Annotated in this window: 54 protein-coding genes, 1 other RNA gene and 2 pseudogenes (1 of these 57 only partly in view); 26 read left to right on the top strand and 31 right to left on the bottom strand. The window is 66.4% G+C overall.

Translation table 11 applies throughout. The annotated features are described in order from the left end of the window. Nucleotides 1-72, top strand: partial view of an MFS transporter gene (locus ACTOQ3_RS34345; RefSeq protein WP_440087642.1) — the end only. Its footprint begins 1,206 nt before the window's first position; the window shows 72 of its 1,278 coding nt (coding positions 1,207-1,278); its start codon lies off the left edge, out of view; its stop codon occupies nt 70-72. A 166-nt stretch (nt 73-238) separates the two neighbouring features. Further along, the gene (locus ACTOQ3_RS34340) at nt 239-1,168 is read left to right on the top strand and encodes a DMT family transporter (protein ID WP_440087641.1); all 930 of its coding nucleotides are present in this window, start codon (nt 239-241) and stop codon (nt 1,166-1,168) included. Here ACTOQ3_RS34340 and ACTOQ3_RS34335 read toward each other — a convergent pair. The 5 genes from ACTOQ3_RS34335 to ACTOQ3_RS34315 all read right to left on the bottom strand — a co-directional run bounded on the left by ACTOQ3_RS34335 (nt 1,113) and on the right by ACTOQ3_RS34315 (nt 6,452). Next, on the bottom strand, nt 1,113-1,715 hold the full coding sequence (locus ACTOQ3_RS34335; RefSeq protein ID WP_440087640.1) for a TetR family transcriptional regulator C-terminal domain-containing protein: 603 nt from the start codon (nt 1,713-1,715) through the stop codon (nt 1,113-1,115). The two genes, ACTOQ3_RS34340 and ACTOQ3_RS34335, sit on opposite strands and share 56 nt — an antisense overlap. Nucleotides 1,716-2,030: 315 nt before the next feature. Further along, nucleotides 2,031-2,276: a hypothetical protein gene (locus ACTOQ3_RS34330; RefSeq protein WP_440087639.1), complete on the bottom strand. Its 246-nt coding sequence runs from the start codon at nt 2,274-2,276 to the stop codon at nt 2,031-2,033. Between the two features lie 196 nt (nt 2,277-2,472). After that, a complete protein-coding gene (menC, locus tag ACTOQ3_RS34325) occupies nt 2,473-3,573 on the bottom strand; it encodes an o-succinylbenzoate synthase (protein ID WP_440087638.1) in 1,101 nt (366 codons plus the stop codon). 226 nt (nt 3,574-3,799) lie between these two features. After that, a complete protein-coding gene (locus ACTOQ3_RS34320) occupies nt 3,800-4,831 on the bottom strand; it encodes a dipeptidase (protein ID WP_440087637.1) in 1,032 nt (343 codons plus the stop codon). A 181-nt stretch (nt 4,832-5,012) separates the two neighbouring features. Beyond that, nucleotides 5,013-6,452 (bottom strand): flavin-containing monooxygenase, encoded by a 1,440-nt coding sequence (locus ACTOQ3_RS34315; RefSeq protein WP_440087636.1) that lies wholly within the window; start codon nt 6,450-6,452, stop codon nt 5,013-5,015. Between the two features lie 186 nt (nt 6,453-6,638). Between ACTOQ3_RS34315 and ACTOQ3_RS34310 the strand changes: the two genes are divergently transcribed. The 4 genes from ACTOQ3_RS34310 to rnpB all read left to right on the top strand — a co-directional run bounded on the left by ACTOQ3_RS34310 (nt 6,639) and on the right by rnpB (nt 10,322). Beyond that, entirely contained in the window at nt 6,639-7,475 is an 837-nt protein-coding gene (locus ACTOQ3_RS34310) for a Nif3-like dinuclear metal center hexameric protein (RefSeq protein ID WP_440087635.1), read from the top strand. Then, nucleotides 7,472-8,212: a zinc ribbon domain-containing protein gene (locus tag ACTOQ3_RS34305; RefSeq protein ID WP_440087634.1), complete on the top strand. Its 741-nt coding sequence runs from the start codon at nt 7,472-7,474 to the stop codon at nt 8,210-8,212. The genes ACTOQ3_RS34310 and ACTOQ3_RS34305 overlap by 4 nt, the downstream gene beginning before the upstream one ends. A gap of 14 nt (nt 8,213-8,226) precedes the next feature. Beyond that, entirely contained in the window at nt 8,227-9,639 is a 1,413-nt protein-coding gene (locus ACTOQ3_RS34300) for a bifunctional RNase H/acid phosphatase (protein WP_440087701.1), read from the top strand. 287 nt (nt 9,640-9,926) lie between these two features. Further along, an RNA gene (gene rnpB / locus ACTOQ3_RS34295) (RNase P RNA component class A) lies at nt 9,927-10,322 on the top strand. Nucleotides 10,323-10,399: 77 nt separating this feature from the next. On the opposite strand, the gene ACTOQ3_RS34290 is transcribed toward rnpB, so the two are convergent. The 7 genes from ACTOQ3_RS34290 to ACTOQ3_RS34260 all read right to left on the bottom strand — a co-directional run bounded on the left by ACTOQ3_RS34290 (nt 10,400) and on the right by ACTOQ3_RS34260 (nt 15,723). Further along, nucleotides 10,400-11,551: a tyrosine-type recombinase/integrase gene (locus tag ACTOQ3_RS34290; RefSeq protein WP_440087633.1), complete on the bottom strand. Its 1,152-nt coding sequence runs from the start codon at nt 11,549-11,551 to the stop codon at nt 10,400-10,402. After that, nucleotides 11,548-11,724, bottom strand: a complete 177-nt coding sequence (locus ACTOQ3_RS34285) for a helix-turn-helix domain-containing protein (protein WP_386207936.1) — start codon at nt 11,722-11,724, stop codon at nt 11,548-11,550. The genes ACTOQ3_RS34290 and ACTOQ3_RS34285 overlap by 4 nt, the downstream gene beginning before the upstream one ends. Next, nucleotides 11,721-13,100: a replication initiator gene (locus ACTOQ3_RS34280; protein ID WP_440087632.1), complete on the bottom strand. Its 1,380-nt coding sequence runs from the start codon at nt 13,098-13,100 to the stop codon at nt 11,721-11,723. Before ACTOQ3_RS34280 ends, ACTOQ3_RS34285 begins: the two co-directional genes overlap by 4 nt. Before the next feature lie 98 nt (nt 13,101-13,198). Further along, nucleotides 13,199-13,363: a hypothetical protein gene (locus tag ACTOQ3_RS34275; protein ID WP_440087631.1), complete on the bottom strand. Its 165-nt coding sequence runs from the start codon at nt 13,361-13,363 to the stop codon at nt 13,199-13,201. Then, nucleotides 13,360-14,019, bottom strand: coding sequence for a DUF2637 domain-containing protein (locus ACTOQ3_RS34270; protein ID WP_440087630.1), 660 nt, complete (start codon nt 14,017-14,019; stop codon nt 13,360-13,362). The genes ACTOQ3_RS34275 and ACTOQ3_RS34270 overlap by 4 nt, the downstream gene beginning before the upstream one ends. A gap of 35 nt (nt 14,020-14,054) precedes the next feature. Continuing rightward, on the bottom strand, nt 14,055-15,377 hold the full coding sequence (locus ACTOQ3_RS34265) for an FtsK/SpoIIIE domain-containing protein (protein ID WP_440087629.1): 1,323 nt from the start codon (nt 15,375-15,377) through the stop codon (nt 14,055-14,057). Continuing rightward, a complete protein-coding gene (locus ACTOQ3_RS34260) occupies nt 15,370-15,723 on the bottom strand; it encodes an SCO3933 family regulatory protein (RefSeq protein ID WP_362899569.1) in 354 nt (117 codons plus the stop codon). Before ACTOQ3_RS34260 ends, ACTOQ3_RS34265 begins: the two co-directional genes overlap by 8 nt. Before the next feature lie 162 nt (nt 15,724-15,885). Between ACTOQ3_RS34260 and ACTOQ3_RS34255 the strand changes: the two genes are divergently transcribed. Then, nucleotides 15,886-16,224: a winged helix-turn-helix domain-containing protein gene (locus tag ACTOQ3_RS34255; protein ID WP_440087628.1), complete on the top strand. Its 339-nt coding sequence runs from the start codon at nt 15,886-15,888 to the stop codon at nt 16,222-16,224. Between the two features lie 8 nt (nt 16,225-16,232). Here the strand turns inward: ACTOQ3_RS34255 and ACTOQ3_RS34250 are convergent, their stop codons facing one another. Both ACTOQ3_RS34250 and ACTOQ3_RS34245 read right to left on the bottom strand, forming a co-directional pair. After that, nucleotides 16,233-16,409, bottom strand: a complete 177-nt coding sequence (locus ACTOQ3_RS34250; RefSeq protein ID WP_440087627.1) for a hypothetical protein — start codon at nt 16,407-16,409, stop codon at nt 16,233-16,235. After that, on the bottom strand, nt 16,406-16,627 hold the full coding sequence (locus ACTOQ3_RS34245; protein WP_440087626.1) for a hypothetical protein: 222 nt from the start codon (nt 16,625-16,627) through the stop codon (nt 16,406-16,408). Before ACTOQ3_RS34245 ends, ACTOQ3_RS34250 begins: the two co-directional genes overlap by 4 nt. Nucleotides 16,628-16,780: 153 nt before the next feature. Between ACTOQ3_RS34245 and ACTOQ3_RS34240 the strand changes: the two genes are divergently transcribed. Both ACTOQ3_RS34240 and ACTOQ3_RS34235 read left to right on the top strand, forming a co-directional pair. After that, complete coding sequence (locus tag ACTOQ3_RS34240; RefSeq protein ID WP_440087625.1) at nt 16,781-17,521, top strand: XRE family transcriptional regulator; 741 nt, start codon at nt 16,781-16,783, stop codon at nt 17,519-17,521. Nucleotides 17,522-17,524: 3 nt separating this feature from the next. After that, nucleotides 17,525-18,001 (top strand): NUDIX hydrolase, encoded by a 477-nt coding sequence (locus ACTOQ3_RS34235; RefSeq protein WP_440087624.1) that lies wholly within the window; start codon nt 17,525-17,527, stop codon nt 17,999-18,001. On the opposite strand, the gene ACTOQ3_RS34230 is transcribed toward ACTOQ3_RS34235, so the two are convergent. The 3 genes from ACTOQ3_RS34230 to ACTOQ3_RS34220 all read right to left on the bottom strand — a co-directional run bounded on the left by ACTOQ3_RS34230 (nt 17,969) and on the right by ACTOQ3_RS34220 (nt 19,428). Then, complete coding sequence (locus ACTOQ3_RS34230; protein WP_440087623.1) at nt 17,969-18,535, bottom strand: HD domain-containing protein; 567 nt, start codon at nt 18,533-18,535, stop codon at nt 17,969-17,971. The genes ACTOQ3_RS34235 and ACTOQ3_RS34230 overlap by 33 nt on opposite strands. 67 nt (nt 18,536-18,602) lie before the next feature. Beyond that, nucleotides 18,603-19,079 (bottom strand): GntR family transcriptional regulator, encoded by a 477-nt coding sequence (locus ACTOQ3_RS34225; RefSeq protein WP_440087622.1) that lies wholly within the window; start codon nt 19,077-19,079, stop codon nt 18,603-18,605. A gap of 4 nt (nt 19,080-19,083) precedes the next feature. Beyond that, a complete protein-coding gene (locus ACTOQ3_RS34220; protein WP_440087621.1) occupies nt 19,084-19,428 on the bottom strand; it encodes a hypothetical protein in 345 nt (114 codons plus the stop codon). Nucleotides 19,429-19,591: 163 nt separating this feature from the next. Between ACTOQ3_RS34220 and ACTOQ3_RS34215 the strand changes: the two genes are divergently transcribed. Continuing rightward, the gene (locus ACTOQ3_RS34215) at nt 19,592-20,326 is read left to right on the top strand and encodes an XRE family transcriptional regulator (protein WP_440087620.1); all 735 of its coding nucleotides are present in this window, start codon (nt 19,592-19,594) and stop codon (nt 20,324-20,326) included. A gap of 101 nt (nt 20,327-20,427) precedes the next feature. Here ACTOQ3_RS34215 and ACTOQ3_RS34210 read toward each other — a convergent pair whose 3' ends face one another. Together ACTOQ3_RS34210 and ACTOQ3_RS34205 are read right to left on the bottom strand one after the other, a co-directional pair. Beyond that, on the bottom strand, nt 20,428-20,913 hold the full coding sequence (locus ACTOQ3_RS34210) for a YxiG-like protein (RefSeq protein ID WP_440087619.1): 486 nt from the start codon (nt 20,911-20,913) through the stop codon (nt 20,428-20,430). Nucleotides 20,914-21,508: 595 nt separating this feature from the next. Then, nucleotides 21,509-22,732 (bottom strand): annotated as a pseudogene (locus ACTOQ3_RS34205) (IS481 family transposase); the annotation flags it as partial. A gap of 493 nt (nt 22,733-23,225) precedes the next feature. Between ACTOQ3_RS34205 and ACTOQ3_RS34200 the strand changes: the two are divergent. From ACTOQ3_RS34200 to ACTOQ3_RS34175, 6 genes are all read left to right on the top strand, one after another. Then, on the top strand, nt 23,226-23,663 hold the full coding sequence (locus ACTOQ3_RS34200) for a hypothetical protein (RefSeq protein WP_440087618.1): 438 nt from the start codon (nt 23,226-23,228) through the stop codon (nt 23,661-23,663). Between the two features lies 1 nt (nt 23,664). Further along, entirely contained in the window at nt 23,665-26,790 is a 3,126-nt protein-coding gene (gene fxsT / locus ACTOQ3_RS34195) for an FxSxx-COOH system tetratricopeptide repeat protein (RefSeq protein ID WP_440087617.1), read from the top strand. 99 nt (nt 26,791-26,889) lie between these two features. Beyond that, on the top strand, nt 26,890-27,546 hold the full coding sequence (locus ACTOQ3_RS34190; protein ID WP_440087616.1) for an HAD family hydrolase: 657 nt from the start codon (nt 26,890-26,892) through the stop codon (nt 27,544-27,546). Nucleotides 27,547-28,933: 1,387 nt separating this feature from the next. Continuing rightward, on the top strand, nt 28,934-30,490 hold the full coding sequence (locus tag ACTOQ3_RS34185; protein ID WP_440087615.1) for a pentapeptide repeat-containing protein: 1,557 nt from the start codon (nt 28,934-28,936) through the stop codon (nt 30,488-30,490). 639 nt (nt 30,491-31,129) lie between these two features. Further along, nucleotides 31,130-32,452, top strand: coding sequence for a hypothetical protein (locus ACTOQ3_RS34180; protein ID WP_440087614.1), 1,323 nt, complete (start codon nt 31,130-31,132; stop codon nt 32,450-32,452). Between the two features lie 334 nt (nt 32,453-32,786). Continuing rightward, complete coding sequence (locus ACTOQ3_RS34175) at nt 32,787-33,437, top strand: HAD family hydrolase (RefSeq protein ID WP_440087613.1); 651 nt, start codon at nt 32,787-32,789, stop codon at nt 33,435-33,437. Nucleotides 33,438-33,716: 279 nt separating this feature from the next. Here the strand turns inward: ACTOQ3_RS34175 and ACTOQ3_RS34170 are convergent. The 3 genes from ACTOQ3_RS34170 to ACTOQ3_RS34160 form a co-directional block, all read right to left on the bottom strand. Further along, nucleotides 33,717-34,531 (bottom strand): IS5 family transposase gene (locus ACTOQ3_RS34170; protein ID WP_440087612.1). Its coding sequence is split into 2 segments (ribosomal slippage): nt 33,717-34,177 and nt 34,177-34,531, totalling 816 coding nucleotides; the frame shifts between segments, so codons are not numbered across the junction. Nucleotides 34,532-34,941: 410 nt separating this feature from the next. Next, on the bottom strand, nt 34,942-35,931 hold the full coding sequence (locus ACTOQ3_RS34165) for a transposase (protein ID WP_440087611.1): 990 nt from the start codon (nt 35,929-35,931) through the stop codon (nt 34,942-34,944). 353 nt (nt 35,932-36,284) lie between these two features. Beyond that, nucleotides 36,285-37,349, bottom strand: a complete 1,065-nt coding sequence (locus ACTOQ3_RS34160) for a patatin-like phospholipase family protein (RefSeq protein WP_440087610.1) — start codon at nt 37,347-37,349, stop codon at nt 36,285-36,287. Nucleotides 37,350-37,583: 234 nt separating this feature from the next. On the opposite strand from ACTOQ3_RS34160, the gene ACTOQ3_RS34155 reads away from it, so the two are divergent. Further along, nucleotides 37,584-39,647 carry a DNA/RNA non-specific endonuclease gene (locus ACTOQ3_RS34155; RefSeq protein ID WP_440087609.1) on the top strand — a complete coding sequence of 688 codons (2,064 nt, stop codon included), beginning with the start codon at nt 37,584-37,586 and terminating at the stop codon, nt 39,645-39,647. Between the two features lie 569 nt (nt 39,648-40,216). Here ACTOQ3_RS34155 and ACTOQ3_RS34150 read toward each other — a convergent pair. Further along, nucleotides 40,217-41,107, bottom strand: a complete 891-nt coding sequence (locus ACTOQ3_RS34150) for a hypothetical protein (RefSeq protein WP_440087608.1) — start codon at nt 41,105-41,107, stop codon at nt 40,217-40,219. A gap of 917 nt (nt 41,108-42,024) precedes the next feature. Here ACTOQ3_RS34150 and ACTOQ3_RS34145 point away from each other — a divergent pair. After that, on the top strand, nt 42,025-42,390 hold the full coding sequence (locus ACTOQ3_RS34145; RefSeq protein ID WP_440087607.1) for a hypothetical protein: 366 nt from the start codon (nt 42,025-42,027) through the stop codon (nt 42,388-42,390). Between the two features lie 10 nt (nt 42,391-42,400). Here the strand turns inward: ACTOQ3_RS34145 and ACTOQ3_RS34140 are convergent, their stop codons facing one another. Both ACTOQ3_RS34140 and ACTOQ3_RS34135 read right to left on the bottom strand, forming a co-directional pair. Beyond that, nucleotides 42,401-42,721: a transposase gene (locus tag ACTOQ3_RS34140; RefSeq protein ID WP_440087606.1), complete on the bottom strand. Its 321-nt coding sequence runs from the start codon at nt 42,719-42,721 to the stop codon at nt 42,401-42,403. Between the two features lie 52 nt (nt 42,722-42,773). Continuing rightward, nucleotides 42,774-42,896: pseudogene (locus ACTOQ3_RS34135) on the bottom strand (IS3 family transposase); the annotation flags it as partial. 436 nt (nt 42,897-43,332) lie between these two features. Here ACTOQ3_RS34135 and ACTOQ3_RS34130 point away from each other — a divergent pair. After that, complete coding sequence (locus tag ACTOQ3_RS34130; protein ID WP_440087605.1) at nt 43,333-44,124, top strand: type I restriction enzyme HsdR N-terminal domain-containing protein; 792 nt, start codon at nt 43,333-43,335, stop codon at nt 44,122-44,124. A 343-nt stretch (nt 44,125-44,467) separates the two neighbouring features. Here the strand turns inward: ACTOQ3_RS34130 and ACTOQ3_RS34125 are convergent, their stop codons facing one another. Next, nucleotides 44,468-45,433, bottom strand: a complete 966-nt coding sequence (locus ACTOQ3_RS34125; RefSeq protein ID WP_440087604.1) for a GIY-YIG nuclease family protein — start codon at nt 45,431-45,433, stop codon at nt 44,468-44,470. 960 nt (nt 45,434-46,393) lie between these two features. Between ACTOQ3_RS34125 and ACTOQ3_RS34120 the strand changes: the two genes are divergently transcribed. The 4 genes from ACTOQ3_RS34120 (at nt 46,394) to ACTOQ3_RS34105 (ending at nt 49,740) form a co-directional block, all read left to right on the top strand. Beyond that, on the top strand, nt 46,394-47,542 hold the full coding sequence (locus ACTOQ3_RS34120) for an IS701 family transposase (protein ID WP_440087700.1): 1,149 nt from the start codon (nt 46,394-46,396) through the stop codon (nt 47,540-47,542). Between the two features lie 444 nt (nt 47,543-47,986). After that, nucleotides 47,987-48,196: a hypothetical protein gene (locus ACTOQ3_RS34115; protein WP_440087603.1), complete on the top strand. Its 210-nt coding sequence runs from the start codon at nt 47,987-47,989 to the stop codon at nt 48,194-48,196. A gap of 60 nt (nt 48,197-48,256) precedes the next feature. Beyond that, entirely contained in the window at nt 48,257-49,288 is a 1,032-nt protein-coding gene (locus tag ACTOQ3_RS34110) for a DUF4041 domain-containing protein (protein ID WP_440087602.1), read from the top strand. 245 nt (nt 49,289-49,533) lie between these two features. Next, nucleotides 49,534-49,740 carry an NUDIX domain-containing protein gene (locus tag ACTOQ3_RS34105; RefSeq protein ID WP_440087699.1) on the top strand — a complete coding sequence of 69 codons (207 nt, stop codon included), beginning with the start codon at nt 49,534-49,536 and terminating at the stop codon, nt 49,738-49,740. A gap of 77 nt (nt 49,741-49,817) precedes the next feature. Here ACTOQ3_RS34105 and ACTOQ3_RS34100 read toward each other — a convergent pair whose 3' ends face one another. The 3 genes from ACTOQ3_RS34100 to ACTOQ3_RS34090 all read right to left on the bottom strand — a co-directional run bounded on the left by ACTOQ3_RS34100 (nt 49,818) and on the right by ACTOQ3_RS34090 (nt 52,985). Next, nucleotides 49,818-50,804 (bottom strand): zinc-dependent alcohol dehydrogenase family protein, encoded by a 987-nt coding sequence (locus tag ACTOQ3_RS34100; RefSeq protein ID WP_440087601.1) that lies wholly within the window; start codon nt 50,802-50,804, stop codon nt 49,818-49,820. Between the two features lie 81 nt (nt 50,805-50,885). Then, nucleotides 50,886-51,482: a TetR/AcrR family transcriptional regulator gene (locus ACTOQ3_RS34095; RefSeq protein WP_440087600.1), complete on the bottom strand. Its 597-nt coding sequence runs from the start codon at nt 51,480-51,482 to the stop codon at nt 50,886-50,888. A 543-nt stretch (nt 51,483-52,025) separates the two neighbouring features. Beyond that, nucleotides 52,026-52,985, bottom strand: coding sequence for a hypothetical protein (locus ACTOQ3_RS34090; protein WP_440087599.1), 960 nt, complete (start codon nt 52,983-52,985; stop codon nt 52,026-52,028). 153 nt (nt 52,986-53,138) lie between these two features. Between ACTOQ3_RS34090 and ACTOQ3_RS34085 the strand changes: the two genes are divergently transcribed. After that, nucleotides 53,139-53,372, top strand: a complete 234-nt coding sequence (locus ACTOQ3_RS34085; RefSeq protein ID WP_440087598.1) for a hypothetical protein — start codon at nt 53,139-53,141, stop codon at nt 53,370-53,372. After that, the gene (locus ACTOQ3_RS34080) at nt 53,363-53,560 is read left to right on the top strand and encodes an MmyB family transcriptional regulator (protein WP_440087597.1); all 198 of its coding nucleotides are present in this window, start codon (nt 53,363-53,365) and stop codon (nt 53,558-53,560) included. The genes ACTOQ3_RS34085 and ACTOQ3_RS34080 overlap by 10 nt, the downstream gene beginning before the upstream one ends. Nucleotides 53,561-53,708: 148 nt before the next feature. On the opposite strand, the gene ACTOQ3_RS34075 is transcribed toward ACTOQ3_RS34080, so the two are convergent. Beyond that, nucleotides 53,709-54,143: a lamin tail domain-containing protein gene (locus ACTOQ3_RS34075; protein WP_440087596.1), complete on the bottom strand. Its 435-nt coding sequence runs from the start codon at nt 54,141-54,143 to the stop codon at nt 53,709-53,711. A 351-nt stretch (nt 54,144-54,494) separates the two neighbouring features. Further along, nucleotides 54,495-55,694, bottom strand: a complete 1,200-nt coding sequence (locus ACTOQ3_RS34070; RefSeq protein WP_440087595.1) for an MFS transporter — start codon at nt 55,692-55,694, stop codon at nt 54,495-54,497. Nucleotides 55,695-55,731: 37 nt separating this feature from the next. On the opposite strand from ACTOQ3_RS34070, the gene ACTOQ3_RS34065 reads away from it, so the two are divergent. Continuing rightward, nucleotides 55,732-56,028, top strand: coding sequence for a hypothetical protein (locus ACTOQ3_RS34065; protein ID WP_440087594.1), 297 nt, complete (start codon nt 55,732-55,734; stop codon nt 56,026-56,028). Nucleotides 56,029-56,346: the final 318 nt, after the last annotated feature.

The following is a 56,346-nucleotide window of genomic DNA, read 5'->3' as shown; positions in this document are numbered from 1 at the left end:
CTCTACCTGACCTCGGCGGCCCTCGCCCTCCTGGGCGCCGGCCTCGTCTGGAAGATCCGCTCGGTCCCCTGAGCGTCCGGCTCCCGGCGCCCACCCCGCGGAAAGGTCGGCGGAGGAGCCGGTGAGGGTATGAGGTCCCTCGTGCCGGTGTGGCGTCCTTCACTCAGCGTTGTATCCATGCCACTCCCGATTCGATCGGTGACCTTCCGGTCGCTGCGGGTGATGGAACCCTTCGGGTATGGCAGTGGTAGCTCCCCGGCCCGTCCTGGGAATCGTGCTTCTGATCTTCGTCAGCGCCGCGTGGGGATCGGCTTTCCCGCTGATGAAGGACCTCATCGTCCGCATGCCCGTGGCGGACCTTCTCGCCGAGCGGTACGGCATCGCCACCCTCGTGCTGCTCGCTCTCCGCCCGAAAAGCCTGCGGGGACTGTCGGAGAGCACCTGGCTGACCGGCATCCTGCTCGGCCTGCTGTTCGGCGTGGGCCAGACGGCCCAGGCGGTCTCACTGCACGATCTGCCCTCGTCGGTCTCGGGGTTCACGGTCGGCTCGTACGTGGTGATCACCCCGGTTCTCGGGCTGTTCCTGCTCGGGGCCAGGACCTCGGTCCGCGTCTGGGCGGCGGTGGCGCTGGCCATGGCCGCGATGACCGCGTTCACCCTGATGAGGGGGGCGGAGGGTGACATCGCCCTGCCCGCGCTGGCCGCCACCCTGCTGTCGGCGGTCCTGTACGCGGTCCACACGCTGGTGCTCGGCAACTCCGCCGAGGCGCGGCAGAACGCCTACGCGGTCACGGTGATCCAGCTCGGCACCATCGCCGTCATGACGGGGGTCCTCGCCGCGCCGGACGGCCTGACCCCGCCCGCGAGGCCGGGTGACTGGGCGATTCTCGGCCACCTGTCGATCGTGGCCTGCGCCCTGGGTTTCCTGGCCCGCTCCTGGGGTCAGGTCCACGTCTCGCCGGTCTCCGCCGCGGTGATCCTGTCGGCCCAGCCACTCTGGGTGACCGCACTCGCCGTGGCGCTGTACGGGGAGCCGCTCACCACGGGCGTATACCTCGGCGGGGGGCTGATCGCCCTCGCCATGCTCCTGGTCGTACTGCCCAAGGGGCTGTTCAGCTCAGTTCGGCGAGGGAGAGACCCAGTTCCGCCGCCGCGGCCGTCCGGATGAACTCGATCATCCGCGCCCGCGAGAGCACCCGCCGGTGTACCGTCACCTGCGTGGACAGGCCGTCGATGAGGGACATGACCCGCCAGGTCGCGCCCTCGGGGTCCGCGCAGGTGAAGATCCCCGCCTCCACGCCGTCGTCGATGATCGCGCGGAGGGCGCCCTTCCACCGCATGTCGATCCTGCGGGACATCTCCTCAAGCTCGGCGTTGCGCATCGACTCCGCCCAGGCGTCGATCCACAGGGCCCATGACTTGGACTTCCCGCTGGGCGGATAGAACCTGAGCAGAGCGCGCAGCCGGTCGAGCGGGGAGCCGCCCGACTCCTCCATCTTGACGAGCGCGTTCAGGTCGAGCTGGGCGGCGTAGGAGAAGGCCTGGGCGAACAGCTTCTCCTTGGTCTCGAAATGGTAGAAGAGCAGCGCCTGGCTGACACCGGCCGCCTGGGCGATGTCAGCGGTCCGCGTGTGACCGAACCCCTGAGCCGCGATGACATCGCAGGCGGTCCGGAGCAGATCTTCACGACGTAATCGCCCAAATCCCCTTGCCACAAGGGAACCCTAGCGGGTCACGGCGCGCCGGCAGGGGCAGGGGCGGGGGTCGGCGACCGCACTCGAGGTCCTGCGCCCGGAGGGGGATCGCCGTCCGGACCGGGGTGCAAGGGGATGCGCAGCACGAACCGGGCACCCCGCGTGCTGTCCTCCAGCCTCAGGAGGCCACCGTGCGTGCGGGCGATCTCCCCGGGGTACCGAGGGATGCGCACACCTCCCTGTCCTGCCTGACACTCGTCGCGGGAGGGGCGAAGTTCGCCATCCGGGGGGCGCCGACCAGGTTGGGGGTCGACGCGATGATCTCGTCCTTCGCGTTCAGCAGTTCAGCAGTTGCATGCCGTCGGTTTTTCCCGGCGGTACCACCGAAGGCAGTTGCCCACGCTTGGCCAGATGGACGCTCTGCAGCGCGGCGCCCGCCGCCTCCTCGGTCTTGAAACTGCCCGCCAGACCGTGAACGGAGAACGTCGCGATCGCGATGAGGGCGATTCCCGACACGACGGTCATGGAGACGGCGATCAGCGTCAGCCGGAGCCGTACGGACCACCTTCTCCCCGTGAACACGTCGCTCTCCAGCCATTCGACAAGGATATTAGGCAGATTAATTACCGTTTCAAGATGATTAATCGCCAAGGAGCGACAAACATCCTTATACCTATGTAAATAGGTATTCATTCGAATGAATATGAACTTTCGTGGATGTCAGTGCCAGTGCCAGTGCCACCCGCCGCCCCCGGCTCGTCTCCGCCGCCGTCCCGCCCTAGAGGGTGATCCATTCGGTGGAGGTGGTGACCTCCTCGAGGACGGCGGGGATGGGGTCGACGCCGATGCCGGGGGCGGCGGGGACGTCGAGGTGGCCGTCGTGGAGTTCGAAGGGCGGGGTGAGGTCGGTGGTGTAGTAGCGGCGGGAGGCGGAGGTGTCGCCGGGCAGGGTGAAGCCGGGCAGGGCGGCGAGGGCGAGGTTGGCGGCGCGGCCGATGCCGGTCTCGAGCATGCCGCCGCACCAGACGGCCAGGCCGTGGGCGCGGGCGAGGTCGTGGATGCGTCGTGCTTCGAGGTAGCCGCCGACGCGGCCGGGTTTGATGTTGATGATGGAGCAGGCGCCCAGGGTGATGGCGGCGGCGGCGTGGGTGGCCGATTCGATGGATTCGTCCAGGCAGATGGGGGTGGTGATCTTCTTGGCGAGGTGGGCGTGTTGCAGGAGGTCGTCGTGGGCGAGGGGTTGTTCGATGAGCAGCAGGTCCAGGGGGTCGAGTTTGGCCAGGTGGGGGGCGTCGGTGAGGGTGTAGGCGGCGTTGGCGTCGACTTGCAGGGCCAGGTCGGGGCCGAAGTGTTCGCGCACGGCGCGGGTGGGGGCGAGGTCCCAGCCGGGGGCGATTTTGAGTTTGACGCGCCGGTAGCCCTCGTGCAGGTACGCGGTGACGGCCTCGAGAAGTTCGGGAATGGTGGGCATGATGCCGATCGAGACGCCGGCGGGGACGCGGTCGGTGGCGGCGCCGAGATAGCCGGCCAGGGATTGGCCGCTGGTGCGCAGCTGGGCGTCCAGGACGGCGGTTTCCAGGGCGGCCTTGGCCATGCGGTGGCCTTTGAAAGGGTGCAGGGCGCGGTTCACGCCGTGGGCGTCGGTGTGGGTGGGCAGGGCGGGGATGAGGAAGCGGCGTAGCACGTCGGCGGCGGCGTCGACGTATTCGGGGGAGTAGAGGGGGTCGGACATGGCCACGCACTCGCCCCAGCCCTCGGCGTCAGGGGTGACGACGCGCACCAGGAGCACGTCGCGTTCGGTCTCGGTGCCGAAGGAGGTGCGAAACGGGGCGACCAGCGGCATCGCCACCCGCCGCAACTCGATACCGGTGATCCTCACGCTCTCTCTTTCCTTCGCCGTGCGATATCCCGTCACGGCGGGACCCGCCACGCCGGTCGCGGTGGTCGTAGGGGATTTCGCCTTCGGGGTGCGCCGCTCGGTGCCCGGGTCACCTGTCATTCGCCGTTCCGTCCCCCTCCGGGATGTGCCGCTCGGCGCCCGAGCCATCCGTACCGGCCGAGGTCGTCATCCGGTCCCCTCCGGTGGTGCCCCCCGCCGGGCTCGTTCAAGCGGGCCTGCCCAGCTGGGCGCGGAACAGCCGGTGCACGTTCCCTCCGATGATCTTCACGATCTCCTCGTCGGCGAAGCCGTGCTTGAGCAGGGCGTCGGTGACCAGGGGCAACCCGCTCGGACCCGACAGTCCCGGCAGGGCCGCGAGGGGATCGACGTCGTAGTCCATCTCGCAGCACGGGGGAGTCACGTCGTGCATGACCTCGCGGACGAAGTCGGGGCCGAGTCCCACGTGGTCGATGCCGCCGACGCTCGCGATGTGCGCGATGTGGTCCACCAGCCGGTCCACGGTGTACTCGGCCGGATCCTCCGAGAGGAAGGCCGCCAGGAAGTTGACGCACACCACGCCCCCGGTCGCGGTGACCGCGCGGATCTGGTCGTCGGTGAGGTTGCGGTGGTGGTCGCGCAGCGCGCGGGCCGAGGAGTGGGTGGCCATCACCGGCCGGGTCGCCAGCTCCAGCACGTGCTCCACCCCGGAGGCGCCCAGGTGGGAGACGTCGAAGATCATGCCGAGCCGTTCCATCTCCCGTACCGTCTCCACCCCCGCCGCGGTGAGCCTGCTGCCGGTGGCGTCCTCGCCGCTGCCGTCGGCCAGCGCCGTACGGCCCCAGTGCGCGATCGAGGCGACCCGGACGCCGAGCCGGTGCAGTGTCGGCACCAGCTCGACGGCGGCGTCCAGGCCCGGCATGCTCTCCAGCGCCAGGACCAGGGCGATCCTGCCCTCGGCGAGCGCCTCGTCGATCTGCGTCCCGTCCAGGCAGAGGCGTACGGCGTCGGCGTTCCCCTCGGCCAGCACGTGCGCGCACTCGATCATGCGAAGGGTCTGCCGGAGCGCGCCCTCGGGACGGTACTGGCCGTCGATGAAGACCGGCAGCACCTGGAGGTTCACCCCTCCCTCGCGCAGCTGGGGCAGCCAGCGATCGCGGAAGAAGGACGCCCACCGGTGCGGGGGCCTGGCGGTGACGGCCATCAGCAGGTCGTTGTGGGTATCGGCGACCACGGAGTCGCTGTGGAGGTCGGCGGACACGGGCGGGCCCTTCTGCGCGGACGGCTCTCGTTCGCCACGACCGTACCGGCACCCCGGCCCGTCGCGTGCTTCCGCGCCGCCTCGGCTCCCCCGGCTTCCGTACGAGGGTCCCTTCTACGAGGGTGTGGACCCGCGCGCGTCTTTCCGGCGGAGGCGGGTCGGCTTTCCGGCGGGGGCGGGGTCAGCGCGCGAAGCGGAAGGCCTCCGGACGCGGGGCCCTGGTGATGCGGCGGTAGGTGGTCGCGGTGCCCGGCCAGTTGCCGGTCACCCGGCCGGACGCGTTCTTGTACCAGCTCGTGCAGCCCGCCTGCCAGACCATGCCCTCCATGGCCCGGTCGAGGCTCCGCCGCCAGGTGGCCATCGCCTCGGGCCGGACCTCCATCGGCCCGCGCGAGGCCAGGTGCGGCAGGCAGCCCATGACGTACCGGACCTGGCATTCGATCATGAAGACGATCGAGTTGTGACCGAGGTTGGTGTTGGGGCCGTACAGCAGGAACAGGTTGGGGAAGTGCGGCACGGCGATGCCCAGGTACGCCTCCGCGCCGTCCTTCCACTCCTTGGCCAGCCGCCGTCCCCCGCGCCCGGTGACCTGGACGGGGGCCAGGAAGCCGGTGGTCTCGAAGCCGGTCGCATAGACGATGACGTCGGCCTCGCGGAGTCCGGCGGTGGTCTCCACGCCGCCGGGGACGATCCGGGTGATCCCGTCGGTGACGACGTCCACGTCGGGGCGGGTCAGCGCGGGATAGAAACCGCTGTCGATGACGACCCGCTTGCAGCCGACCGGGTAGCGGGGGGTCAGCTTGGCCCGCAGCAGCGGGTCGGGAACCTGCTCGCGCAGGTGCCCCAGGGCCCGCTTGCGCAGCAGGCCCGTGCTCCAGCCTCCGGCCAGGGCCGGGTAGAGGGTGTTCTCCGTGTACCGGTAGAGCCACTCGCGGTAGGCGCGCTGCAGGAACGGCGCGAGGCGGAAGGCCGTCCGCGCACGGGGTCCGAAGACGGCGTCCGGCTTGGGGATCACCCAGTTGGGGGTCCGCTGGAAGACGTCCAGGTGCCCGGCCACCTCGGCCACCCTCGGGATGAGCTGCGCCGCCGACGACCCGTTCCCGATCACGGCCACCCGCCTGCCCGCCAGGTCGACGGAGTGGTCCCAGCGCGCGGAGTGGAAGGCCGCTCCGTTGAATGACGACATTCCCGGAATGTCGGGTAATTGGGGCCGGTTCAGTTGTCCCACGGCCGACACCACCACGTCGAACAGTTCCTCCCCGGCCGTCGTACGGACCCGCCATTTGCCCAGCGACTCGTCGAAGGTGGCGGCGGTGACCGCGGTGTTCAGCCGGATCCTGGGGCGCAGGCCGTACTTGTCGACGCATCCCTCCAGGTAGCGCAGGATCTCCGGCTGCTCGGGATAGCGGCGCGTCCAGCTGGAGTATCTCTCGAAGGAGAAGGAGTACAGGTGCGAGGGGATGTCACAGCCCGCCCCCGGATAGGTGTTGTCGCGCCAGGTTCCCCCGACGTCGGCCCCCTTCTCGAAGATCGTGTACGAGCGGACGCCGGCCTTCTCCAGCCGGATGGCCATGCACAGCCCGCCGAATCCGGCACCGATGATCGCGACATTAGGCCTCATGCGCACGCCCTCCGGGTGTCAGTGTCCACTTACGCTAGGCGATCTACCCGCGCAGGGAAAGCCGCCGGGGAGGCCACTGTGGAAGCCGCAGGACGCCGGTGCGGGAACCGGTGCGGAGGTCGCTGCGAACGCCGGTACGGAAGCCACCGTGACGAGCCCTCCGGGGAAGGCCGATAGTCTGCGCACGTGCCTACGCTTGCCGACATCGTCACAGAGCTGGAGTCCCGTTACGACCCGAGATGGGCGGAGTCGTGGGACGCGGTCGGGCTCGTCTGCGGAGATCCCTCCGCCGAGGTGCGCAGGATCCTGTTCGCGGTCGACCCGGTGGCCGTCGTCGCCGAGGAGGCCCTCGACTGGGGCGCCGACCTCGTCGTCACCCACCACCCCCTCTACCTGCGCGGCACCACGAGCGTCGCGGCCACCACCTTCAAGGGCCGGCTGGTCCACACGCTGATCAAGAACGACATCGGGCTCTTCACCGCCCACACCAACGCCGACGTCGCCGACCCCGGCGTCTCCGACGCGCTCGCCCGCGCCGTCGGCCTGACCGGCCCGCTCGTCCCCCTCAGTCCCGCCGCCGACGACCCCCGGCGCGGCCTGGGCCGCGTCGGCTCGTTGCCGGCCCCCGTCTCCCTCGCCGACTTCGCCCGGCTGGCCGCCCGCGGGCTCCCCGCCACGGCGGGCGGCCTGCGGGTCGCCGGAGACCCCGGCCGCCCCGTCCAGCGGATCGCGGTCAGCGGGGGATCGGGAGACTCCCTCCTCGGGACGGCCCGCGCCGCCGGGGTGGACGTCTTCCTCACCGCCGATCTGCGCCACCACCCGGCCAGCGAGTTCATGGAGGCCTCCGGTGGTCCCGCGCTGATCGACGCGGCCCACTGGGCCACCGAATGGCCCTGGCTCGCCGACGCGGCACACCATCTCGCGTCCGCGTCGGCCGCCAGGGGGATTACTGTTGAGACGCGCGTATCCGAGACGGTCACGGACGCCTGGAACACAACAGCAAAGTGCGAGGATTTCACGTGAAAGCAGCCCCTGCGGCCCAGAAGCGTCTGCTTGACCTGGCCGAACTCGACTCCGCCATCGACCGGCTGGCCCATCGCCGCCGCACCCTGCCCGAGCTGGCACAGATCGACGAGCTCTCCGGGCGCATCGCCCGCATCGCCACCCAGGTGATCGCCGCCGAGACCGAGTCCGGCGACCTCGCCCGCGAGCAGAGCAAGGCCGAGGCCGACGTCGACTCCGTCCGCACCCGTGCCGAGCGCGACCAGAAGCGCCTCGACTCCGGCCAGGTGTCCTCCCCCAAGGACCTGGCCAGCCTCCAGTCCGAGATCGTCTCCCTGAAGCGCAGGCAGGGCGATCTGGAAGAGGTCGTGCTGGAGATCATGGAGCGCCGCGAGGCGGCCGACGGGCAGGTCGCCAGGCTCGTGGCCGAGCGCGACGAGCTCGCGGGCACCCGCGGCACCGCCGAGGACCGCAGGGACGCGGCCTTCGCCGAGATCGACAAGGAGAGGGACGAGCTCCAGGGCAAGCGCGCCGGGGTCGCCGAGGACATCCCCGCCGACCTGCTCGCCCTCTACGGGAAGCTCAAGGAGCAGTTCGGGGTGGGCGCCGCGATGCTCCAGGGAGCCCGCTGCCTCGGCTGCCGCACGAGCCTGTCCATCGCCGAGATCAACCGCATCAAGGCCGCCTCCCACGACGAGGTCATCCGCTGCGAGGAGTGCCGCCGGATCCTCGTCCGTACCGCCGAGTCCGGTCTGTGAGCCCTGTGAGCTCCGTGACCTCGTACGTCATCGAGGCCGACGGCGGCTCGCGGGGCAACCCGGGCCCGGCGGGCTACGGCGCCGTCGTCAAGGACGCCGCCGACGGCCAGGTGCTGGTCGAGACAGCCGCGTCGATCGGCACCCAGACCAACAACGTCGCCGAGTACCGCGGGCTCATCGCGGGCCTGACCTCCCTCCTCTCTCTCGCCGGCGACGGCGCGAAGGTCGAGGTCAGGATGGACTCCAAGCTGGTCGTCGAGCAGATGGCCGGCCGCTGGAAGATCAAGAACGAGGGCCTGCGCCCGCTCGCCCTGGAGGCCGCGGCCCTCGCCAGGCGCCTCAAGGTGACCTGGCGCTGGATTCCCCGCGAGAAGAACAAGGACGCCGACCGCCTGGCCAACGAGGCCATGGACGCCGCCGCCAAGGGCCGCGCCTGGACCCTCTCCGGTTCCTCCGCCGCCGCGGAAGCGCCCGGCGGCCGGGTTTCCGGAAGCGGCGTCTCCGGAAGCCGAACCTCGGAAAGCGGCGTCTCCGCCGGCCGGGCCCCTGACAGTGGTGCTCTCGAGAGCGGCGCCTCAGGAAGAGCTGCTTCCAAAAGCGGTTCCCCCGCCGGCCGCACCGCTCCCGCCCGTCCCGCCGAGGACCTGCTGCTCTTCGACACCGGTGACCTCGGCAACGGCGCTCCCGACGCCGGCGACCTCGTGGCCGGTGACTCCGGCGGTGACGGGGACGGCGGCGGGACCACCACGCGCGAGCGAGCGGGCCTGGCCACCCCCACGGGTACGGGCACCGGCTGGCGTTCGCCCACCTCCGTCGCGACCTCGCTGTACCTGCTCCGGCACGGTGAGACGCCCCTCTCCGTCGAGCGCAGGTTCTCCGGGCTCGGCGACCCCGAGCTCACGCCCAACGGCGTCGCCCAGGCCGAAGCCGCCGCGGTGAAACTCGCCGGGAAGCCGTACGACATCCAGGTGATCGTCAGCTCGCCGCTCAGGCGCGCCCGCGCCACCGCGGAGATCATCGCGGCCAGGGTCGGGCTTGAGGTCCTCGTCGAGGAGGGGCTGCGGGAGACCGACTTCGGAGACTGGGAAGGCCACACGTTCACGGAGATCCAGCGCCGCTGGCCCGACGAACTCGCCGCGTGGCTGGCGGACCCGTCCGCCGCGCCGCCGGGTGGGGAGAGTTTCGGGGAGGCGGCGCGGCGGGTCCAGGCGACCGGGGACATGCTGATCGAGCGTTACGAGGGCAAGGCGGTCCTCGCCGTCTCCCACGTCACGCCGATCAAGATGCTGCTGCGGTTCGCGCTGCTCGCTCCCCTCGGTGCGCTGTACCGCATGCATCTCGACCTGTCAGCCCTGTCCCTGATCGAGTACTACGCCGACGGCCCGGCGGTGGTGAAGGCGTTCAACGACACCTCGCACCTGCGCTGAACCTGCGGTCTCACGTCCACGACAGACCTCGGCCATGGGGGCGGTGGAGCACCACTCGTTCTCCACCGCGTCCATGGCCGCGTCCATGGCCGCGCCCTCCACTGCGTCCTTCGCCGTGGCCGGAGTCCCCGCGGCGTGCGGAAGCGGTCGTCTCGCCGGTCGTCGGTGCTCTCATCGGTTCCTCCGGTGCTCGTCCGGTCCGTCTTGCTTGATCCATATTTCAGCGCGGACGACTTGCCGCTCGGTTGGAGTCCACTTGGGAGCCGTTAGGCTTGGAACACGGCGGACGAGCCGGCCGGGCGGCCGCGTCGGGTCTCTTCTGAGACCCGCCGAGGAAGGTCCGGGCTCCACAGGGCAGGGTGGTCGGTAACGCCGACCCGGGGTGACCCGCGGGAAAGTGCCACAGAGAACAGACCGCCTCGTCCCAGGACGAGGTAAGGGTGAAACGGTGGTGTAAGAGACCACCAGCGCCCACGGTGACGTGGGCGGCTCGGTAAACCCCACCTGGAGCAAGGTCAAGAAGGGGCGCTCTCCGGAGCGTCCCGCGCGCGACGCTTGAGGGCTGCCCGCCCGATGCCGCGCGGGTAGACCGCTTGAGGCCGCCGGCAACGTCGGCCCTAGATGGATGGTCGCCCCTTCACGCAAGTGAAGGACAAAACCCGGCCTACAGGCCGACTCGTCCGCCCTTTCCTCCTCTGACCTGCGGTGGAGCCTTTGCTGGGCAAGATCAAAGCAGCCGGAGGGCACAATGAGGGCACATTCACATGAGCCCGTCCGCCGCGGCGAAGGCATGGTCCAGGGCCGTGCGAGCCCGTTCGGACGCTTCGGGAACCAGATGCCCGTAGAGATCCACGGTCGTGGTGATGGACTCGTGCCCGAGCCACCGGGACACCTCGGAGATGGGCACGCCCTCGGCGAGTGCCGTACTGGCGAAGGTGTGCCGAAGATCGTGGAACGTCATGTCCGCCGGTACCCCTGCTAAGAAGATCGCGGGCTTCAGGATGTCGGCGTTGAAGTAGTCGCGGCGGATCAGGTTCCCGCGCGTCGTCCGGAAGAGCACGTCCTCAGGCTTGTGCCTGTCGATGAACTCGGCCAGCGCACGGGCGAGAACGGCCGGGATGGGAACGTCGCGGACAGAGGCTCTTGTCTTCGGCGGAGCCAGCGTCGGACGCCGATCGATCACCACGACCTGCTGGTCCACCGTCAGCATGCCCTCGGCGAAGTCGATCCGGTCGACGGCGAGACCGAGCGCTTCTCCTTGCCGGAGACCAGCCGCGGCGCCCAGGAGGATCAGCGGCGCGTAGTCGGGCCGCATGGCCTGGTAGAGCGCGAGCACCTCGGTGGGGGAGAGGAGCCGGATCGTGGTCTTATCCGGCTCCGGCAGGCGGATGTCGACGCAGGGGGAGCGGCGGATCATGCCATCTCGTACGGCTCCGCGCATGATGCTGGAGAAGATCACATAGATGGTCTCGACCGTGCGCGGGGCCAGGCCTTTCACGTGCAGGTCCTTCACCCACTTCTGCACCGAAGTAGGCCGTATCGAGATTAGGGGAACCAGGCCGAACACCGGGTTGATGTGGTTCTTCAGGTGCCCTTCGTAGGTCATCGAGGTTCCGGGCTTGTGCAGCCGAGAGGCCAGCCACGTCCCCGCGTACACCTGGAATCTGGTCTGGCCGAGCTTGGGATCAATCCACTCACCACGCGGTTCGTCGGCACGACGCGTCACGTCGAAGCGGTCGGCGTCAGCCTTCTTCTCGAAGTTGCGTTTGCGCTGCTCGCCCTTCTCGTCCCGGTAGCGAACCTGCCAGCGCACCCCCTGTCCGTGCTTGGCGGTCGGCACCCGCTTGTGCTCAGAGCACTTCGTCTCTGCGGGATCGGGGTGGGTCTTGTGCCACCGGTCGTAGACGGTCATGTCTGCTCCCGGACCCAGGCGCGTACGTCTTCGGGGAGGTAGCGCAGGTGCTTGCCGATTCGGCGGCCGGGCGGCCCGATCCTTCTGCAGCGCCATTGGTAGAGGGTTCCGGCCGGTACCCGGAGATAGGCGGCGACCTCATCCACCGTCCAGAGGTGATCGAGCGTCTTCATGGATGCCGTCCGGGATCGGCCAGAGGCACACCGGTCAACGCGGCGGCGAGGAGGGCGTCACCGAGCGACAGCCCCTTGCCCGCGTACTCCCAGTTGGTGATCACGAGGACGGCGTCCTCGTCGAAGAGGGGCAGGCGTCCGGTGGTGATCTCTTCGGTGCGGGCAAAGTCTCGGCGTTCGTCGCGGATGGAGCCGATGGTGATGGAGTAGTGGCGGGAGCGGGTGGAGAAGTGGCCGCGAAATCCCAGCATGTGGGCCCAATGAGGAAGACGGAGGTCGGCCAACTCGTCCAGGGCGCCTAGGCGCTGGCATTCGGCGATGAGGCGGCGAGGGTGGTCGCGGAGGTTGAAGGCGGCCAGATCGTCGAGGGGGTTGATGCGTCGGTCCAGGGTGCCGACACATTCGGCGGCTTTGGTGGCGTACTTGGCGATGTAGCCGGCCACGGCCTGGTCGGAGAGTTCGCCGTCCATGGTGATCTGGCGGACGTCGAGCTGTCGGCCCCAGCGCAGAGTGCGCGCGGGTTCGTCGCCTGCTGCGGGAACGGTCACGGTCACTGCTCGGACGGCGTGTTGTATGGCGTGCGTCAGCATCTCTGCCGTGGCCCAGGCTGGAGGTGGGGAAGCAGGACCTTCGGGGCCGTCGAGGCGGATGACGGCGTGGAAGTGGACGACTCCGCGCTTCTGGTACTCGGCGACTTTGGCGAAGGAGATCGTCAAGCGCTCGCGGAGCTCCCGCAGGGTCAGACCGGCAGTCTTGGCGACGCGTCGCCGCAGGGCGTCGGTGAAGCGCTGCCAGAGCTTCGGGGAGACGGCGTTGAACAGCACCGATCCCGTGTACTCGTAGCAGTCCGGGCACAGCGGCTCACCCAGACGTGGCTCATCGGCGCCGTGTCGGGTGGTGCAGGACATGACGCGTCCGTGCGGGCAGGTCTGCGCGTCGCGGCGAGCGTGGCAGGGCAGGGTCTTGCCGTTCTTCTCTCGCCGGGTGTGGACGACTCCGAATGACGGGGCGGTCAGGGTGATGAACAGGCACGGGTGTGCGGTGACCGAGGAAGGGACGCCCTTGCCGCCCACCAGGCCAGCGCGGATCAGCTGGTAGGTGTCGGCGCGGTAGACCTCGGCGCAGGCCGGGCAGCGGGAGGCGCGGCGGGTTTTGCACGGCAGGTGCAGGACATCCTCGGGTTCGGTGGCGGTGGTGTAGCGGTGCAGGAGCCGGCCGGTGGCGCGGTCGACGTGCAGGACGCGGCCCCGCATGTGGATGGGCTGGCGACAGCCGCCGGTGGCGCGGAGTCGGGCGGCCCAGCGGGGGTACGTCGGATCGTTCAGGCGGGTGATCATGCCTGCGATCGCGTGCGTGTCGGGGCGTGTTGTGGGCAAGATGGTCTCCTCCTTTCACTCGTTGGGTGAGGGGGGATGGCCTCCGACCTGGCAGGCGTCTTGGCGGATGTACGGCCAGGCCGGGGGCGCCGACGGTTTCAGCAGAAGCCGAGACCGTCGCAGGACTCGCAGGTGATGCCGTGGCTGTCGAGGCCGGTGGCGCCGCAGTCGCAGCACCGCCACCGCTTGGGCGTGATCAGCGCAAGCGGCTCCTGCTCGCCGTCGTGCGCGGTGGTGATGGTGCCTTCTCTCTCGTCTTTCATCGGGCGGCCTCGGAGGTGGTGCGCAGGGTGCGCAGTAGGTCGGAGGCGAGTTGGTTGGACACGCCCAGGCGTGCGCGCAGGGTGTCGCGGCTGATCGGCTTGCCCTGGGTGCTCTGGTACTCGGTGGCCACGCGGCGGGCGTAGTCGACGAGTTCCGAGGACGGGCCGTCCGCGGCTTGGTCCTGGTCGTCCTTGTCGTCCTCGGTGGCGGGGACGAGCGCGGGCACCGGGGCCGGCTCGGAGGACGGGGCCGGGGACGGCTTGGGACGGGGGCCGGAGGCGCGGCGTTCGAGCATGGAGACGGCGATCAGGAAGGCGCCCGCCGGGGTGGCGGCGGTGATCCAGCCCCAGGTGGAGGCTTCGGCTTGGTGGAGGTTGGCGGACAGGGACAGGACGATGCCGAGGATGAGGACGAGGGTGGGCCAGGAGGCCAGGCCGTCCCGGACGCGTCCGGTCTTCTTGTCGCGCTGGCGTTCGCGGGCGGCCATGACACAGGTGAGGTCGACGCACACGGCGACGGCCCAGGCCATCCAGCCGCTCTGTCCGTGTTCGGTGGCGGTGTCGCGGATGTGGGTGAACGAGCCGGCCCCGGCGATCGCGGCCAGGACGATCACCGGTCCGGAGTCGAGCAGGGCGGCGAGCAGGTTTCGCGTCATGGTTCCTCCCTTCAGAAGTCAGGGGGTATGGAAGGTCAGGCGGGGACGTCGACCGGTTGGGCGGCGGTGATGTCGTCCCAGGACGGGGTGAGGTGGGCGTAGGTCTTGGCGGCGTGTTCGGCGGTGTTCTCGGCGACGTAGAAGGAGCGCGCCCGATACCACTGGCCGTCTTGGGAGGCGACGATCGCGACGCCGGGGGTTTCGGCGGGGATCGCGCGGGCGGAGACCAGGGCGGCGGGGTCGAGGTCGCCGAGGGTCATGGTCGCGGTTTCGGGGTCGTTGACCCGGTGACAGATGCGTCCCGAGCACTGGGCGCGCAGTGCGGTGACGCCGGGGCCGAGGTCGGAGCCGATGCGCTGGCCGGAGCAGAACAGGTAGATCCCGAACGCGCGGCCGAGCTGTCCGATGCGCAGCAGCGCGGTGGAGGTCCTGGCGATGTCGTCCTTCTCGGACTTGTCGGCCATCAGATACAGCTCGGCCAGCTCGTCGACGAGCACCACGACCGGAACGGGGCGCACCGCCGGGGGGAGCTGCCAGATGTTGCGGGCGCCGGTCATCCGACACAGGCCCATCCGGTCGATCATCATGCCGATCAGGTCGGCCAGCAGCCGGGTGCACTCGGCGCGCTCGGTGGCCAGCGCGGACAGGCGTGCGGCGTAGGGGGTGAACTCCACGCCGCCTTTGAGGTCGAAGCCGACCAGGGCGACCGGTTGCGGGGCCAGGCCGACGAGCAGGGCGTTGGCGAGGTTGGACTTGCCGGACTGGGTGGCTCCGGCGTTGATCCAGTGCGGCACGGTACGGAAGTCGATCACCCAGGGTTTGCCGGTCTCCAGCCGTCCCACGGCGACTTTGAGCAGGTCGGTGGAGGGCGGTAGTCGGTCGACCTGGACGAGGGGGTCGCGGATGGTGGTGTTGATGACGAGGCGTCCGGGGCGGGGTGAGGAGACGCGGACGGCGTGCACACCCCAGGAGTGGGCGAGGCGTTCGGCGGCCTGGGCGTAGTCATCGGGGATCTGACCTTCCAGCAGGCGCAGGGTGGCACGCCAGCCGTGCCGGGTCGGCATGGGCAGCCACATCCAGGGTTTGGTGTCGACGGCGACCCGGCGAAAGCGGCGCCGTACCTTGACGGTGCCGGTGGAGACGAGGGCGCCGGGGGTGAGGGTGAAGGCCCAGCGCGCCCGCTTCTTCGTCAGCCCGCACCCGAGGGCGACCTTGCGCCAGGTGGCGCGGACGCTGAGGGCGGTGAGTGGGTAGGCGGCGACCAGCCAGAACGACCGGCGGTGAAAGCGCCGCCATGCCCACAGAGTGACCGCGATGCAGGCCAGGACGATGAGGGCGAGCCTCAGAGAGTCAGGCACCCTGCTCTCCTGCGGGGATGCCGGAGACGGGGACGATGGAGGTGGCCTTGTAGCTGATGCCCCATCGCGAGGCGCCGTTCTGCGGGATCTCCCACACGTAGCCGACCATCGCGGTCGGTACGACGTCCTGGCCGGGGGCGATCGGGGGTTGTCCGGAGGTTCCGACCTTGACCAGTTCGATCCGGCCCAACTCGTCCTCGGCGAGCAGGACGGATTCGTAGATCTTGTTGCCCTCCTTGTCGGTCTTGATCTTTCCGGTGTCCTGGTCGACCACGCGGGGACGGGCGGCCTTGACGCAGGTGAAGCGGAGTCGGTGGACATCGACGGGGATCGGGATGTTGCGCATGGATATACCTCCTTATTTGGCTAGGACAACATAGTCAGCCTAGTTGCCATGGGTGTCAATGGCGTGCCTTTGTGCTGAACCAGTAAGCTCGGTAGGCCAAGTTGGCCTAGTCGGGCCAGCTAAGACGGTGGATTAAAACAGGCAGGCGACAGAAGAGGGGCGATGGTCAAGAACACCGGACGACCCGGTTATCTGCAGATCGCCGACGACCTGCGCGAGCAGATCCGGCGCGGCACCTTGGAGCCCGGAAATCCGCTGCCGTCCACCACTCAGCTCGCGACGACGTACGAGGCGTCGCTGAGCGTGGTGAAACTCGCCGTCGGGGTGCTACGAAACGAAGGGCTGGTCATCGGCCAGCAGGGTAAGGGCGTCTTCGTCCGCGACGCCGCCGCCCCGGCCCTGCCGCCGGCCGCGGAGGAGTTGGCCGAGATGCGGGCCACGCTGCGGGATCTGTCGCAGCGCCTGGAACGGGTGGAGTCAAAGTTGGCCGAGCGCGAGTAGTTCGCCGCTCATCCGCGAACATGGCAGCCGGTGACCCGCCGCGCCAGGCCCGCCGCCCGGGTCGGGGGAACGCCCCCCAAGGACATCCGCCGATCCTCCTGGCGCATGCCGACCATGACGAGCACGTAGCCGACCAGTACGGCCATCCCGAGGACGAGGCCGATGATCAGCGGGATCGTGGTCACGTCCAGCTCACCCCAGCCTCGGCGAGGTTGCGCGGGCGGCCGGCCGGGCGCCTGCTCTGCCCGCGCCGCTTGCTCAACCGGCGCTTGGCCGCCTGCCCCTGACGCCGGATCCACCGGTCCCGGGCCAGGCACTTGCGGCAGGCGATCCGCCCCTCCTCCAGGGCCGCGCCGCACACGCAGGTGGGCGTCTCGTCGATCGGCCGAATGTCGTTGATCACTGTGTCTCTCCTCTCGATCGCTGCTGTTGCTGCCTTGCGATATCGAGAGTGCGGCAGAGAGGCGGGACGAGATCACTACAGGATGGGACATGTTCAGGACGTCCGGTCTACGATTGCCACGTCCCTGGACGTCCCTTCTTACGGGCAGGTGAGATGGCGAACGAGCGGTTGCGCACGGCATTGCTGGAGCGGGGAACGACGATCGCCGAGTTGGCCGAGGCCATCGAGGTGGACGCCAAGACCGTGGAGCGGTGGATCACCCAAAGCCGCACCCCCTACCGCAAGCACCGCTTCGCCGTCGCCAAGTACCTCGACGCCGAAGAGGCCTACCTCTGGCCCAACGCGCTGACGCCAAAACAGGCCGCCGCGGTCTCCGAGACCGAGATCGTCACCGTCTACCCGCACCGCTGGGCCGTACCCCGGGACGCCTGGGGACGTCTGTTCTCCGCCGCCAGAGAAGAGATCGGCGTGCTGGTCTACAGCGGCACCTTCATCTCCCAGGACACCGGCCTCATGCGCCTGTTCGCCGACAAGGCCAAGGCGGGCGTACGGGTGCGCATCCTGCTCGGCGACCCCGACTCACCCGAGGTCGCCCAGCGCGGCGCCGACGAGGGCATCGGCGACGGTATGGCCGCGCAGATCAGGATGTCGCTGGTGCTGTACCGGCCGTTGCGCCAGGTCGAAGGCGTGGAGATCCGGCTGCATCGCACGGTGCTGTACAACTCCATCTACCGCGGCGACGACCAGCTTCTGGCCAACACCCACCTGTACGGCATGCCCGCCGGAGACGCACCCGTCCTGCACCTGCGCAAGGTGGTGGGCGGCGGCATGGTGTCGACCTACCTCGACAGCTTCGAAGCCGTCTGGGCCGGAGCCACGCCGGTAGAGTCCTGACCCATGGCCCGCCGGATCGACTTCTACGACGACCCCTCCGCGCCCGCACCCAACAGCCTCGTTCCCTCGGTCAACGTCGTCGTCACCAACGACGCCGGGGACATCCTGATGATCCACCGCACCGACAACGACAACTGGGCCGTCCCCGGCGGAGCCATCGACCTCGGCGAATCCCTCCCGGCCGCGGCCATCCGCGAGACGTTGGAAGAGACCGGCATCACGTGCGAGATCACCGGCATCGTTGGCACCTACACCGACCCCAAACACGTCATCCTCTACACCAGCGACGGCGAAGCCCGACAGGAGTTCTCCATCGTGCTCACCGGCCGCCCGATCTCCGGCGAACCAACGCCGAGCGACGAGTCCCGCGAAGTGCGATGGGTACCGCGCGAGAAGGTCGACTCACTGACCATGGACCGTTCGATGCGCCTGCGGATCGGCCACTATCTAGCCGGCACCACCGGACCGTACATCGGCTAGCGCGACCTGAACCGCCCATACCGCCGAGGTGATGCACGGCGTCGCGTTGGTGATCGATCTGCTCACCAGATGCTCGGGACCGTACCGGGAATGGATCTCCGCCAACCGCACATCGACCTCCAGGGGAAGCCCGTCCGGGCTGGTGGTCATGTCGCAGTAGGTCAGTGCCTCCACCAGCTCCGGACGCTCCTGGTCGAACTCCTCGTTCAGCACATCCAGCAGGCCGCGTTCGGTGGCCTCATAGACCGCGCACGAGTGATGCGCCACCAGCCGGACGAGCTTGTCATCGGCCTGGTGCACCTCGCGCAGGTAACGGGCACCGTCGAGCGGATGGAACCCGGTGTCGACCAGCGGCGGCGCGTACCCGATGTCATGCAACCAGGCCGAAGCGGTCAGCAGGTCGGACTCCTGACCGAGGATCGGCGCCAGCGACTCGGCACGCGCGGCCACCCCTTGCGTGTGCGCCCACCGGCGCGGCAACGGCTGCTCCAGCAGCTCTTTGGCCAGGTCACGTGCCCACTCAGCTTGTCCCATGCGGTTCACGATAGACGCCGTCCCCCGAGGCGAATCCAGTACGCGAGCCGAGACGTCCCAGGACGTCTCAGTCCGGGAGAGGACGGACAAACCGGCCCTTGCCATGCGCGGTCACGATCAGCCCCTCGCGCTCCAGCTCACCAAGGGCATGGCGCACCGTGTTGCGCGAAGCCACATATTGCCGCCGGAGCACGTTCTCACTCGGCAACACCGCCCCAACGGCCAGAACGCCCCCGCGGATCTGCGCCCGCAGATCCCTCGCGATCACCTGATACCGATACTCCGCCGCGCCAACCTGCTGCCTCTCCTCCTTCACCACGCGCCCCTTGCCGGGCATCGTGACGATCAACCCCTCACTCTCCAGGACGGCCAGGCCGCGACGGACGGTCGTGCGGGCCACGTGAAACTCCTCGACAAGGGCCGCCTCGGAGGGCAGAGCGCCGCCGACCGGATACTCGCCGGAGGTGATCTTTTCGCGAAGCCGGTCGGCGATCTGGGGATAGACCAGCCCGCCGGTCAGCCACCTGCTCGTCTCAGAGATCATCGACTCAGGTACGGTACGCGTCGGCGATCTTGCTCAGATCCACGGTCAGCGGCTCCTGCTCACCCTGGCGCCAGCCTTCCCGGGCCGCGGTGGAGATCCGCTTGGCCGCACTCGCCAGGCGAAGTGAGGAGGTCCGCTCGTCCAGCTGGTCGCCCCAGTAGAACCAGTGGAACGCCGTCTGGACATAGACCCGCCGGGTCCGGAAATGCCGGTCGACGACCTCCAGGCAGGGCTGTCCGGTGTTGTCGACGATCAGAACGGTAGTGATCTCCAGCGAGGACAGCTGCTCGCGCAGCAGGGTCAGCAACTCCTGCTGGTGGGCGCGCTGTCTTTCTCGTGCGGTGGTCATGGATGTGCTCCTGTCAGCGTGAAGGGCGTAGTCCCTTGGGTGGGAGCCCGTGCCGACGAGCTTCGTCTTCCGGGGTTGGAGATCGACACCGCAACTTAGGGACGTCTAGGGACGTCTTATGTTAACGTCGCAGGCACTGACCGTGCCACGGGAGGTGCTACCCATGAACGAGAACCTGCGCCACGCCCTCATCCGCGCGCGGCTCCAACCCCTCGACGTCGCCACCCACCTGACCGTCGACCCCAAAACCGTCACCCGCTGGCTGGCCGGCCGCATCCCCCACCCCCGCCACCGCCTGGCCGTCGCCGACCTTCTCGAAGTCGACGAGAGCGACCTGTGGCCCGATGCCATCCGCCACCGTTCAGGGCTCACCAGTGAATTGAAGGCTGTCTATCCCCATCGGTGGGCGGTACCGGCGGACACTTGGCGCACGTTCTTTGCGTCCGCCACCACCAACATCGACATCCTCGTGTACAGCGGTCTGTTCCTCGCCGAAGACTCCGGGCTCCTGCGCATCCTTGCCGACCGAGCACAAGCCGGGGTAGGCGTACGCATCCTGCTCGGCGACCCCGACAGCCCGCACGTGACAACCCGCGGCACCGAGGAAGGCATCGGCGGTGACGTCATGGCCAGCAGGGTCAGAAACGCCCACGCCCTCTACCGGCCACTCCAGAACGTCAAGGGAATCGAGCTCCGGCTACACCGCACGGTGCTCTACAACTCCATCTACCGCGCCGACAACGAACTCCTGATCAACCTGCACGCCTACGGCACCCGAGCCCCCGAAGCGCCCGTCATCTACCTGACCCATACCGAAGCCAACAGCACCGCAGCGACGTACCTGACCAGCTTCGAACACGTCTGGACCAGCGCCGAACCCGCAGGCCGGAAGCTCTGACCGTCAGCCTGTTCAAGATGTCAGGGCTCAGGACCCGTGCGACAGATCCGGCTCGGGAGGTGGGTGACACTCCGGCTAGATGATCTGTTGCTCTCTGATGCCTATTGAATCGGAAAGTTGTGGTTTGGTCCCTGCCATTCGGGCGGGAGTTCTTCGATCTGCAGGTCGGAGAAGATCAGGGTCAGATCATGGGCGTTGGCCTGGATTCGGACCTCGTGGAAGTCGATACCAAGGGCTGTGGCCCAGTGTCGGGCGGTCGGTGAGTCGGTGATGAGCGTGGCCCCGGGGTAGAGATCCTGCCAGTTGACGCCCCAGACGTATCCGTCGAGGTCGACGCCGGTTTCGTAGGTGATGAGCCGGTCATCGAGGGACGCGCGCCACGTGTCGGCCGAGACGGTGGTGGTGCAGGTGGCTTGCACGCAGTGGCGGAACAGGTAGCGCAGCGTCGCCGGTGCGATCCCGCTTCGCGGGTCGGTAGTTACGTGGATCACGAGCTGGTAGTCGCGCATGTAGTTCGTGAAGCCATGGTTGAGCAGCGCCTGGTCGAAGACGTCGTCCAGGGCTTGTTGCAGCTTCGCCGGATCCATGCACGCAGTTCTACCCGACGGCGTGATCTTTCGGTCAGTGCTGGGGTTTGCGGACTTTGAACCGGGCGATCGGTTTGGTGGTGGTGCGGGCGACCTCGGCGATGACCTGGCCGGCGCAGGTGATGCGGAAGGTGGCGTCGGCTGCTTCGACGGTCACGGTCGCTGCGGCGTGGCCGATGCCGACGCCGATGCGCTGTCCGGCGATGGCGATCCAGCCGCGGCTGCTGACCCGCCGCTGCACCCGCATCGGTTCGGTGGCCGGTTGGGGTGTGGGCCCGGCGGGGCGGGCATCGCGCAGCCGGGCCGCCTGATCGCCGGTGAGCGGGTTGGGCAAGCTGCGCAGCAGCGTGGCCCCGTCACTCAGGTGCAACACGGCGCCCTCCAGACGGATGGTCAGCCGCCGTCCGGCGAACGGGGAGCCGACCGGGTATTGCCGGCCGCCGAGGGAGACCGAACCGGAGGCGTTGACGGTCTGCTCCACCTCGACCGCACCGTTGGCACCGGGGTGGGCCGGTGCGGCGGCCGGTTGGAGGCGGGTGCCGCCCTCGGCGATCAGCTGCCGCAGATGCTGGACGGTGAGCCGGGACGGCACCTTCTTGATCCGGGCCCCGGCGATCAGCAATTCGACGATGCCGGCGTCGGCTCGCAGGGTGAGCGTCAGACCGGCGCGGTGGGTGCCCAGCCAGAACTGCTGCCCGCAGACGGTCAGGTTGCCCGAGGCCGGCACGACCCGCGTGAACTCCACCGCCAGATCCACCGGATCGATTCCGTTCACCGGCATCACCGGCGTTGCTATCTCGACCGGCACCGGTGCCAGCGCCGCCGGCTCAGCGACGGTCTCAGGTTTCGTCTCAGGTTCGGAAAGTGCTCCTGCGGCGCGCAGGTCCGCCGGCAGGCGCAGCGGCAGCCGCTCGTCGCAGCGGGGCCGGAACCGGTCGGCGGGGCGGGCCATGTCCAGCCCCTGGTGTGGGCGGTGGGTGTTGTAGTCGGCGACGAAGGCGTCCAGGACCTGCTGGGCGTGCTCGATGCTGTCGAACGGGCCGTGGTCGTCGAGCAGTTCGCGGCGCGGGGTCTGGTGGAAGCGTTCGACCTTGCCGGTGGTGGTGGGTGAGTGCGGGCGGGTCAGGCGGTGGGTGATGCCGTTCTCGCGACAGATCCGGTCGAACAAGACCTCTCCGCCGCGGCCGAAGCGGGCGGTGAACTGCTTGCCGTTGTCGGTCAGCAGCTCATCGGGGACGCCGTGGCGCTCCAATGCGTCGGCCAGGGCCAGGCACACGGCCCGGCCGGTGGGCCGGGTCACCACGGTGGCGGACACGCAGTAGCGGGAGTGGTCGCCGACCCCGGTGACGATCTTGCATTCGGTGCCGTCGGCCAGCATGATCCCGCCGACGATGTCCATCTGCCACAGCTGCATCGGCTCAGATCGCTGCCAGCGCGTGTAATCCTCGCGCCGCCGCCCCCGAGGAGTGAGCTGCACCAGGCCGTGACGCACCAGCACCCGATGCACCGTCGCCCGGGACGGCACCGGGCCGGGGCAGGTGCGGCGGATCAGCTCCCACACCAGCCGGCGAGCACCCCAGCGGGGATGGTTACGCCGCAGCTCACAGATCAACGCCTCCACCGCGGCCGGAGTTCGAGCCGGGGAGGTGTGCGGGCGAGATGAGCGGTTCGACAGCCCGCCCAGACCCTGATCGCGATAGCGGCCCAGCCACCGATGCACCGTTTGACGCGAGACTCCGAACCGCCGGGCGACTTCGGTGACGCTCGCTCCAGATGACACCTGCAACACGGCTTGATACCGCTGCTCGACCACGCTCAACTCCGCCAGCACTCGGCGAAGTGTCATACACGTCCTGAGCACGATCTGTCACGCAGATCATAAGACCTGACACAGCCCGCTCAAGATCGAAAGAAACTTATCTGTTCGTCTTTAAAGGCGATCCGCCTACGGCGTCTCGCCGCGCGTAGGCGGTCGCTGGCCGCGCTGCGGCTCTTCGGCCGGTCGCGGCCAGCGCCACCCACGCGCTTTCGATAACCAGGCGACAGAACTTGCGAGACGAGGAAGCTCTTTGCCGATGTCGTCGTGGTGGCGGCCGTGACGATCGCTCACTTCGGCGCTGGCCGTAGCCAGTTGGGGCGATCGGCTGCCGCAGCTCTCCTTCGTCGAGCCTTGCCACTGGATAACGCAGAGTGGATCGAAGTTGACGCTTTGCCAGTGTTGGTTGCGGTTTGGTGATTAGAGTCGTTCATGGCGAGGGATGCCACGAGCATGCCGTCAGGGGTCGTCATGAAGTATGGGGAGGACTGAAAGCATGAGCGGGGATCTGGTGACCCTGGCCCAGGAGGTGTCGCCGTACGTCACGGCGGCGGTCGGCGCCTATGGCGGTGCGGTGCTGGCCAGGGCCAATGAAGAGGCTGCCGATGCCACGGTCGGATGGGGACGTGCGCTGCTGCAACGCATCTTCGGCGTGACCTCCGAGCAGGAGGTGCCTGAGGCGGTGGCGGAGCTGGCCGCCGATCCGGACAACGAGGATCTTCAAGCGGTCTTACGGGTCCAGATCAAAAAATTCCTGACGGCTGATCCGGAGCTGGCCGCTCAGGTGCGGGCCATGCTGGAGCAGGCTGATGTCGCCACCGGCCGCACCGTCACCACCACGGTTACCGCATCGGGAAAGGGAGCGATAGCAGCCGGGCGCGACATCACCGGCTCGGTCACCACAGGCGATCAGTCCCCTATCACTCCTGCTTGATATGCCGCAGACCCCACCGGAAGCGGTGGTCACCGCATCAGGTGCGAAGGCAGTGGCCGCAGGAGGCGATATCGGCCAGGCCACTACAGGGGATCACTCGCCGATCTATGCGCCCCGTCTGGAGCCGGGCAGTCTGCTTCCCGCCCGGCAAGTCCATGTTCGGCCCCACGAGCCGGTGCGCCACATGGAGGCGCCACGAGCCTGGCAGTTCGTCGGCCGCGGGCAGGAGTTGGAACAACTGCGGGAGATGCTGACCGGTGAGGGGGCGCCGGTGGTGGTGCGCCAGGTGCTGTACGGCATGGGCGGGGTGGGCAAGTCCGAGCTGGTCCGCCAGTACGCCCACCTCTACCAGGATCGCTACCCGGTGGCGTGGTGGATCACCGCTGACTCCCCACGCAACTTGCACCAGGGCCTAGCTGCTTTAGCTGCGGTGCTTCACCCGCCGGTCGGTCTGGTCGGTGACGTCGAGCAAGCCGCCACCTGGGCGCTGGACTGGCTCCAGGCCCATCCCGGCTGGCTGGTGGTGCTAGACAACGTCGAAGATCCCGACGACATCCGCCCGCACCTGAACCGGCTATCAGCCGGCCACCTGGTGATCACCACCCGGCGAGATGTCTACTGGCAGGGCCTGACCCCCCTGGCGCTGCCCGTACTGGACAGGGTGCCGGCACTGAAGTTGATGCGCGCCATCATCGAGCAGTCCCAGCCGCTCAGCCCCGACCAGGGGGCCGACTTGGAGACCATCGCGGCCGAGCTGGGGTATCTGCCGCTGGCGCTGGAGCAGGCAGCGGCCTACATGCACCAGCAACACTGCAGCCCTACCCGCTACCTGCGGCAACTGCGCGAGGAACCCGCGCAGATACACGCGCGATTCCCGCACGGCGGCGAGGCCGAGCGAATCATGGCCCGGTTGTGGCACCACCACTTGACAGCACTACAAGACCACGACCAACGCACCGGCCTGGCCACCGAACACCTCCTGCGGGTGCTGGCCTGCTACGCCCCCGATGACATTCCTCGCCTCCTGCTCGGAGTCCTCCCGCCCGGCGATCACCAGGATGAGGCAACAAAAAACGGCGAGGACGGGTGGGATGAGGCGTTAGGAGTACTGGCTTCCTATAGCATGATCGCCCGGTCCGGAGTGGACGAGGCTGAGACGATCAGCATGCACCGGCTGTTCCAGTCCGTGATCCGCCATGGCCTTGACTACGACGATCCTCGCCAGCACGTCGCGCGCAGCACCGCCCTGATCTGGATGGGGCAGGCGCTACCGCCCGATCCGGACTCTAACGTTAGCGGCTGGCCGTTATGGCGCGATCTGATGCCCCACATCGACGCTTTGGTCTCCTGCAACCGGCACGGAGACGAACCTGTCGAACTCAGCCTCATCCTCAACCAGGCCACCCTCTTCACCCGAGTGCAAGGTCAGCATCAACGAGCCCATGATCTCGCCCAGCGGGCGTTGGCCATCGCTGAGGCCGCCTACGGCCCCGATCACCCCATCGTCGCCACCTTGCTGGGTAACCTCGCGGTCAATTTCCGTGCGCTGGGGCAACCGGGTGAGGCGGTGCTGTTGGAGCAGCGGGCGTTGGCCATCGCTGAGGCCGCCTACGGCCCCGATCACCCCATCGTCGCCACCTTGCTGGGTAACCTCGCGGGCAGTTTTCGTGCGCTGGGGCAACCGGGTGAGGCGGTGCTGTTGGAGCAGCGGGCGTTGGCCATCGCTGAGGCTGCCCACGGCCCCGATCACCCCACCGTCGCCACCTTGCTGGGTAACCTCGCGGGCAGCTTCTGTGATTTGGGGCGGCCGGGTGAGGCGGTGCCGTTGGAGCAGCGGGCGCTGGCCATCACCGAGGCTGCCCACGGCCCCGACCACCCCGACGTCGCCATCCGGTTGAGTAACCTCGCGCTCAGCTTCCGTAATTTGGGGCGGCCGGGTGAGGCGGTGCCGTTGTTTGAGCGGGCGCTGGCCATCACCGAGGCCACCTACGGCCCCGACCACCCCAGCGTCGCCATCGGGCTGGGTAACCTCGCGCTCAGCTTCTATGATTTGGGGCGGCCGGGTGAGGCGGTGCCGTTGGAGCAGCGGGCGCTGGCCATCACCGAGGCCACCTACGGCCCTGATCACCCCGACGTCGCCATCCGGTTGGGTAACCTCGCGGCTAGCTTTCGTGCGCTGGGGCGGCCGGGTGAGGCGGTGCCGTTGTTTGAGCGGGCGCTGGCCATCACCGAGGCCACCTACGGCCCTGATCACCCCGACGTCGCCATCCGGTTGGGTAACCTCGCGGGCAGCTTCCATGCTCTGGGGCGGCCGGGTGAGGCGGTGCCGTTGTTTGAGCGGGCGCTGGCCATCACCGAGGCCGCCCACGGCCCCGACCACCCCGACGTCGCCATCGGGCTGGGTAACCTCGCGGGCAGCTTCCGTGCGCTGGGGCGGCCGGGTGAGGCGGTGCTGTTGGAGCAGCGGGCGCTGGCCATCACCGAGGCCACCTACGGCCCCGACCACCCCAGCGTCGCCATCTGGTTGGGTAACCTCGCGGTCAGCTTCCGTGTTCTGGGGCGGCCGGGTGAGGCGGTGCCGTTGTTTGAGCGGGCGCTGGCCATCACTGAAGCTGCCTACGGCCCCGACCACCCCGACGTCGCCATCGGGATGGGTAACCTCGCGGGCAGCTTCCGTGTTCTGGGGCGGCCGGGTGAGGCGGTGCCGTTGGAGCAGCGGGCGCTGGCCATCACCGAGGCCGCCTACGGCCCCGACCACCCCGACGTCGCCATCTGGTTGGGTAACCTCGCGGTCAGCTTCCATGCGCTGGGGCGGCCGGGTGAGGCGGTGCCGTTGTTTGAGCGGGCGCTGGCCATCACCGAGGCCACCTACGGCCCCGACCACCCCGACGTCGCCATCGGGCTGGGTAACCTCGCGGTCAGTTTCCGCGCGCTGGGGCGGCCGGGTGAGGCGGTGCTGTTGTTTGAGCGGGCGGTGGCCATCACTGAAGCTGCCTACGGCCCTGATCACCCCGACGTCGCCGCCCTACGAGGTGCTCTGTCCTACACAATGAACGCTTCATGCCATTGTGGGTCAGGTAAGAAACTCAAAAGATGCCACGGAACCGCCTCTAAGTCCGTTACCTAAGAGCGGTCGAGGAAGTCCAAAACCGACCTCGTCGACGACCTCAGGGCGGTCCAGTACACATCGGCCGCCGGTTGAGAAGACGGTTCGCCCGTAGGGTTGGTGATTGTGCAACGGCTTGCGCTCTTCGATCTGGACAACACGCTCGTGAACCTGGACGAGGCGTTTCAAACGTGGGCCGCAGAGTTCGCCGACGAGTACGGCCTCGGACACGAGGCGGTCGACTGGCTACTCGCTCTCGATCAGGCAGGTTATCCGCATCGTGAGGTCTTCTTCGCTAAAGTCCGTGAGCGCTTCATCCTCACCGAGTCGGTCGAGAAGCTGTGGGGCCGCTACCGCAAGCGCATGCCGTACCTGGTGCGCTGTCGGCCAGAGGTGATGGACGGCCTGGCTCGACTGCGTGCGTCAGGGTGGAAGGTGGCCATCGTCACCAACGGGACGGCGGACAACCAGCTTGGCAAGATTCAGTGGACGGGACTGGCCGAGGCCGTCGATGCCTACGCGCTGTCCGGGCTCGAAGGTATTCGCAAGCCCGATGTCGGCCTGTTCGAGATCGCTACCCGGCGGTGCGGCATGACTCTTGCCGATGGGGGATGGATGGTTGGGGACCACCTGGTCGCCGACATCGGTGGAGGACGAGCCGCCGGTCTCCGGACGGTCTGGATCGACCGAGGGACCTGGCCAGACCAGGAGCACGAGGCGGACCACGTCGTCACGGACGTGCTGCAGGCGATGGAGATCTTGCACGCGGTTCGGTGACCAATTCGGAAGTGGGAGAGACATAAACGTCGATCTTGCTAACGCGGGTGCTAACAACAGGTCTGGACGGACCTGGACGACCGTGGACTGAGGGACCTCATGAGCCCCGCCTGAGCAGGCTCGGAAGACAGCTGTGAACGATCCTGGACGATCGTGTTCTAACTCGTAATGAAGTGTTCGGCTGAGGCCGTGACGATCGCTGGCTTCGGCACTCGCTTGGATATTTTTATTTAGTAACCACCGTAGCAGTCTGTGCTAAAGGGCTTAAGAGGGAGATCTATCCGCGGTCTAAGATAACGGCCATTGTTGCCGCCAGGGCTGAACCCGTTGCGCCCAAGCAGGATAGAGTGGCCACCGCATCCTTGGGTGTGGCCCAAAGTCCTCGGTTTATCCTGCGCCACCGTTCTCTCCCTAGCCGGCGAGCAAAATTTTGCCGCTTGTGCTCACGGACCTGATTGCAACCGAATAGAAGGCCTTGAGCATTATTTCTGCACGGACCTTGACGGCCTTCGGCTCCACATGTCCGAGGAACTCTAAAAAGAAAATAGATGATCGCCAGTAACGATCCCGCGATCAGAAAGGGGGCGATCTTTCCTCTGTCGTCTACGATCCACCAAGCGCCGACAAGAGCTAAAAGCACGCCGTAGCCCCAGTATTTTTCTATGAAACTCTTTTTTCCTCTCGCCACATGCGCAACATATCGATAGTTGTTGCTTTCAGCTAGAGGTTTTTTTCGCTTTGAATAACGAAAATATGTATTGACAGGTTGTGCGTCTTAAGGTAGGGAAGGATTGAGTCGTTGTGATTACTGCTGTCCTTATTAGCAAAATCCGGGAACCTTTAAGGGTTGATGCTCGTTGGCCTGCATGGATCCGTCCGTTGGTCGATCGGGCAGGCCGTCGGTTCAATTCCGGCCGGGATCGCAGCGTGGATCGTCCTTGTGGCGATGCTGGCTGTAGTCCGTTATGTACTTGATCGGTCCTCGGGCAGTCCGAGCGGAGAGGGGAGTAGCTCTATGCGAAGTGCATCAGGGGAAGTTTTCTGGTCAATCAGTTGCAATCTCGCGGGAGGCGTCCTCCTGCCCGCCGATGAGCGGACGGATCCACTTGACGACAACAGTGACGACAACATCGGCCACCACAGGCATACGTCAGCAGCCGTCCACGGCCTTCTGACCTCGTGCCGGTCGGGTGCAGCAGGGTGATCGCTCCGCCTGAAAAGCGGACGGTCGCTCTTGCCTGCGATAACAGAACAGCCAGCTGTCAGCGGACAGACACTTTATGGGCCTTGCCCTGGAGATGCTAGCGTTCGAGCGTTGATTAAGTGGCGATGGACCGGCCCGGGGATGCTTGACGTGAGTTAGGGGCTTTTCGAGGTGCCGGTGGCCATGCGCGTATTCGGCAACCGCCGACCGGGCACGGCGGCCGGTCACGATTGGTCATCGCTGATGGCCACCGCGACGTGGAGGCCGCACGAACCGATCAACCTGGAGGGCATGAGGTGGTGGCCAGGTTTCCCCCGGTTCGTGCTCACGGTGCTTAGTGTGGTCTTAGTCGCGGTGCTGGCCTGGGTGCTGGGCCCGGGGGCGGCGTGGGTGCTGGAGCACATCGATGGTGTGACCGGGCTGCGGGGCAAGGAACTGGCCGAGGCGCTGGATGCGGTTCGCAACCGCGTCTTGTCCATTGGGACCGGGCTGCTGGCTGCTGCGGCGATCTACTACACCGCTGCCAACGCCGCCTCGGCCCGGCGCAGCGCTCAGGCCGCCCATGATGGTGTGGAAGCGGCCCGCCGTTCAGCCGACCTCAACGAGCAGGCACAACTGCGTATCTTCGAGCTCACCGAGCAAGGCCAGCGGCGTACCCACGAGCTGACCGAACGCGGCCAACTCACCGACCGCTTCACCGCCGCGGTCGCCCAACTCGGCGATCCCTCCCCGGCCGTCCAGCTCGGTGGGGTCCACGCTCTAGCTGGGCTGGCTGACGATGCACCCACCCGCGAGCTGCGCCAGACGATGATCGACGTTCTGTGCGCCTACCTGCGCATACCTTACGTCTCTGACCCCGGCGACCATGGCGACGGTGACCCAGCTGAACGTCTGGTCTTCGCTGGCCTGCGCGAGGTACGACACACCATCATCCGCGTCATTACCACCCACCTGCGCAAGGAGTCCGCCGCCTCCTGGCAGGGCCACGACTTCGACTTCACCGGAGTCGTCTTCGACGGCGGCGACTTCAGCGGCGCGGTGTTCTCCGGCAGCACGGTCACCTTCCAGCGCGCGGTGTTCTCTAGCAGCGCGGTCTACTTCAGCGACACGGTCTACTCCGACGGCGCGGTGTACTTCAGCGACACGGTATTCTCCGGCAGCGCGGTCTACTTCAACGGCGCGGTGTTCTCCGGCGGCACAGTCACCTTCGACGGCGCGAAGTTCTCCGGCGGCACAGTTTGCTTCGACGAGGCACGGTTTTCCGACGGCATGGTCGGATTCAATCGTGCGAAGTTCTCCGGCGGCACGATTGCCTTTGACGGCGCGAAGTTCTCCGGCGGCAGAGTCGCCTTCAACGGCGCGAAGTTCTCCGATGACACGGTCACCTTCGATCATGCAGAGTTCTCCGGTGGAGGGATCGACTTCGGTGAGGCGACGTTCTCCGGCGGCACAATCACCTTCGACGATGCGACGTTCTCCGGCGGCACGATCTACTTCGACTACGTAAGGTTCTGCGGAAGCAAGATCCACTTCAGCGTCGCACTGTTCTCTGGCAGCACGGTTGGCTTCGATGGCGCCCGGTTCTCCGGTGGGACGATCGTTTTCGACGAAGCGAAGTTCTCTGGTGGCACGCTCGACTTCCGCAAAGTGTGCGATTGGTCATATCCGCCAGAGTTGCCAGCCCGGGTGCCAGTCTGTGTGCTGCTTCCCCATCGGCCCGGTACCGCAACGCTTCTATGACACTTCGAGCACCCTAGAGCTGCGGATCATGGTCTTGGCCGCCACACCGGCTCACCTCGTCGTCACGTGCGGACACAGTTCACGCTGCTGACAGCCCCCAGCTGAGGTTCCCCTCCGCAGGACGGACACCTGGGCCTGCGACGTTCCGTGCGAGAACATCTCCGCCGCGCGTAGCCGCACCGCCTCACGTCGTGCTCTGTCTCGGGCGGTCAGTCCACCGCCTTCGGGATACCTCATAACTCCGTCATACCGAACACAAAGTCATCAAAGGGTCATGAATCACCCTCGATGATCTAACTCCCAGGCTTCAATCTCGGTAATAAGTTGCCCGCGATCTCCCCGTGTGTCGAAATATGACGTATGCAAAGTGCTCAGGAGGAGCTTAGGGAGTACCTACGGGGACGCCATCGCGTCGTCTCGGGCTTGCCGGCATGGATGGCCGGAACGGATCGAATCCATATCCTCCTCCAGGAGGCGGCACGCAAGCGGCACAAGGAGGCACTGCGTCTTAGGGATCCGCATGTCACGGAGAACTCGGCACTGTGGACGAGGACTTTCAAACGATTGATTCGCTGGAACACCGAATTCCCACTCGGTAATGGATCTTGTTCTCGCAAGGACGCCGCTCAGGCTGTGGACATGGCTGAGTCGTTCGACGTGATCGAACGACTTGAAACAACCCTCAGCGTCGGCGGATTCTCGGTCACCAAGTCGTCGGGCGGTTTCAGCCTAGCCATCACGCAGGATCCGTCCATCGAAGTGGCTGATATGTATCTGGAACTGCTGACGATTCCGCGGAACAGTTCGAACCACCGCGTTCCAGAGATCGACCGGTGGGTCCTAAGCCTTACTTCCGCGAAGCCCGTGAGGGGGATTCCTCTCACAGTCAGGAGGGCGGCAACCCGATGGGCCCTAAAAGAGGTCGAAGCCTACCGAAAGGCCTTACCGGAAGGGAAACTTCCGTCTGGCTTTTCTCTGGGAGGTCGGCTCAACATGGGAGTGGTTGTTCAGCACTGGGCGAGTCTGGTTGGCATGTGCCATGTGTTGGACGTCTGCGCTGCGCTCACCGGTCATACCGGTCCCACGCTAGCGTGGCTTCCTAGAGACGAGATCGCCGCCAAGTTAGTGGAGACTGTTGAGGACGGGGCGGATCTTGACGTAGCTCAGGAGATGGTCGATCTACTTACATTCCGTCCGGGTGTTAGCCCGCTGGCGGCTCCGTTGATTCCCTGCGAGGACAAGCTCATTATTTGCCCAGCTCTCATCAACCCGATCGGGATTGAGCGATTGTTGCTACGAGCCGTCGCCGCCAACCCTTCCCGCTTCGGCAAGGTAGGTAAACAGCTCGGCAAGCGGGCCAATGAGTGGGGGGAACTGGTTCGCGAGATTCCCGACGTGCAGGTGGCGGAGGGAGTTAAGGTCAAAAGGCCGAACGGTAGTACCGCTGGTGATCTAGACCTGGTGGCCATCGATCCTTCGGCGGGCGTAGGTCTGTGTGTGGAGGTCAAGTGGCCTATTGACGCACATACTCTGAAGGAATCCATGAAAACCTCCGAGATCATCCTGAGTGCTGCCCGCCAGCTTGATGGTCTCCGATCAGGACTCTTGGCTTCGGAGGTGGCACCAGTTCTTCCAGCGGGGTGGCCTGATTTCAAGCAGATCACTTGGTTCTGGGCCGTGGGGACACCGCAGCAGCTATATGCAGGGAAGCTGCCAGTGCCGGACATGCACATGACGTCTCTCCGCTACCTCAAGCAGTTGCCCAGGGCTGAAACGCTTAAGCAGCTCATAGACGCGGTGACGCGGCCATGCTGGCCGCAGCGGAATACCCACTTCACCCTAAGCTCCCTACGTACCCAGATAGGGAGGGTACGCGTCACACAGGAAGTGATCGAGTGCGGAGGACTGCTTCGCTGGAGACCACAGTATCCGGAGGATCTAAACAGGACGGAACGTCGTTGACGCTGGCAGTGAACACACTGGAGATCCGGGGCATATCAGGTAGTTCCCTCACTTCGGGACATGTACGGAATGATTAAGAGCAGAGTGATTACGTTGCTTGTTGTATCGGCACGTCAGAGCGGTGATCCTGACGGAATAGCGATCGCTCTCCTGAATGGCCTCCTCCACCAGGGGGAGATTGGAGACTAAAGCAATGCTCTTTGGAGCTGCCGCGGGGCTTCCGGTCCTCGGGCCTTGCGGCCTGCGGTACGGGTCCCCTTGCCACCGGATGACCTCGTGATCTCGCCGGCCAAGCACACTCGGAGCGAGGAATGCCCCGGGTATGGTGGCAGCCGTGCAGAGGCTCGCGCTCTTCGACCTGGACAACACGCTCGTCAACCTAGATGAGGCGTTTCAGGTATGGGCCGGAAAGTTCGCCGAGGAACACGACTTAGATCGCGAGGCGGTTGATTGGCTGATCGCTCTCGATCGAGCCAGCTACCCGCACCGTGAGGTCTTCTTCAGCAAGGTCCGGGACCGTTTCGCCTTGGCCGAGCCGGTCGACGAACTGTGGAGCCGCTACCGCCAGCGCATGCCGTACCTCGTCCACTGTCGACCCGAGGTGATGGACGGGCTGTCTCAACTCCGCGCGTCGGGGCGGAAGGTGGCGATCGTCACCAACGGCACCGCGGACAACCAGCTCGGCAAGATCCAGCGGACAGGACTGGCCGAGGCCGTCGACGCCTATGCGCTCTCAGGACTCGAAGGCATCCGTAAGCCCGACATCGGTCTGTTCGAGGTCGCGGCCCGGCGCTGTGGCATAACCCTCGAAGACGGGGGATGGATGGTCGGTGACAACCTCGTTGCCGACATCGGCGGGGGACAGGCGGCCGGGCTACGTACGATCTGGATCGACCGAGGTACTTGGGCCGACCACGATCACAGCGCGGATCATGTCGCTACCGACGTGCTTAAGGCCATGGAGATCCTGCACAGTCAGCCATGATTGAGCGGCCGTGCCGCAGCCCGACGAGGAGTGCTGTACAGCAGGCCCGTACAGCAACACTGCCTTACACGAGCACACGCTACCGACCCGTATCTACCATCTGACCAGGGCATGAGGCTGCCGACCTGGGACATGCCGTTGACTCGTAATGAAGTGCTCAGTGGCAGCCAGACTGAAATCGCTTATGAGGCCTGCAGGGGGTTCAACGAGAACCCAGACGAACTACACATGGCAGCTCCCTGCGAACAGTGCGGACGCGCGATTTGCCGCTTAAAGCTGCTAACGCAACGAGTTGAGGCGTCGCCAGCAGATGAGTGCGCAGGCAAGCCTGAGGAAGGCCTCGTGGACGTCGGCGCGGGCCTCCCAGCGGATGCGCAGACGGCGGAAGGCGTGCAACAGGGCGAACGTCTGTTCCACGACCCAGCGGTGTTTGCCCAGGCCAGAGCCGTGTCCAGTGCCCCGGCGAGCGATCAGCGGACGTATCTGCAGCTCACGGACCAGATCGCGGTACTTGTCATGGTCATGGTCCCGGTCGGCGAGAACGACGTCGGGACGCTGCCGTGGACGGCCACGCTTGCCACGGACCTTCGGGATCACCTCCAGGAGCGGGCGAAGCTGGGTGACATCGTTGCGGTTGCCTCCGGTGAGGATGACGGTGAGCGGGATGCCGGTGGCGTCGGTGATCAGGTGGTGCTTGCTGCCGGCCCGTCCTCGATCGACCGGGGACGGACCGGTCTGCGCCCCCCTTTTAACGCCCTGATCTGCGAAGAATCCACCGCGGCCCGGGAGAGGTCGAGAGCATCGGCGGCGCGCAGCCGGGCCAGGAGCACCTCGTGCAGGCGCTGCCAGACACCTGCCTTGTGCCACTCGTTCAGTCGCCGCCAGCACGTCATGCCCGAGCCGTAACCCAGCTCCTGCGGCAGGTGTTCCCAGGCGATGCCGGTGTGCAGCACGAACAACACGCCCTGCAGAGCCAGACGGTCATCGAGCCGTTTACGCCCCGGCCAGCGGGTCCGACGCCGGTGTTTCGGCAGCAACGGCTCGATGACCGCCCACAACTCGTCGCTGACCTCCCACGGCTTCGGCCGCGCCACCTGCCACCCCTACCGTCACTACAGCGAGAGATCAAAGCACAGTCGAACTCATTCTGTTAGGCGCTCTTAGCTTCGCTTTTAACCCGGTGTTGGATGTCAGGCCGTCCGGTTGGTCGTTTTGATGGCCGGGTGACGGGGAGCAGGTCCGCGGATGGTGTCGCGTGGGCGGCCCGGGGAGTGCCCGCAGGGTTGTGGTGGGCTGGCGGGGGTGCCTACTACCGCGTGAACGGAGCGAAATGCGCGTCGCACGCGTCCGGGCGTTAATCGGTGGGCGGGTAGCGGTTTTTCCCAAGGCAGGCGCAGGTCGGTGACGAGGCCGCGGGCCAGGCGTAGCTGGGTGTAGGCGGCGATGATGAGCCAGGTCCACCGGTCGGCCTGTTCGGGGGTGCGAGGCCGGGGCAGCGTCCAGTTCAGGGTCTGCTTGCAAAAGCGGAAGGTGTGCTCGAGGTCGAACCGCCGCACATAGAGCGCCACAGCAGATCCAGGTCCACAGGGCAACCGGTGGGGCCGTGCCACCACAGCCACAAAGTGGCGGGCTTGCGGGTGCGGCCGGGGAGCGCGGTGACGGTGAGCCGAACCACGGTGCCGGCCACGATCGGGCGCGGACCACGGCTGCCGTGCCCGTCATGCTGCTGGGTTTTGGCGTGCAGCCCGCTCCAGGCATGCACGGTCACGGTGCCGTACTGCGCATCTGTGGTGGTGAGAGCGGCCGTCGGGATCGGCCACGTGCCCGGGTCGGCGCAGGTGAACTTCCTGCCGTGTCGGCGCGGTCGGCCACGGGCGCCCACCTCGGCGGGCGGCGGATCGGCGTAGAAGCAGCGGTCGGAACGGATCCGCACCAGCAGCTGCGTCGGCGCGTCCTTTAGGGCAAGGGCCAGCCGGACCGGGTCGTAGCCGCCGTCGAAGACGAACAACGGGAGCCGCCCGCTGGGGTCGGGCAGGTGCGGCAGCAGGTGGAGGATCTGGGTGGCCGCGGCATCGTTGATGTTCGTGCCCGGCAGCAGGCGCACCACATCCAGCGGAGCAGTCCAGGAGTTGGTCGTCAGCTCCAGGGCGGCCAGCCAGGAGAATGCCCACCCGGCGATGATCGGTTTGTCCGCCGAGTGTCGGGTGGGGTGGTAGTAGAACCCGCAGTCAGGTGAGCATTCGGCGTCGCTACGCGCCCAGCAGCTGACGTCGATGGCGAACACCGCAGGTCGCTGAGCCAACTGCCTGGCCGGCAGATCCCGCAGGGCGTCGGTGTTGATCTGCCCTTTGGCCAGCGCGGCATACCCGCTGCCGTGTCCGCGCCGGTGCAGGGGATCCAGCGACAGGTACGGCAACGAGGCCACCGGCCCGGCGGCCAGCACGGCATCGGCGAGCTCGAACAGCGCGTCCGAGCGACGGGTGAAGCAGCTCATCAGCTCCTGCCGAAACGTCGTCAGGCGGGCCAGCCCTTGGCGAGATGGGCTGGGTAAGAGCACACTCGAAACGACGGCCACCACACACCTCCGGGCACTTGGTCGTACTCGGAGCATCGCGCGGTGGCCGTTCTACGTCGAGAACCACCCATCACCGGGTTAAAAGCGAAGCTTAGAGGACTACCGGGCCTTGTTCACGCGCTCGGTTCCGGCAGCCGCCGACCCCGGGTACAACAGCGCCGGGTCGGCCTGGTCAACCGGCACGACGACGCGGCGCTGCCCGTAGTCCATGCCCAGCGCGGCCGTGAACTGGTCGAACCAGACTCGGTCGGTTTCGTTTCCCGCAGACGCTCTCAGACCCGGCTGACAGCGGCCCGGTGCCGGTACCTGTCCAGGTATTCGGCGAAGGACCATGTCGTCAGGAATTCCTCGGCGGCCTGCTTTCCGTTGTCGAACAGCGTCCGCCTGCCAGCGGGATCGAGGCTGAAGTCGATGGCGTCGACTCCGCCGGTGTTGACGAAGATCGTGCGGTCCCGTACGGCGGGCTCGCCCAGCGCGTAAAGGTCGTGAGCGTTGATCATCGTTTTGATCAACGCCATCGCGAGCCCGAACGGGCTGCGGATCGGGCGAGATTCCGCGTGCCATGGCTCGGACGGGGGACCGGAGAGTTTGATTCCGAACGTGGGCCATCGGGGTCGTGTGCCGTCCTGCCGGTCGAAGACCGTGATGGGGAAGTTGGAGAGCAGCCCCCCGTCCACGAGCATCGCCGAGCGCCCGCCGGGACCTGAGAGCTGGACGGGAGAGAACACGAAGGGGATCGCTGCGGAGGCGCGAACGGCGTCGGCGACCAGTTGCTCATCCGCGTCGAGTCCGTAGTGGTGGTAGTCCCAGGGCAGTCGTACCATGCGCCGGTTGGTCACGTCCGACACGATCACCACGAGCTTGTAGGCGCGCTGGGAAGGCAGGTCGCTGCCCGGGTCGTCCAGGCGGAGGTCGGCGAAAGTCCGCACACCGCATTGTTCGAGCTTGTCACTGATCCACTTGTGTAGATGGTCCCCGCGATACAGGCTGAGCTTGGTGATCATGGAAAGTCCGCGGCCCAACGAGCTAAACCACGGGCTGTCACAAAAAGCGCTGAAATCGGTCTCCTGTGTCAGTCTCACGGCCTCACGGATCGGCAGCCCTGCCGCTATGAGTGATCCGACCACCGCGCCTGCGGAAGTGCCCGCCACTCGGCCCGGACTACCGAACCGGTATCCATGCGCGTCCAGTGAGGACAGCGCCCCTACCAAGCCGAGCCCTTTGACTCCTCCGCCCTCGAGGACCACGTCTGCTATGGATTCGCCGCTCATGATCTCATCTCCCCCGATGAATCCTTCCGGCTCTTCGTTCCAGCTTAGAAACAGGATGAAAAGCACAGGATCGAAGCAGGGCAGGGTCCGGCTAAATCGGAGTGATGTTAAAAAGTGTGTGATAAGCCGCTAGATCTGGTTTGACCTGGGGATAGTCGGTGGCCTGTTTTTCGGTTCGGCGCACACCGCCACAGCCAACCGATCCGGTTCGGGGAGACTTACGTGATCCCAGCCGGGGAATAACGCCCCCGTCGGCAAAGTGACGGCGGTCGACCGAGGACGGGCGGAATGGGGTGGGGCATGGGTTCGGAAGGACCGTCCGCCGGGGTGCAGGAGGATGTGGCAGCGCGGGTGGCCGACAGGAGCCAGCAGCGTCGGCGGAAGATCGCCATACTTGCCGAGCCGGGCGGCATCGCCCGGGCTGATGAGCCGGTGAGGGTGGCCACTCGCATCGATCGGCTCAGCCACCACTACCGCGACATCCGCCCGATTGACCCTGCGGCGATCACCGCTGCCGAACCGGCGGCCGTGGCAGCGGCGGCGGCGGTGCTGGAGCGGATCATCCAAACCAACGACCTGCTGCCTGTCAGCTACTTGGAAGGCGGGGCGGCGGCGGCGCGGGCGGTCGGGCGGGTGGTCGTCCGTGACGCGCGCGGGCGGCTGGGTGGCTACGGCACCGGATCGCTGGTCTCCCCGCACCTGCTGCTCACCAACCACCACGTGCTCACCGACGCCACTACGGCCGGCCGCAGCGGCGTGGAGTTCGACTATCAAGACGGTATCGACGGACGGCCACTCCCGCTGCAGGGCTTCTCCCTGGATCCGGACCGGTTCTTCGTCGCCGACCAAGAGCTGGACTTCGCGCTGGTGGCGGTGAAGGCCGACCCTGGCGAGCTGGCCCGGTTCGGGTTCAACCGGTTGGTGGCTACCGAGGGCAAGGCCATCGTCGGTGACTTCGTCACGATCGTCCAGCATCCGGGCGGGGAGAAGAAACAAGTCGCGCTGCGGGAGAACCGGATCGTCGACGTCTTGGAGTTGTTCCTGCACTACCAGACCGACACCGAGCCCGGCTCCTCCGGCTCCCCGGTCTTCAACGATCAGTGGGAGATCGTGGCCCTGCACCACGCCGGCGTGCCCGCCGCCAGCCACGACGGGCTTGGCGGCGTCATCAACGAAGGGGTACGGGTCAGTCGGCTGCTGGCCTTCTTGCGTTGCCAGTCGTTGCCGCCGGACCAGCAGGCTTTGGTCGGCCGGATGTTCACCGAACGCATCAGCCTCTCGCCCGCCCCACCGGCTTCGTCCGCTTCGGTCGGTGGGCCGCTCACCCGCCCCGCCCAGCCCGTAAAGCAGGTAGAGGCAGCAGGGCGGGCGGCCGCCGGGCAGGTGCCGCTGACGCTGACGCTGACCGTCCCCTTCGACATCCGGCTGCGCGGCGAACCGGTCGACGCCACCGACCCGGCCACAGCGGCGGCGCCAGAGGCGATCCAGATCGACCCGGACTACGCCGGCCGCCGCGGCTATGACCCGGACTTTCTGCCAGGTGGGCATCGGGTACCACTACCCGCCCTGCACCCCGATCTTGTCCCGCTGGCGGCGCTCAACCGGCACGTCGACGGGCAGGCGAGCGATGGGCGGGCGCACGTGCTGAACTATCACCATTTCAGCGTGGTGATGAACCGGCAGCGGCGGCTGGCCTTCTTCACCGCGGTCAACATCGACGGCGCAACCAGTCGGCGCATCCGCCGCGACCCCGACCGGTGGATCTTTGACCCCCGCCTCTCTGAGAGTGAGCAGGCCGGAGAAGCGGTTTACCGCGACAACCCCCTGGACCGCGGCCACCTGGTGCGCCGCCTGGATCCAGCGTGGGGGGCTGACCACGCGGTAGCCAAAGCTGGCAACGACGACACCTTCCACTTCACCAACTGCACCCCGCAGCACAAAGACTTCAACCAGAACCAGACCACCTGGGCCGGGCTGGAGGACTACATCCTGGATGCCGCCGACACCTGCGACCTGAAAGCCACCGTCTTCACCGGCCCGGTCTTGGCGGCCGACGACGACCCCTACCGCGGCATCCACCTGCCCCGCCAGTATTGGAAAGTCGTGGCGATGGCTAAGCAGAACGGCGAGCTGTCGGCCACCGGCTATCTGCTCAGCCAAGACCACCTCCTCAATGGCCTGGAAGCCGCTCCCGCGGAGTTCTCCTACGGCGCCTACAAGACCTACCAAGTACCGATCCGGCGCATCGAAGACCTCACCCGGCTGTCATTCGACACCCTCGCCGACGCCGACCCGCTGGCCCGTAGGGAAGCGGCGGTCACCACAGCCCAGGAGATCACCCACCCCCGCCAACTCACTCTCTGACAACCGTCGAATCGCCGGAACCAACCCCGGCCCTCAAAATCCTGCAGGCCGAATATCGTCAACCAGCGTTGATGCGGAGCACCTGGACGAGGTCAGCAACGTCCTCGGCCCAGTTCGCCGAATAGGCGACAGTTGATTACGCGAGGTCGCCAGAGTGACACCCTTATAAGGCGTCCTCTTCCCGAAGGTGGCTCCAGCCCCAAAGTAGATCGATCGGGCAGATCAGTGGGATCCGAGAAGCTAGTGCTCTCGAAAGCAAAGATGCTGCTGATTTCCGGCAAACGCGCAATTCCGCTTTGAAGCCCCCAGTTCAGCACCTTCCGAGAACAAGACCTCATCGCTACATGGCGGCTGGGATCACGTTCGGGAGAAGGACGCCCTGTCAGGTCGACCCAGCCAGTGGCAGGAGCTGGCGAACAGGCTCAACGCGATCGCATCTACCTGATGGCGCGAATCTTACCAACACCCCAGGTTCGGCAGATTGACGTGCTTGTGAAGGTCGCGAATCAACCTGCAGTAGGCGATTAGGCTCAAGGGGGCAGCATCTCCGGGGCCGTTCGCCAGCGGGATCAGCGAGCTCGAAACTCCACGCGAACGCCGGGCCCCTCTTCTAATAGATAGACCGGATCACGACGCCGTTTCCAGCCGTCCGGGAGCAGGAAATATCGCTTATGGGAATACAGTAGCAGCAACATGCCCGTGTAGCGATACCGAAAACGTCCGCCCGTCGGAAGCAGGGAATACGTGACGCCTGGGCCGGTCAGATCCAGCGACTTGTCACTGAACACGTCCACGCGGGTCCGCAAGTCGCGACGCGTCTCCAATGCCGTCTGCCATCCAAGCTTCGGCGCGTACGAGGCAACTGCCCAGAACGCCATGAGGAAGAGGAAGGCGATCAGGATCGCCCGCCCTGTCGTAGCGCCGCTTCGCGCCCAAACCCACGAAGGCATCGCGCAGCCAACCAGTATCACCCCGACTGCCAGCAAAATCGGAAGAAACTGGACGTTTTTGGTGTAATTAGTCACATAAAGAAAATAGCCGGTGCAGAACGCGAGGAGCCCGACAGTAATAGCGCAAATCCTAATGGCCTTAATAATCACCTCGCGCCCCGCCAGAAATGGGGCCAGGATCGCACTGTGCACGAAAAGCGCGATCAATGCGATCACGCCTGTGGTGATCAGCACCTTAAAGGTCAATCTGACGCTGCGTAGAACATATTCCGTGGCGGAAATTTCGGCGAGATCTCCGGTTATGCCGAAGTATCCCAGGGTCGCCTTCGTGCGGACCCATCCGAAATAGAAGAGAAGCGCGGCCAGTACGGTGCTCTGCGCCGCAACTGTGCCGAGGTAGCGAAACGCGATACTGAAACCGATTCGGGAGTCCGGAACATTACCTGACCTACCGGAGCTGTCCTCGGCTTCCCCTGCTGCATCGACCGTATCTCGCTTCGAATCGGACATGCTTCGGGCCTTTCGGTTCTCGCCACGCATCCTTCGCCGTCACTGAATAATGCTGTTCCCGGCCAGGCGGAGCCGCCAGATCATGAATTCTCCAGCCCCGGCGGCGCAGGCGAGTGGGGCTTCTCTGGATCCGGATTCGACGGCTCAGGCTCCTTTGGATCCGGATTCGTCGGCTCGGGCTCCTCTGGATCCGGATTCCTCGGCGGATCCGGATTCTGCGGCGCGGGCTCCTCTAGGTCCGGATTACCAGGACGGTGGTCCAAATCGCTGTCCTCACCGTTCCCGCAGGCGCCAACAGCGAAAACGCCGATCGCGACAACGAGAAGAATTCGAAACAGCACACCAGGAAGCCCAGTCAGAAAACTGTAGAGCGACCTGCCTGTCTTCCTTCCCGCCCTAGGTGCGAATCGCTGACAAAGAGCGCCATCAGGCATCCAGAGGGATGACGCGCATGCCTTCCGGCACCGAAAACCGCCGAAGCGGTGACTGGCCGTCCGCGACAAGCCCCGATCGAACTCCGTCATGGGCCTTCCTCCGCTGCCGACCACCGACTTGGATCACGTTAGATCGTAGTCGCACGGACGGGATTTGCGGCGCGCTGGTGTTTCAATTTATTGTTTGCGGAAATCAAAATCCTGTTTAAGTGACATCGGGCATCCGCCGGCGTCGATGTACACCGTTCCGTTCCTCCCAACGAGGCGGAACACCGCCAGGCGCCCGCGAAAGACCGCTGGCTGAAAAGCGGACGGTCATGCTGCCGGAATCTTTCCAGCACCGAGTCCGCAACACCAGCCTGACTCTTGAACCAGTTGTAAGGCCCAACCTTTGGACGGGAAAGCTAAGTAGGTGTTTGAGGGGTGATCGAAGACTTCAGCGGCTCCAGGGCGGCCAGTGAGTGGTGCTGACATCCTTGCCTGATGCTCCTGCCTACGGCCTACACACGGACCCAGCGACTTGAATGCGTCCGGATCGAGGACTCCTCCAACTCGCACCGTTGGACCAGCGTTCCCGGAACGATCGTCGGCACTTGGCGCGACTCGGACGCCATCGAGCTTCTCGACCTGGTCGCCAGCTTGCCGGCAGGCGAGAGGATGCGCTGTTTCCGACCCGGCTACGGGATCCGAGCCCACGACGCGGATCACCTTCTGTTCGAGATCGCCTTCTGCTTCGAATGCAACAACGCGCTGTTTTTCTCACCCCCCAGCGGCCAGCGCGATCTCGTCGGGTTCAAGGCAGACAGCCGACCCGCGCAAGAGCTACTGAGTCGGCTCCGCGCCTTCTGAGGACGGAGGGTCATCGGCCTGAGCGGAGCTGTTCGAGTGGCCGTGGTCCGGGCCGCTGAGCGGGACACCCCCGGATGATCCGCCGTAGCAGCGTACCGATCGCCGCCCACCTGATCATCGCCTCGCTGATCGGTGGCCGACGCTCGTAGTCACGCACCAGTCGCCGATGCATCATCAACCACGCTAGCGCCCGCTCGACCACCCACCGCTTGGCATGCACCCGAAAACCCCGCTGGTCGGCGGGCTTGGCAACGATGTGCACGACGATGCCCAGCACCTCGCGCGCCCAGACCACCAGCCGCCCGGCAAAGCCCTGATCAGCGAACACCACCCGGCAGGAACCGCTTAAACACGGGGGTTTCCCCTGAATGTGGACACCGATCTCAGGCGGCAGCCTTCAGGTTATCTGCCGTCTTCTCGTAGTCGATCGGGCTCATTTGGTCGAGACGGGAGTGCCGTCTGACCGTGTTGTAGCGGGTGATCCAGCGAAACACCGCCAGGCGGGCGGTGCGTCCTCAAGCGGCACCTGTCAGACGTCGTCTATCGCACCATGATCACCGACGTTGAAGCCCGACTCGCCACCCCGCCACAAGCTGCCGATGCAGCCGCTTGACATAGGAGCGTCAGAAGGTCGTATGGGTTAGAGAGGACTTAGCTCATTAAAGTCGGCGTTGCCGATTGAATCCTCAGCGATCGCTACTAGGTAGGACCAAATATGCTTTTTCGACGCTCCGTAATCTCGGACTAGCGTAGACGGGGCGCGCGCGTTAGGTATGAATTATGCATAAATGTCTATTTTAGGTGTCTTGAGAAGTTGTTCATGTTTAGGGGTTTCCTGTGTAGCGGAATGAGTCGTTTGTGTATCGATTGAAAATTACAGGATGAGTTGATCTATCTTGGATGAATAACCTGCTTGTCCCTACTAGATCCGCAGGTGAGCGCATGAGTGAGCAGTCGGCACAGGTGATCGTCGGAGAAGAGCAGGTCTCCAACCCCCCCGGTACCGCGAAAAAGACCGACAGCTCCGGCGGCAAGAAGCCTCCCGCTGCGCGGGCAGTTCCCAAATGGGAGACCGACGCACGAGACCGAGTCCGAACGGCCGTGCGCCGCTACTCCAAGCCGCTGGCCGATCTGGTGGCCCGTGATGCCAACGAAGGAGACACGCGGCTTCTGATCACAGACTTCCTGTGCGAAGGGCTGGGCTACGACAAGTACGAGGACCTCACCACTGAGTACCAGGTCAAGGGTGAGTTCGCTGATTATGGCATCCGCATCGACAAGCAGTTGGTCGCCTTCATCGAGGTGAAGCGGTGCAGCCAGAAGCTCAACACCAAGCACCTGCGCCAAGTACAGATGTACGCCGTCAACGAGGGCGTCGAGTGGATGATCCTGTCCAACGGACAAGTCTGGCAGGCATACCACATGACCGCTGGCCTTCCCGTGGTCATCGATCTTGCCCTTGAGGTCGACCTTCTTGGAGACGCCAGCTTGGCAACCAAGGTTGATGGGCTCTTCTACCTGACCAAGGAGTCGTTCAAGCGCCGGTTGATGGATGACCTGTGGAGGGCCCGCGCCGCGACGTCGCCGAAGTCCTTGGCGCAGGTGCTTCTGTCGGAAGTGGTGGTCGATGCGGTGCGCAAGGAGCTTCGACGCCAGACGAGCTACAACGCCGACTCCGCTGAGGTTCACCGCGCTTTGCGTGACGAGGTGCTGCGAGCGGAGATCTTGTCCTAACCGCAGGCGCCTCGAATGAGCGTCCCGAATGGCTTGGCCGGTTTGGGACGCTCCATCGTCTGTCGGCTGTTCAGGTGACAGCAGCGCTGACAGCAACGTCCCCGTACATGGACTCACCTCGGCGACCGTCCACCACCCTCTGACTACGGCCTCCGCTACCTGACCAGGGTGATTGGTCCGCCTGAAAAACGGGCGGAGGTATTGCCGTGCTACCTCATCGCGGGCTTTAATGGCTCTCCCAATCGGAGCCTACGTGGCATTGGATGAGGTGCCGTATGTGAACGGCGCCTATGAATCTGGCAGTACCGGAAGCCGGGGCAGCGGCCTCCGGTACTCGTGCCATCTACCTGCTCCGTTTGAGAACGTTGAACGCGAGGATCTCTATGAACGCCTCTACCCGTTCCACATTGATGTCGTCCAGTGACGCCGTCTCCGTATAACCGCGGTGCTGCATCTCGCCCCGTTCGAACGCATAGGGGATACCGAGCCGGCGAAACCAGGCCAGAACTTCACGCTCGATCTCACGGGCGTCCTGTGTGACGTCCGCTTCCCATCGGCCGACTACCTGCCACCCCAGTGAGGTGTGCTGCCGTAGCCGCTCATTGATGTTAGCGATGCCGACCTTCAACGCGCGATGCCCATTGTGGACTACCAGGTAGAGGTAGCCCGATTTGGTTAGATCAATCCCGCGTACGGCGCATTTGGTGCATCCGCCGCTTCCCGCACGAATGTTGTGCAGCATGGGCATGACAGTCGAACCACATCCCATACAGCGGGCCTTCCAGGGCCTCATGCTGCCAGGGTAATCGACCAAGGCTTCGAGTCCCGCATCATGCATCATTGCCGTAGCCTCGGCCTCAGTGAACCGAAGTGCGGTGGCGATGTTTTTTGAGCGACATTTCCAGCACTGATGGCCGCGAGCCTTCACGTGCGAGTAGGTCGGACGTCCCAGGTGGCCAGTTCGCATGCAGCGCGAGAGCCATGGGTCCTGAGATCCGGGGTAGTCTACGAGCGGCTCCAGGTCGGCTTGGAGCATCACATATCGAGCGGACTCAGGCGTCACGACCACGCCTAGGCAGTTCTTGCAGCCGCCTCGATCCTTCTGAACGTGCGACAGCTTCTTTGGAAAGACGTTGCCACATTGGAGGCAGCGGCTCTTCCACGGAATGCCCGCGCCGGGGTAGTCCTCCAATGGCTCCCAGTTCCAGGCGCGCATCACCTCGACGGCTTCGGCAGCATCTCTCCTTAGTCCCTCCGCGATGCGCCGCGAGCGGCAAACACCGCGGCAAACACCGCTGCCCTTGTTCACGACATCGTTGTAGCGAGGGGAGCTTTCTCCACCACAGCGCAAGCAGCGGCAGAGCCATGGCAACTGGGTGCCAGGGAACGGGACCAGAGGCTGTGCTCCTCTCCCCAACATCCGTGCGATTGCATCAGCTTCGGACACTCTGCGAGGCAACTGGGTCCTCCTTTCTGCGTCATGGAGTTAAGCCATTGGCTGGCGGCTAGGGGACAGTTCCAGCAACTGATGAGATCCTCTTCCATGGATTCATGGAATTAAAGCACTTTTTATAACTAATGAGTATCATCTAGTGGTCGTCGCGGCGAGGATCTGTCCCCTCTTGGGTCGTCTTCGGCGGTTTATCCGAGAGTGCAGCCGACGCTTGACTTTCCCTGGCGGTTCTGAGCTACGGGTGCGGAGGGGAGAGTTCGGCTCGAGCGAGTTCCAGTCGGTGAGCAGAGCCGGGGTGGTGCGGTGTCCATCCTTCGCTGATTGCTCAATGGATGCACTGCACAACGAGGGCGGGGCGAACGCTCGTCGATTCTTCGAGGAGCCAGTTGTCGGGGCGGGCGTAGGGGAGTGCGACGAGGAGGACGCTGCCCGGCTTCTCCGTAAGTTCGACGGCGAAGGTCATGTGGGTTCAGCCGTAAGTGGGCCTGTGGCGGACGCGCCAGCGGTACGCCTCATCACTTACGGCGATGAGGCGAGAATCCTTCCGGGGAAGCGTCACTGAACACCTCATGATCATGGTCTGTTCCGTGACTGTTCCGTGGGAGCATCGAAAACAACGGCAACCGATGGAAGGTGTCGGAAAGCGTATGGCCTGGTCAATGGCCAGATCCAGGGGCTATCGCAGGTCGCCCATGAATGCATCGGAGAACACCCAGATCTACGAGGGCGGGGATCAGCAAAGGTGTCGACGAAGGGCAGTTCTTAATACGACAACGACAGGTTGTGATCTGAGATCGGGTAGTGGACGATCTGAGCATGCTGGCGGAGACGGTGGCTGGGTGGTCGGCGGGGTTCACGGCGTTCGTCGGCCGGTTCGCGGGTCGGTTCCCGCGGGTGGAGGCGCGTCGGCAGATGCGCTCTTATGTGCGCGGCTTGCTGGGTGAGAGTGAGCGTAAGAACGGTTGGACCTTGGCTGAGGCGGCCGGGCAGGCAGGCCCGGAGCGGATGCAACGGCTGTTGAACTTCTACGCCTGGGACGCCGACGGGCTGCGCGATGACGTGCGTCGGAGCGTGGTGGAGGTCCTCGGGGACGCCCATGGCGGGGTGCTGGTGGTCGATGAGACCGGCTTCCTGAAGAAGGGCGTGCGCTCGGCCGGGGTGGCCCGCCAGTACTCCGGCACCGCGGGCCGGATCGACAGCTGCCAGATCGGCGTGTTCCTCGCTTATGCCTCGACGCGTGGGCGGGCGTTGATCGACCGGGAGCTGTATCTGCCCCGGGAGTGGGCTGATGACCGGCCTCGATGCAGGCAGGCTGGGATCGGTGACGAGGTCGCCTTCGCCACCAAGCCGGCGCTGGCCCGCACGATGATCGAGCGCGCGGTGGCGGCGGGCGTGCCGTTCGGCTGGGTGACCGCCGATGAGGTCTACGGCTGCGACAGCAAGTTCCGGCTGTGGCTGGAGCACGCCGGGATCGCGTATGTGGTCGCGGTGCCCAAGAGCACGATGGCGGTGTCGATGCAGCTGACCAAGGTTCGTGTGCACCGCTTGGTCGCCGAGCTCCCGGAGGCGGCCTGGCAGCGGCTCAGCTGCGGTGACGGGGTGCGCGGGCCGCGCGTGTTCGCGTGGGCGGCCGTGGAGATCCGGCCGCTGCGCGATCCGCAATATGGGTACTGGTTGCTGGCCCGCCGGTCCGTCAGTGATCCTGCTGATATCGCTTACTACCTGTGCTTCGGTCCGGCCGGGACAGGTCTGGCCGAGCTGGTACGGGTGGCCGGGAGCCGGTGGGCGATCGAGGAGTGCTTTCAGACGGCCAAGAACGAGGTTGGTCTCGATCACTACCAGGTGCGTTCGTATTGGGCCTGGTACCGGCACATCACGTTGGCGATGACCGCGGCGGCGTTCTTGGTGATCATCCGCGATGGCCTGCAAAAGGGGGGCCTGCGGCCGGTGGCGGAGCCGGTGTGATGCCGTGGACGGTCCAGGAGGTGCGGCGGCTGTTCAACCGCATCGCCGCCCCGGCCGCGCACTCGGTCGGTCATGTCCTTGCCTGGGTGGCCTGGCGCCGGTTCAGTCAAGCACGGGCTCGGGCCAGTCACCATAAGCGAAGACGCTTATAACTACCTGTCGTTGTCGTATTAACGAGTCGGTCAGATTGTCAGCTCCTGCCTGCTCGTGGTGAGCATCCCTGTGAATCGTTGAGGTTGTTGTAAACCAGTGAGCCGAGGCAGCTGTCTTCTTGTGGCATGTGTCGCGACAGGGCACGTGGTCGAGGAGGGCGTGACGATGGAGTACCGGTTCAATTCGCCTCCTGGATGGCCGGTTCCTCCTGTGGGTTGGCGGCCTCCGGAGGGGTGGCAGCCGAATCCGTCGTGGCCTCCGGCGCCGCCCGGCTGGGAGTTCTGGGTTCCTGTGCAGCTGTCGCCTCCGCCTTCTGCGCCTCCGGTTCAGTCGCAGCCCGTTCCCGTTCCCGCGGTACCGGAGCGCGGTGGGGGACTGTTCGGGGGTAAGAAGAAGCTGGAGGCGGAGAACGCCGAGTTGCGCGCGTGGGTCGAGCGGCTGGGTGGCATGGACGCCATGCGCGTCTCCGCGATGATCGAGGCGCTACATGCCGAGCACTAGGGACTGCAGACGGCCATCGCGGATGCCACGCGGCGGCTGCGCGAGGTCGAGCGGCTGATCGTGCAGACCGAGGAGACCGTGTTGTTGCAGGAGGCCGGTGTCTACGAGTACCGGCACCCGCTGAGTGACGCAGTGGCCTATAAGGAGCGATTGGCGCAGGTCAAGGCACGCATCAAGGAGTTGTCCAAGGACGGCAAGGCGGTGCTGGGCTCCACCAGCTGGCAGGTCAACGGGTCGGCGGCCGAGGGACGCCGGATGGTACGTGACTTCTCCAAGCTGATGTTGCGTGCCTACAACGCCGAGGCCGACAACTGTGTGCGCACGATGCGCCCGTACAAGCTGCAGTCGGCTGTCGACCGCTTGGAGAAGGCGGTGGAGATGATCGTCAAGCTCGGTAAGACGATGAGCATCCACGTCAGCGGTGACTATCACCGGCTGCGGGTCTACGAGTTGGAGTTGACCGCCGACTACCTGGCCAAGCAGGAGGAGGAGAAGGAGCGCACCCGTGCCCAGCGGGAGCAGCAGCGCGAGGAGGAGGCCGCGCGGCGGGAGTTCGAGCGGGAGAAAGCCAGGCTCCGCAAGGAGGAGTCCCACTACCGTTCCGCTCTGTCGAAGTTGCTGGCCAAGGGGGATGAGGCTGGGGCGGAGGAGCTCAAGGCGAAGTTGGAGGAGATCGGCGCGGCGGTCAGCGACGTCGAGGCGCGTGAGGCCAACGTCCGGGCCGGCTACGTGTATGTGATCTCCAACATTGGCGCGTTCGGCGAGGACGTCGTCAAGATCGGCATGACTCGCCGCCTGGAGCCCGAGGACCGTGTCCGGGAGCTGGGTGATGCCTCAGTGCCGTTCAAGTTCGACACGCACGCGCTGATCTTCAGTGACGACGCGGTCGGGCTTGAGGGGCGGCTGCACGCCGCGTTGAACGATCGGCGCGTCAACAAGGTCAACCTCCGCCGCGAGTTCTTCCACGCTACGCCCGCCGATGTGAGGGACCTGTTGCAGAAGATCGCGGGTCAGCACCTTCTGGAGTACCGGGACACTCCCGAGGCCCTGGAGTGGCATCAGTCGGTTCACGCCAAGGCGGTAGCAGGCTGAGCTGAATCGCGCGCCTGGTCGGCGTGCCCCGAGGGCACATTGGGGGCACATGGCGTTGGAAGGCGGCGGAGAATAATGTCAAAGAACGGCAGTGTTCCCGCAGGTCAGACGGCAGGTCGCTGATCGGCGTGCAGGTCACGAGCAGGCCGGATTAGAACCCGGCCTACAGGCCGACTCGTCCGCCCTGCCCTCCTCTGACCTGCGGTGAGCCGTGATCGGGAAAGGTCAAAGCGGTTGGGGGGCGCATCGTCCCTTCGGTCAACGTCGTCGTCGCCAACGACGCCGGGGACATCTCGATGATCTACCGTACCGACGACTGGGCCGTTCCCGGCAGCGCCCTCGACCTCGGCGAGTCTCTCCCGGCCGCGGCCGTCCGGGAGACGCTGGAGGAGACCGGCATCACGTGCGAGATCACCGGTGCCGGGTCGGACTTCCGGCCACCCCCTGGGTGATCTTCTTGTGAGAGCCCGACGCTCACGGCGCTCTTCCATGCCCCGATGACACGCTCTCAAGGAAACCGAAGCCGGGCTCACTCCTCGATGTCGATGACCATCTTGCCCCTGGCGGTGCCGCTCTCCACCGCGGCGTGTGCGTCGGGGACGGTGGCGAGGGTGAAGTGCCGGGCGTCGAGCAGGGGCTTCAACGCCCCCGAGTCGGCAAGGGAAGCCGCTTCGCGAAGGATCTCCCCGTGATGCTCTCGTCCGCGGCCGGTCAGCATCGGCAGCAGGGTGAAGACGCCGGAGTAGGTGGCGCCCCGGAACGACAGGGGCGCGAGGCTGTGGGTCCCCCAGCCCAGAGCGCTGAGAACATGGCCGGTGTAGGTGCGTACCGCGGTGAACGAGGCGTCGAGGGTCGCTCCGCCGACGGTGTCGTAGACGATGTCGAAGCCCTCGCCATCGGTGTGCCGGGCGACGTACTCGTCCACCGATGTGGTGGTGTAGTCGATCGCGGTGGCGCCGAGGCCTTCGATGCTCTTCAGGCTCTGAGGCGATCCGGTCGCGTAGACCTCGGCGCCGCGAGCGCGGGCGAGCTGGACGGCCACGTGTCCGATGCCGCCGGCACCGCCGTGGATCAGTACCTTCTGGCCCGCGCGCACCTGCGCCCGGTCCACCAGGCCTTCCCACGCGGTGATGACGACGAGCGGCAGCGCCGCGGCCTCCCGCATGCTCAGGGACCGTGGCTTGTGTGCGAGCAGCCTGGCGTCCACGGCGACGTACTCCGCGAGCGAGCCCTGGAGGTCGCCCACCCCGCCGATCAACCCGTACACCTCGTCCCCGGGGGTGAAGCCGATGACCTCCGCGCCGGTCTCCTCCACCACACCGGCCATGTCCATGCCGAGCACGGCCGGCAGGCGGCTCTTGGCGTGGCCGGCCTTCCCGGCCCGGATCTTGGTGTCCAGCGGGTTGACCCCGCTCGCCTTGACCTTCACCAGCACCTGGCCCGAGCCGGGGACAGGTTTGTCGATCTCGCTCAGGACCAGGGGGGTGTCGAACCGCTCCAGTACTACCGCGCGCATGGTGCCGCCTCGTTTCGTGTGTTGTCGATGAGCTGATGGAGTGTGATCGGGCCGGGGGTGCGGTTCAGGCCCGAAGGCATGTCATTGATCCGCGCCCGCGTGGCGGCTGGTGTGGGCGGCGACGAGCCGGACGGCCATGTCCTTCGCGTCGTCCACGACCGTGCGGTCCTGGAGGAGCCGGCCGGACGCGAGAGCGCCGTCGATGAGGAGTCCGATGTGGCGGGCGAGCGCCCGCGGGTCGTCGGCTCCGGCCTTCGAGCCGAGCTCGGTCAGCCAGCCCTGGCGGCGTCGCACGTGCTGGACGGTGATCGCTCGTGCTTCCGAGCCCAGCGGGGCTTCGACGCCGGCGCTGACGAACGGGCAGCCGAAGAAGCCGTGTCTGTCGAAGGCGTCCTGGAGCGCGTCGAAGAGTCCCACGAGCTGGTCGCCGGGCGCGTCACCGGCGCGCTCCGCGGCGGCTTGCAGCTGCGCCGTCCAGGAGTCGTCGGTCCTGCGCAGATAGGCCGCGACGAGGTCGTCCTTCGTGCGGAAGTGCACGTACAGCGTGGACTTCGCGACACCCGATTCGGCGATGACCTGATCGATGCCGACTCCTCGCAGCCCGTGGGCGTAGAACAGGTCGGCCGCCGTGGTGAGGATCTTCTCTACCGTGTTCGTCTTTCTCGTCTTCGTCACCATGATTCGCCTCCTTAATCGAACAGACTAGTACGTTCGATTAAGGAGGCGAATCCGGGGGCCTTCTCGCGGCGCTCCCGCGTCCGGTCCTTCGCCGCTGACGCCGTCCGAGCCCGCTCACGCCGCGACGCGCCGCAGCGGGGGCCGCCCTCCACCGTTCACGGGAAGAGCCGGGCGGAACCGAGGGGACGGACGCCCCACCGCCTGCCGGCCTGGTGATCCGTTTACAGGCCGGCCCGAGAAGGCGAACGTCGCATGACGCCGATAGCTGCTGGATTCGCGCCGGCGCGGCCTTTACGGCACGCACGGCCGGGGTGATGCAGGACGTCGCGTTGGTGATCGACCGGCTCACCGGATGCTCGGAGCCGTACCGGGAACGGATCTTTGCCGGCCGGACATCGACCTCCGGAGGGAGGCCGTCCGGGCTGGTGGTCATGTCGCGGCGGGTCAGCGCCTCCACCGGCTCCGGACCAGATGAGTAGGTCCCCGGAGCCGCAGTTCGTGCGGATCCCGCCGTCCGAGACCGGCCGCCGACCGCGCCGGGCCTCAGGACGGAAGGATCAGCTCGCGGGCCTCGTCGTCGGTGGGATGCCGGGCGCTGAGCACGGCGTCCCGGAGGACCTCCCGGGGTACGGCATCGGAGGACTGGACGCTGACCAGGACGCCGCCATCCTGCCGGACGTACCCCTGGAGCCCGCACGGGCATCCCCATCTCGGCTTCGGGATCCGACCGGTGAGATACCAGAGCCCGGGGCGCTCCAGGACACACCGAGGATGCTCGTCGAACCCGAAAGGCGGACGGAGGAACGTCTTCGCGCACTTCGCCGTGGCGGGCTCGCCGTACGCGGCGGTGAGCACGATGGTGTGGTCCTGCCAGACCTTGACCACTGTTTGGTCCACCGGTTCGAAGAACGCGCTCACCCCCGAGGTGTCGCGAGTGACCCGGTAACCCGGGATGTGCGCGACGTAAAGCAGGTCGCGCACCGGATCAAGACGGGCGGCGAAGGTCTCTGCCCTCGCCTTCGCCTCCTTGTCGGCACGCTGTTCCCCGACGGCGTGCACTCCGGTGACCACCAGCGCCGTGGTCACCGCGACAGAACCGAAGGCGATCCCGCGCCGGGAGAGCATTCCCGCGGCCAGCGCGAACGGCAGGCCGCCGACCAGGAGCGCCAGCGGTTGCCGACCGAGGGACAGGGACAGCTCGGAGTCGGCCCAAGCGCCGCCGAACCAGCCCACCGTCCCTGCGAGAAATACGAGCACCGACCAGGAGAGCCGGCCCGCCGCCCGACGCGACGTCAGTGCGGACCCCTGGGGAACGACCCAGGCGACCACGCACAGCGCACCCACCATGAGAACGACGGGGAGAACCAGCAGGAAGGGGGAACCGCCGAAAAGGATCATCGTGCCGGTCCGCAACAGCGACGGGCTCAGCAGGGAGCCGACCAGCCAGGCCGCGGCGATCTGGCCGAGTGGCGCTTTCCATCCGGTGCTCACCTCGCCGGCCATCCCCACGACCTTTCGGTGTTCAGGCCTGATTTGCGTATCAGCATAAGAGGCCATGGCCCGAGATGATCGCGAAGCCGCTGTCCGGGCCGCGCTCCCTGGCGTGTCCGCACACCGCTGACATCCTCGGTCAGCGGTGCAGCCACGCCGGGAGGCGTGCCCGCTCCCGGCCGCGGTCGCGGGCACCCGGATGCGGACGATGAGCTCGTCCGGGGCGAGCACGTGTTCGCGGGCCGGGTCGTCACCGGGTTCGACGTGGAGTCCGGCGAGCGGCACGCTGCGTTCCCCACGGGGTCCGACGACGTCCACCACGGCGCCGAACGCGAGGACTTCCGGACCCTGTGGGCGGCCCACGACGTCAAGAGAAATCGCACGGCAGCATGCGGATGATGCACCCGCCGGCGGGTGAGCCGACACTCCGCCACGAGACCTTCACGCTCCCCGGCGATCAGGACCAGGCACTGGAGACCTACCACGCCGAGCCCGGTTCGACGTCGGAGGAGACACTGCGCCTGCCGGCGAGCCGGGGTGCGGACGCCTCCAGGGACCGGTCGGCCGCCGCGCGGGACCGAGCCTGACCTCGGTCCTTTCACCGCACCCCACCAGGGATCACTTCGGTCTCACCGTCCTCGTCGCCGAACCCCTCGACCACGACCCGCCCACCCCCGGGGGCGGACACGACGAAGCCCCCGCTCCGAAGAACGAGGGCGTCGTCGCGCTGTACGACTACAGGCAGCTGATCCACTCGACCCGGGAGCTGTTGTACGAGCAGGAGTCGACGAGCTTGCCGGACGGGTTGTGGACGTATCCCGTGTCCGAGGTCTGGTTCCAGATGTACGCGAACGTCCCTCCGGCGCGCCCCCAGTAACGGTTCTTGGCGTCGTCCCTGCCCTTGCCCGTCCGCACGGTGACGGTCTTTCCGGCGCCGAGGGTGAACGCGCCGAACCGGTAGATGTGATCCGATCGGTTTGTTTTGTCGCGAAGCGTCCATCCGCTGAGGTTGACGGCCCTCCTGGTGGTGTTCTTGATCTGCGCCCATTCGCCGTTCAGGCTGCTGTTCGCTCCGAAGTCCGGCGACCCCGGAGAGTTGTAGTAGATCTTCACGATCTGGATCGTCGGCAGCGCGGCGGCCTGCGCCGGCGCGACGGGGACGAGCGCCACGGCTAAGGCGGCAGCGGACAGGGCCAAGGGAATGGAACGCACCATTGAATCCTCAAGCTGGAAGAAGCGGGCAGTGATGAGACGGCCGGCCCAGGCGAGCGGTTGGCCGGTAAACACCGTTTTGTTGGGGGTTCTGGCGCTCCACGAGGACAGTCCTGGTGCCACACGAGGGCAGTCCTGCGCTCCACGAGGGCAGAGGGCCAGGCCTCCGCTGGAGGCACCGTCATGTTCACGGCGTCACGCGGGTGCCGGTCCCACCAAGGTGGAACGCGAGGTGTCCCAGACGGGACAGGCGAATGGTGCGGGTGTCCGTTCTCAGCCAGGCGTTCCATCTGGAAGATCTGAAGATGATCACTGCGAATGCGGCAACCGCGTGGAGGTGACGACCGCGGCGATGGCACCCACGGAGAGTGCGGCGGCGAAGCCGATCATCGTGGGATGCAGTCCGAGGTGCTTCGAGACGACGCTGAAGGCGATCGAGGGCAGGCCCATGCCCAGGTAGGCGATGACGAAGAACACGGCCAGCACTCCCGCGCGGGACGTGGGCCGGGCGGCACCGGCACTCTGGCCGACCGATGCCTTGAACAGCAGTCCCGCACCCGCTCCCGCGATCGAGGCCGCGGTGAGGTAGAGCCACAGAGTGGGGTGGAAGAGTGCTACCGCCGTCAGCGTGAGTCCGGCGGGGAAGAGCACCACCCCGCTCACCAGCATCCGCCCGGGCGACAGGTGTCTGAGGGCGATCTGCGCGACGGCGGAGGCGGCGAAGACCGAGAACGGCGCCAGCCCGGCGACCAGGGGCGAGGAGATGCCCAGGACGTCGTGGACGACGACGGCCCCCAGCGAGGAGAAGAAGCCCATCACGGCGAACGAGAAGAAGCCGGTGCTCGCGGCCGCCGCGAATCGCCTGCCGCCACCGGGTCGCAGGGCGAAACGGGCAGGGACCTCGGAGGCGGCGCCGCGGTCGATGGTCTCGGGGCTGTGGAGCACCAGGACCACCAGCACCAGCGCCGCCGCGGCGAACAGCGCGAACGGGGTGACCAGCGGCGACGGCGCCCATTGGGCGAGCACGCCGGCGGCCAGCGGCCCGAGCGCCAGTCCTCCCAGGTTGGCCACGGCCGCGACGAGTCCGGGCGTCGCCGACCCGGGCTGTTCCGGGTGCGCCCGCTGGTAGAGATCACTGAGGTAGGCCGTCGCGGTCGAGGCCATGAGCCCCACGGCCAGTCCGGTCAGGACCCGGCCGGTGAGCAGGCCCGCGACCGAGGGCCACAGCACCAGGACCAGTGATGCCGCCACCAGGGTCAGCAACGCCGGAACGACGACGCGTCGGCGACCCAGACGGTCCGACAGATGCCCGAAGAGGAGGAAACCCGCTGCCGCACCCACGACCATCGCCGCGAAGGCGATGGTGACGACGGTGGAGCCGAAATCGTCACGCTCGGCGAACAGCGGCCACAGCGGGGTCGGAAGGGTGCCGAAGGCCATCAGCACGGTGAACGCGACCGCGACGAACCAGAAGCCCCGGGCGTGCGCGGCCCGCGTGGCACGTTCCACGACCCGTGGGCGTTCTTGGACGGCCGTGAGGGGCGTCATGGACATGGATCTCCGCTCGGGTGGACTGAACCAGGCGGCCGCCTTCGTGAACGGCCGCACCCTTGGCTCAACTGCGGAAGCCGTTCCGGACATTTCCACTTCGACGCAACTGAATCAGATCACCTCGGAGAGGGACGTCACGCTGGAGCGCCTGAGCCGGGAACCGTTCATCGAGACCGATCCGTCCTGGACCACCCGGATGCGAATCGATTCGGCATTCGCCGCCGGGCCGAACCGGCGGATCACCTGTCAGGCGGCGCGTACGCCTGTACGGAAAGCCTCTCGGACAGGCTGACAACACGATCTTCTTGTGGACGGCGTGAATGATCCGAAATTGTGGGCTCCGCCGCAGGAATCACCCCCCGGCGTCCCGCACCTGGAGGAGTGCCGGCGTCGCCGACCGTTCGAACCCCGGGCCGCACAGACACAAGGAGAACACCATGAGAACGCTCGACAAGATCCTCAGCACGGCGGCCGCAGCGACGGTGCTCGGCGGGGCGGTGCTCGCCTCCGCGGCGCCCGCCTCGGCGGCGGGCCGTAACGGCGTGTGCGAGAGCGGTGAGTTCTGCTACTACTTCAACAGCAACAACCAGGGGTCGGTCTCCGACTTCAC

The organism is Streptosporangium sp. LJ11 (assembly GCF_051918945.1).
Taxonomy (GTDB): domain Bacteria; phylum Actinomycetota; class Actinomycetes; order Streptosporangiales; family Streptosporangiaceae; genus Streptosporangium.
Note: the sequence above shows the minus strand (reverse complement) of the source record. Positions and strands in the feature narration are given on the sequence as shown.

Bases quoted from the DNA above. Each gene is read 5' to 3' on its own strand.
- ACTOQ3_RS34340 (WP_440087641.1), top strand. From the start codon at position 239: ATGGCAGTGGTAGCTCCCCGGCCCGTCCTGGGAATCGTGCTTCTGATC.
- ACTOQ3_RS34315 (WP_440087636.1), bottom strand. From the start codon at position 6,452: ATGAGGCCTAATGTCGCGATCATCGGTGCCGGATTCGGCGGGCTGTGC.
- ACTOQ3_RS34290 (WP_440087633.1), bottom strand. From the start codon at position 11,551: ATGACCGTCTACGACCGGTGGCACAAGACCCACCCCGATCCCGCAGAG.
- ACTOQ3_RS34285 (WP_386207936.1), bottom strand. From the start codon at position 11,724: ATGAAGACGCTCGATCACCTCTGGACGGTGGATGAGGTCGCCGCCTAT.
- ACTOQ3_RS34275 (WP_440087631.1), bottom strand. From the start codon at position 13,363: ATGAAAGACGAGAGAGAAGGCACCATCACCACCGCGCACGACGGCGAG.
- ACTOQ3_RS34270 (WP_440087630.1), bottom strand. From the start codon at position 14,019: ATGACGCGAAACCTGCTCGCCGCCCTGCTCGACTCCGGACCGGTGATC.
- ACTOQ3_RS34260 (WP_362899569.1), bottom strand. From the start codon at position 15,723: ATGCGCAACATCCCGATCCCCGTCGATGTCCACCGACTCCGCTTCACC.
- ACTOQ3_RS34255 (WP_440087628.1), top strand. From the start codon at position 15,886: ATGGTCAAGAACACCGGACGACCCGGTTATCTGCAGATCGCCGACGAC.
- ACTOQ3_RS34240 (WP_440087625.1), top strand. From the start codon at position 16,781: ATGGCGAACGAGCGGTTGCGCACGGCATTGCTGGAGCGGGGAACGACG.
- ACTOQ3_RS34235 (WP_440087624.1), top strand. From the start codon at position 17,525: ATGGCCCGCCGGATCGACTTCTACGACGACCCCTCCGCGCCCGCACCC.
- ACTOQ3_RS34230 (WP_440087623.1), bottom strand. From the start codon at position 18,535: ATGGGACAAGCTGAGTGGGCACGTGACCTGGCCAAAGAGCTGCTGGAG.
- ACTOQ3_RS34225 (WP_440087622.1), bottom strand. From the start codon at position 19,079: ATGATCTCTGAGACGAGCAGGTGGCTGACCGGCGGGCTGGTCTATCCC.
- ACTOQ3_RS34220 (WP_440087621.1), bottom strand. From the start codon at position 19,428: ATGACCACCGCACGAGAAAGACAGCGCGCCCACCAGCAGGAGTTGCTG.
- ACTOQ3_RS34215 (WP_440087620.1), top strand. From the start codon at position 19,592: ATGAACGAGAACCTGCGCCACGCCCTCATCCGCGCGCGGCTCCAACCC.
- ACTOQ3_RS34210 (WP_440087619.1), bottom strand. From the start codon at position 20,913: ATGGATCCGGCGAAGCTGCAACAAGCCCTGGACGACGTCTTCGACCAG.
- ACTOQ3_RS34200 (WP_440087618.1), top strand. From the start codon at position 23,226: ATGAGCGGGGATCTGGTGACCCTGGCCCAGGAGGTGTCGCCGTACGTC.
- fxsT (WP_440087617.1), top strand. From the start codon at position 23,665: ATGCCGCAGACCCCACCGGAAGCGGTGGTCACCGCATCAGGTGCGAAG.
- ACTOQ3_RS34185 (WP_440087615.1), top strand. From the start codon at position 28,934: ATGCGCGTATTCGGCAACCGCCGACCGGGCACGGCGGCCGGTCACGAT.
- ACTOQ3_RS34180 (WP_440087614.1), top strand. From the start codon at position 31,130: ATGGCTGAGTCGTTCGACGTGATCGAACGACTTGAAACAACCCTCAGC.
- ACTOQ3_RS34165 (WP_440087611.1), bottom strand. From the start codon at position 35,931: ATGAGCTGCTTCACCCGTCGCTCGGACGCGCTGTTCGAGCTCGCCGAT.
- ACTOQ3_RS34155 (WP_440087609.1), top strand. From the start codon at position 37,584: ATGGGTTCGGAAGGACCGTCCGCCGGGGTGCAGGAGGATGTGGCAGCG.
- ACTOQ3_RS34150 (WP_440087608.1), bottom strand. From the start codon at position 41,107: ATGTCCGATTCGAAGCGAGATACGGTCGATGCAGCAGGGGAAGCCGAG.
- ACTOQ3_RS34145 (WP_440087607.1), top strand. From the start codon at position 42,025: ATGCTCCTGCCTACGGCCTACACACGGACCCAGCGACTTGAATGCGTC.
- ACTOQ3_RS34130 (WP_440087605.1), top strand. From the start codon at position 43,333: ATGAGTGAGCAGTCGGCACAGGTGATCGTCGGAGAAGAGCAGGTCTCC.
- ACTOQ3_RS34120 (WP_440087700.1), top strand. From the start codon at position 46,394: ATGCTGGCGGAGACGGTGGCTGGGTGGTCGGCGGGGTTCACGGCGTTC.
- ACTOQ3_RS34100 (WP_440087601.1), bottom strand. From the start codon at position 50,804: ATGCGCGCGGTAGTACTGGAGCGGTTCGACACCCCCCTGGTCCTGAGC.
- ACTOQ3_RS34095 (WP_440087600.1), bottom strand. From the start codon at position 51,482: ATGGTGACGAAGACGAGAAAGACGAACACGGTAGAGAAGATCCTCACC.
- ACTOQ3_RS34090 (WP_440087599.1), bottom strand. From the start codon at position 52,985: ATGGCCGGCGAGGTGAGCACCGGATGGAAAGCGCCACTCGGCCAGATC.
- ACTOQ3_RS34080 (WP_440087597.1), top strand. From the start codon at position 53,363: ATGCGGATGATGCACCCGCCGGCGGGTGAGCCGACACTCCGCCACGAG.
- ACTOQ3_RS34065 (WP_440087594.1), top strand. From the start codon at position 55,732: ATGGACATGGATCTCCGCTCGGGTGGACTGAACCAGGCGGCCGCCTTC.